Genomic DNA, 57455 nt, shown 5'->3' on the forward strand with positions numbered 1-57455 from the left:
GTGGAAGACGAGCGCCACAGGGAGAAACACCCCCAAACCCACGTTCCCGCAGGTCAAAAGGTTTTTTCAGGGTGGGGCGGGTGGGACTCGAACCCACGGCCGACGGATTATGAGTCCGCTGCTCTAACCGGCTGAGCTACCGCCCCGTTACCGCGTGGCGCGTACAAGTGTGCGCGCCGTCTGCCGCAGCATAGCCGCTCATACGATCTCCTGCCTCGGATGGTCCGGCTCTGCACGACCTTGAGGACTCCAGGCGCGAGCGGACGGTTCCACAGGACAAGAAAAGTCCCTCCGGAGCGGACTCCGGAGGGACTTGTTCACAGCTCTCCCGACTGGACTCGAACCAGTAACCTGCCGGTTAACAGCCGGCTGCTCTGCCAATTGAGCTACAGGAGATCGAGCTCCCCCGACTGGACTCGAACCAGTAACCTGCCGGTTAACAGCCGGCTGCTCTGCCAATTGAGCTACAGGGGATGGACCTCGTTGCTTCGAACGAACCCACCTGGGTACTTGCCAGGCGGCGCGCGCTCGCTGCGACACATACATTAGCGCAAGCAGGGGGGTGCTCCGCCAATCGGTACCCCCCATGGCGATCAACAAGCACCACGACGACCGCACCGACCACGAAGCCTCGCTACGGAAAGGGTGGCCGACCATGCGCTATCGGCTCACATTCATCGCCGGTCTGGCCCTGGGGTACGTGCTGGGCACCAGGGCCGGGCGGGAGCGCTACGAGAAGCTGAAGAAGTCCGCGCGGGAGGTCGCCCAGAACCCCGCCGTGCGCAACACCGCGGAGACGGCGGCCCAGCAGACCCGGGACGTCGCGGGCAAGGCGTTCCACGCGGTGAGCGAGAAGGTCGAGAGCAAGGTTCCGGACTCGGTCGCCGACCGGGTGCGCACCCTGCGCGAGCACCGCGGCTCGCACGAGGACGCGGCGACCGACGACTGGGGCACCAGCAACACCTGACGCCCCCGGACCCCGGTCCCGTACCGGGCGGCACAGAAGTGCTCGGCGGTGCGGCAGAATTTCTGTCATGGGGATAGTCGCCGGGCTGGACAGTTCGCCCGAATCTACGCGCATTGTCGTTTGTGACGCCGACACCGGGGCCGTGCTGCGGCAGGGGTACGCCCCGCACCCGCTGGAGGCGCCGGAGGGCGGCGGGCGGCCGTCCGACGTCGATCCCCAGGCGTGGCTGCTCTCGCTCGGCGAGGCCGCCGGTGGCGGGCTGCTCGAAGGCGTGCAGGCCATCGGGGTCTCCGCGCAGCAGAACACCGTCGTACCGCTGGACGCGCACGGCAACACCGTGCGCCCGGCGATGGTCGGCGGGGACAAGCGGGCGCAGGTCGCCGCCGCGGACCTGGTCGACCGGCTGGGCTCGCGCGAGGCCTGGGCCGAGGCCGTGGGGAGCGTGCCGCAGGCGGCGCTGCCGGTGGCGAAGCTGCGCTGGCTGGCGCGGACCGAGCCGGAGAACGCCCAGCAGGTCGCCGCGCTGATGCAGGCCCACGACTGGCTCGTGTGGCAGCTGCTCGGCCGGCCCGCGCGCCGCACCACCGACCGCGGCGGGGCATCGAGCACCGGCTACTGGTCGGCCGCGAACGCCGCGTGGCGGCCCGATCTCGTAGAGCTGGCGCTCGGGCATCAGGTGGCGCTGCCGGAGGTGATCGGCCCCGGTGAGGCGGCCGGGCGGACTCCGGAGGGGCTTGTCATCTCGGCGGGGACCGGGGAGACGATGGCCGCCGCGTTCGGGCTCGGTGTGCAGTCCGGGGACGCCGTGGTCTCGCTCGGGGCCTCGGGGTCCGTGATGGCCGTGCACCATGAGGCGCTCGTCGACTCCAGTGGCGCCATTACGTCGCTGGCCGACGCGACCGGAATGCATCTGCCCGTCGCGCATACGTTGAACGCCGTACGGGCGCTGCGGGGCACCGCCGAGATGCTGGGGCTCGAAGGTGGCCTGGAGGAGCTGTCCGAGCTGGCCATGAAGTCGACGCCGGGCGCCCACGGACTCGTACTCCTGCCTTATCTGGAGGGCGAGAAGACGCCGAATCTGCCGCACACGGCGGGGACGTTGAGCGGGCTGCGGCGGGAGTCGATGAAGCCGGAGCATCTGGCGCGGGCCGCGTTCGAGGGCATGCTGTGCGGGCTCGCCGACGCCATGGACGTGCTGCGCGGGCGGGGCGTGGAGATCCGGCGGGTGTTCCTGCTGGGTGCCGCGGCGGAGCTGCACGCCGTGCAGAGCGCGGCGCCGATGCTCTTCGGCGCGCAGGTAGTGGTGCCGCAGCCCGCGGACTACGCGGCGATCGGCGCGGCGCGGCAGGCCGCGTGGGCGCTGAGCGGGCAGCTGCCGCAGTGGCAGGGCGCGGCCACCCAGGTCTTCGAGCCGGGGGACGAACTGCCGGTGGGGCAGGCGGTGCGGCAGCAGTACCGGGCCGTGCGGGAGCAGATCCACCCCGGGGCGTTCTCCTGACCAAGCCGGGGCGTTCTCCTGACCAAGGGCGTGCCCCCGGTGACCAACCGCCGCGCGCCGGCGAACCTTTGAGCGCTTTTGGTTAATTCGGTTGAGGTAACGCGGGTGGAGTGTTCGACGATAGGGGTCGATGCGTCGTCGTTTCGGTGACGGCGCGGACGATCCCCCTCCCCGCCACCGCTCCTCCCACAACCGTCGACCACCGAGAGACCGAGCGTGCTCATACGACTTCTGCGGACCCATCTCAGTCCGTACAAGAAACCCATCGGGCTGCTGGTGCTGCTGCAGTTCCTGCAGACCTGCGCCTCGCTGTATCTGCCCACCCTGAACGCCGACATCATTGACAACGGTGTCGTCAACGGCGACACCGGCTACATCCTCGAATACGGCGCCCTCATGCTGGGCGTCACGGTCGCCCAGGTGGTGTGCAACATGGGGGCCGTGTTCTACGGCGCCCGTACCGCCGCCGCCCTCGGGCGCGACGTCCGGGCCGGGATCTTCGACCGGGTGCAGTCCTTCTCGGCGCGCGAGGTCGGCCAGTTCGGGGCGCCCTCGCTGATCACCCGGACCACGAACGACGTGCAGCAGGTCCAGATGCTGGCCCTGATGACGTTCACGCTGATGGTGTCGGCGCCGATCATGTGCGTCGGCGGTGTCGTGATGGCGCTGGGCCTGGACGTGCCGCTGTCGGGCGTGCTCCTCGCCGTGCTGCCCGTGATGGCGATCGTTCTGTCGCTGATCATCCGCAGGATGCGGCCGCTGTTCCGGTCCATGCAGACCAAGCTGGACACCGTGAACCGGGTGCTGCGCGAGCAGATCACCGGCAACCGTGTCATCCGGGCCTTCGTGCGCGACGACTTCGAGAAGGGGCGGTTCGGGGAGGCGAATCGCGATCTGACCGAGACCTCGCTCGCGACCGGCCGGATCATGGCGCTGATGTTCCCGTTCGTGATGACGATCGTGAACGTCGCCTCCATCGCCGTCGTGTGGTTCGGTGCGCATCGCATCGACAGCGGCGGCATGCAGATCGGCGACCTGACCGCGTTCCTCGCGTATCTGATGCAGATCGTGATGAGCGTGATGATGGCCACGTTCATGTTCATGATGGTGCCGCGCGCCGAGGTCTGTGCCGAGCGCATCCAGGAGGTGCTGGGCACCGAGACGAGCGTCGTACCGCCGCCGGAGAAAGCCGCCGTGCGCGAGCTGCGGCGCCACGGGCACCTGGAGATACAGGGCGCCGACTTCGGTTACCCGGGCGCAGAGGAGCCCATCCTGCACGGCGTCGACCTGGTCGCGCTGCCCGGCGAGACCACCGCGATCATCGGCTCCACGGGAAGCGGGAAGTCGACGCTGCTGGGGCTCGTACCGCGGCTTTACGACACCACGGCGGGGACCGTCTACGTAGACGGGGAGGACGTGCGCGGCCTCGACCCGGAGCTGATGGCGAAGACGGTCGGGCTCGTGCCGCAGAAGCCGTATCTGTTCTCCGGGACCGTGGCCAGCAATCTGCGCTACGGGCGTCCGGACGCGACGGACGAAGAGCTGTGGCACGCGCTTGAAGTGGCGCAGGCCAAGGACTTCGTCGGCAGGCTGGAGGGCGGCCTCGAAGCGCCCATCACGCAGGGCGGCACGAACGTCTCCGGCGGCCAGCGTCAGCGCCTCGCCATTGCCAGGACGCTGGTGCAGCGGCCCGAGATCTATCTCTTCGACGACTCGTTCTCCGCGCTCGACTACGCGACGGACGCCGCGCTGCGCCGCGCCCTTGGCGCCGAGACGGCCGAGTCGACCGTGGTGATCGTGGCCCAGCGCGTGGCCACCATCCGGGACGCCGACCGGATCGTCGTGCTCGACGAGGGCCGGGTCGTCGGCACCGGGCGCCACCACGAGCTGATGGCGGACAACGAGACGTACCGGGAGATCGTCCTCTCCCAGCTGACGGAAGCGGAGGCCGCCTGATGAGTGGGCCCATGGGGAGGATGGCCGGGGCCGGTGCGCCCGGCTCGCGGTCGATGGATTTCAAGGCGTCGGGCAAGCGGCTGCTGAAGCGGCTCACCGTGCACCGCGCGGCGGTCGTCGGCGTACTGACCGCGATCGTGGTCGGCGTCGCCCTCTCGGTGGTCGGGCCGAAGATCCTCGGGCGCGCCACCGACCTGCTGTTCGGCGGGGTCATCGGCGGGCGGATGCCGGCCGGGCAGACCAAGGAGCAGGTCATCGAGGGCCTGCGCGCCAAGGGTGACGGCGGGGTGGCCGACATGCTCGGCGGCGTCGACTTCACTCCCGGGCAGGGCGTCGACTTCACCGCGATCGGCGAGGTGCTGCTGCTCGGGCTCGCCGTGTTCGCGTGCGCGGGCCTGGCGATGATGATCGGCACGCGACTCGCCAACCGGGTCATCAACCTGGCCGTGGCGAAGCTCCGCGGCGACCTCCAGGCGAAGCTGTCCCGGCTTCCGCTGTCGTACTACGACAAGCAGAAGCGCGGAGAGGTGCTGAGCCGGGCGACCAACGACATCGACAACCTCGGCCAGACGCTGCAGCAGACGATGGGGCAGATGCTCAACTCGCTGCTCACGATCATCGGCGTACTGGCGATGATGTTCTGGATCTCGTGGCTGCTCGCGCTCGTCGCGCTCGTTACGGTGCCGCTGTCGGTGCTCGTCGCGGCGAAGGTCGGGAAGCGGGCGCAGCCGCAGTTCGTGCAGCAGTGGAAGGCGACCGGCGCGCTGAACGCGCACGTCGAGGAGATGTACACCGGGCACAACCTGGTGAAGGTGTTCGGGCGGCAGAAGGAGTCGGCCGAGCAGTTCGCCGAGCAGAACGAGGAGCTGTACCAGGCCGCGTTCAAGGCGCAGTTCAACAGCGGGATCATGCAGCCGCTGATGTTCTTCATCTCGAATCTGAACTATGTGCTGGTGGCTGTCGTGGGTGGACTGCGGGTGGCGTCCGGGTCGCTTTCGATCGGTGATGTGCAGGCGTTCATTCAGTACTCGCGGCAGTTCTCGATGCCGTTGACGCAGGTCGCGTCGATGGCGAACCTCGTGCAGTCGGGGGTCGCGAGCGCCGAGCGGATCTTTGAGCTGCTGGACGCGGAGGAGCAGTCGGCCGATCCGGTGCCGAGCGAGCGGCCCGATCACCTGCGTGGGCACGTCGAGTTCGAGCACGTCGCCTTCCGTTACGAGAAGGACAAGCCGCTCATCGAGGACCTGTCCCTGACGGCCGACCCTGGTCATACGGTCGCGATCGTCGGGCCGACGGGGGCCGGCAAGACGACTCTCGTCAATCTGCTGCTGCGGTTCTACGAGGTCACGGGTGGGCGCATCACGCTCGACGGCGTCGACATCGCGAAGATGACGCGGGACGAACTCCGTTCCGGGATCGGCATGGTGCTGCAGGACACCTGGCTGTTCGGCGGGACCATCGCGGAGAACATCGCGTACGGGGCGGCGAAGGACGTCACGCGGGAGGAGATCGAGGAGGCGGCGAAGGCCGCGCACGCGGACCGGTTCATACGGACGCTGCCCGATGGGTACGAGACCGTGCTCGATGACGAGGGCACGGGGGTCAGTGCCGGTGAGAAGCAGCTGATCACGATCGCGCGGGCGTTCCTTTCGGATCCGGTGATTCTGGTGCTTGATGAGGCGACCTCGTCCGTCGACACCCGGACTGAGGTGTTGATTCAGAAGGCGATGGCGCGGTTGGCCTCCGGCCGGACCTCGTTCGTGATCGCGCATCGGTTGTCGACGATTCGCGATGCGGACACGATTTTGGTGATGGAGAACGGGGCGATCGTGGAGCAGGGCTCGCACGATGCGCTGGTCGCCTCCGGTGGGGCGTATCAGCGGTTGTACGAGGCGCAGTTCGCGGAGGCGGTCGCCGAGGTGGACTGATTCGTTGCGCCCCGTCGGGGTTGCGGTCGCGGGGCTCTGCCCCGCGCCTCAAGCGCCGGCGGGGCTTGAAATGGGGCGGCTCAGTCCAGGTAGCCGCGGAGCTGGTCCGCGAAGGCGTGGTCGCGGAGTTTGTTGAGGGTTTTGGATTCGATTTGGCGGATGCGTTCGCGGGTGACGCCGAAGATGCGGCCGATCTCCTCCAGGGTGCGGGGGCGTCCGTCGGCGAGGCCGTAGCGGAGTTGGACGACCTTGCGTTCGCGTTCGCCGAGGGTGGAGAGGACCGCCTCCAGGTGTTCGCGCAGGAGGAGGAAGGCCGCGGATTCGACGGGGCTCGTGGCGTCGCCGTCCTCGATGAGGTCGCCGAGTGCCACGTCGTCCTCCTCGCCGACGGGGGCGTGCAGCGAGACCGGTTCCTGGGCGAGGCGGAGGACTTCGCTGACCCGCTCGTGCGGGAGGTCGAGGTGGGCGGCGACCTCTTCGGGGGTGGGTTCGTAGCCGCGTTCTTGCAGCATGCGGCGTTGGACGCGGACGACGCGGTTGATCAACTCGACGACGTGGACCGGGACTCGGATGGTGCGCGCCTGGTCGGCGAGGGCGCGACTCATCGCCTGACGGATCCACCACGTCGCGTACGTCGAGAACTTGTAGCCGCGGGCGTAGTCGAACTTCTCGACCGCGCGGATCAGGCCGAGGTTTCCCTCCTGGACCAGGTCGAGCATGGTCAGGCCGCGGCCCACGTAGCGCTTGGCGACGGAGACGACCAGGCGCAGGTTCGCCTCGATGAGGCGACGCTTGGCCATCCGGCCCATGACCACCAACCGGTCGAGGTCCAGGGCGAGTTGGGAGTCGAGGTCGGGGGCGTGCGTGAGCTTCTCCTCGGCGAAGAGGCCCGCCTCGACGCGCCGCGCGAGCTCCACTTCCTCGGCCGCCGTGAGCAGCGGTATGCGGCCGATCTCGCGCAGGTACTGGCGGAACAGGTCGGAGGACGGGCCGCCGGTCTCGGTACGGGCTCCGCGCACCGGTTCCGGCGGGTCCACGGTCTCCCGGGCGGCGGCCGGTTCCTCCGGCTCGGCCTCGGCCTCGGTCTCCGGATGGTGCGCCACGCGGCTCTGCGGCGGCACGGAGGCCAGTACGTCACCCTGTTGCGCCGCGGCCCCCTCGGGCGCGGCTTCGGGATCGGCGAGGGCCTGCGCTGTGCTGTCGCTCTGGGTGAGGGTCTGGGTCTGCACGGGGGCGACCTCCAAAGTGATCGCATCTGAGGCGTGCGGCAGGGGGGCGGGAACGGCGGCCACGCCGCTGTCCGTCCCGTACGCGATGAGCGGAACCGCGGGGGTGTCGGACCCGTTGTCCGGGTTCCGGCCGCGCTCCGAGGACTCAGGCACCGCAACCCAGTGTGGAGTACGACACAGTGCCGCCACGAGGGGCGTGCGATGACTTTTTGAGTCCGGTGCGTGACCATGCGGTTACCGTGTTGTACGAGTGTCCGGGGCGGGCCGGGTCATTCCGGTCACCCGGCGCACGGTTGCGGGGCTCTGCCCCGGACCCCGCTGCTCAATCGCCGCAGGGGCTCCAAATGCGGCCTACAGCGCGTCCGCGCCGCGTTCGCGCAACGCCTGGCCGTACTGTTGCAGGACCCACAACTCGTTCTGGACCGCCGCCAGTTGGTGCGGGTCGCCGCCCGCGCCGAGGCGGGTGAGCGTGCCCTGGACGTCGCGGATGCGGCGGTCGACCGCGCGCTTGCGGACCGTGACCAGCTGCTCCCCCGCGTACGGTTCGTCGACCGTCTTGCGGCGGATGGCCTCGACGGCCAGCTCCGTCACCATCGCCCGCACCGCGTCGTCCGGCGCCGCCTCGCGCACCGCGATCAGATACTGCTGCGGGTCGTGCACGCCCTGCTCGGCGCCGCCCGCGTCCAGGATGGCCTGGCGCACGGCGGCGTACGGGTCGGCCGTGAACTCGTCGACGCCGTACGCGTCGAAGGCCGGGGACACCAACTGCGGGTACTGCAGGGCGAGTTTGAGCAGTTCGCGTTCGGTCGTGAACACCGGGTTGCGCAGGGTGAGCGCCGGTCCGCCGAAGGGGCGGGCGGGCGCGGCGATCTGGGCGGCGGGGCCGCCGCCCCCGGGCGCCGGTGCGGGCCCCCGGCCACCGCGCTCGCGCGCCCAACGCGCCAGCTGGCCCACCCGCTTGACCACGAACTGCGTGTCGAGGATGCCGAGCATGCCGGCGAGCTGGACGGCGACCTCGTGCTGCGAGGCGCTGTTCTTGATGCGGGCGACGACGGGCGCCGCCTCGTCGAGCGCGGAGGCGCGGCCGGCGGGGGTTTCGAGGTCGTAGCGGCTCACGATCTGGCGGAGCGCGAACTCGAAGAGTGGCGTGCGGGGTTCGACCAGGTCGGCGACCGCGTCGTCGCCCTTGGCGAGGCGCAGGTCGCAGGGGTCCATGTTGTCCGGCGCGATCGCGATGTACGTCTCGGCGGCGAACTTCTGGTCGTCCTCGAAGGCGCGCAGGGCGGCCTTCTGGCCCGCCGCGTCGCCGTCGAAGGTGAAGATCACGCGCGCCGAGCCGTTGTCCATGAGGAGGCGGCGGAGGATCTTGATGTGGTCGTTGCCGAAGGCCGTGCCGCACGTCGCGATGGCGGTCGTGACGCCCGCGAGGTGGCAGGCCATCACGTCCGTGTACCCCTCGACGACGACCGCGCGGGAGGACTTGGCGATGTCCTTCTTGGCGAGGTCGATGCCGTACAGGACCTGCGACTTGCGGTAGATCGGCGTCTCGGGCGTGTTCAGGTACTTCGGCCCGTTGTCGTCCTCGCGCAGGCGGCGCGCGCCGAAGCCGACGACCTCGCCGCCGATGTCCCTGATCGGCCACATCAGGCGGCCGCGGAACCGGTCGATGGGGCCGCGGCGGCCCTCCTGGGCGAGGCCGGAGAGAACCAGTTCCTTGTCGGTGAAGCCCTTGCCGCGCAGGAAGCGCGTGAGGTGGTCCCAGCCCGCCGGGCTGTAGCCGACGCCGAAGTGCTGCGCCGCCGCCTGGTCGAAGCCGCGCTCGGCGAGGAACTTGCGGCCGATCTCGGCCTCGGGTGACTCCAGCTGATCGACGTAGAACTGCGCGGCGACCTTGTGCGCCTCGACCAGGCGGATGCGCTCGCCGCGCTGGTGGCTGGGGTTGTACCCGCCCTCCTCGTAGCGCAGCGTGATGCCGGCCTGACCGGCGAGGCGCTCCACGGCCTCGGAGAAGGAGAGGTGGTCGACCTTCATCACGAACGTGATGGTGTCGCCGCCCTCCTGGCAGCCGAAGCAGTGGAACAGGCCCTTGCTGGGGCTGACCTGGAAGGACGGGGACTTCTCGTCGTGGAAGGGGCAGAGGCCCTTGAGGTTTCCGCCGCCCGCGTTGCGCAGTTGCAGGTACTCGGACACGACGGCGTCGATCGGGACCGCGTCCCGAACCGCCTTCACGTCCTCATCATTGATCCTGCCTGCCACGCGGCAAGTCTACGGGTGGCCACTGACACTTCTGTCACTGCTCCAGAAGATCACCGAGCGGAACCGTGGGGTCCGAGAGCCGCTCGACGCCGGGCTTCACTCCGGTCCTGATCAGGTGCTGGATCTGCTCCGTGACGTCCCACACATTCACGTTCATACCCGCGAGGACCTGCCCGTCCTTCAGCCAGAACGCGATGAACTCGCGCTTGCCCGCGTCCCCGCGCAGCACCACCTGGTCGTACGAGCCCGGGGGCGCCCAGCCCGAGTACTCCAGGCCCAGGTCGTACTGGTCGGAGAAGAAGTACGGGACGCGGTCGTACGAGACGTCCTTGCCGAGGAGGGCGCGGGCGGCGGCCGGGCCGCCGTTCAGCGCGTTCGCCCAGTGCTCCACGCGCAGCTGGTCGTCGAAGAGCGGGTGCTGGACCGCCGCCACGTCGCCCGCCGCGTAGATGTCGGGGTCCGAGGTGCGCAGCGTGCCGTCCACGGCGATGCCGCCGCCGTCCGCCCGGTCGGCCAGGTCGAGGCCCGCGGCCTCGGCGAGGGCGGTGCGCGGGGCGGCGCCGATCGCGGCGAGCACGTCGTGCGCCGGGTGCTCCTCGCCGTCGTCGGTGAGGGCGGCGAGGACCATGCCGTCCTGGCCGGTGATCTCGGTGAGCTTCGCGCCGAAGTGGAAGCGGACGCCGTGGTCGCTGTGCAGGTCGGTGAAGATCTGGCCGACCTCGGGGCCGAGCACGGAGTGCAGCGGGGTGGCCTCGGGCTCGACGACGGTGACCTCGGCGCCGTACTCGCGGGCGGCCGCGGCGACCTCCAGGCCGATCCAGCCGGCGCCCGCGATCACCAGGTGTCCGTTGTCCCGGCCGAGGGAGGCCAGTACGTGCTTGAGGCGCTCGGCGTGCGCGAGGCGGCGCAGGTGGTGGACGCCCGCGAGGTGGGTGCCGGGGATGTCGAGGCGGCGCGGCTCGGCGCCGGTGACCAGCAGCAGCTTGTCGTAGCGGACGACGGTGCCCTCGCCGAGCCGGACCGTCTTCTCCGCGCGGTCGATCGAGGTGACCGTCTGGCCGAGGTGCAGCTCGATGTCGTTGCTCGCGTACCAGGCCGGTTCGTGGACGAAGACGCTGTCGCGCTCCTCCTTGCCCTGGAGGTAGCCCTTCGACAAGGGCGGCCGTTCGTACGGGTGGTCCCGTTCGTCCCCGATGAGGATCACCCGACCGGTGAAGCCCTCCGAGCGAAGTGTCTCGGCGGCCTTGGCTCCGGCGAGCCCTCCCCCGACGATGACGAACGTCTGGTCCGCGTCGACCACTTGATGCCTCCTCATTGCCATGCCGTCATATGCGAGCGTCCCGCACGCAGCGTAATGCGGGAAGGGGGCGTGGCCCGATCAGGGCATCTTTTCGTCACGCCCAGTGGTCGTGCCTCCCTCACCGTGCCTGTCCCCGCCGACGGTAAGTCTCGCGTGAAGTGAACGGGCGGACGCGTCCGTCAGGGAGGCGATCTGGTCGACGATCACCCGTTTCTTCGCGCGGTCGTCCGGCGCGGTGTCGAACAGCGCGCGGAACTGCGGGTCGAGTCCTTCGGGCGCGCGGGCGGTGAGCGCCGCCGCCAACTCGGCGACCACGACCCGCTGATCGGCCCGCAGCCGCTCCTGCTGCGGGCGCTGCATCACGTACCGGTCGGCGACCGCCTTGAGCACCGCGCACTCGTGGCGGGCGGCGCGCGGCACCACCAGCTCCGCGCCGTAGCGTGTCAAACGGCCCGTGCCGTATCTCGCGCGTGTCGCGCCCTCGGCGGCGAGGCAGAAACGGCCGATCAACTGGCTGGTCGCGTCCTTGAGTCCGGCCTGGGCGACGGCCGTGCCGTCGTAGCCGTGCGGCCACCACTCCTGGTCGAGGAGCCGGTCGAGGGCGGCGGCGAGCTCGGCGGGGTCCGTGTCCTCGGGGACGTACCGCCCGATGGCGACGGCGAAGATGTCGGCGCGCTCGGGCTCGGCATGCAGCACGTTCGGATCCAAGTGTCCCGCGTGCAGGCCGTCTTCGAGGTCGTGCACGGAGTACGCCACGTCGTCCGACCAGTCCATGACCTGGGCCTCGAAGCAGGTGCGGCGGCCGGGCGCCGTCTTCCTGATCCAGTCGAAGACCGGCCGGTCGTCCTCGTACACCCCGAACTTCGGGGAGTGCGGGTCGCTGGGGTGCTCGCCCAGGGACCACGGGTACTTCGTCGCGGCGTCCAGCGCGGCCCGCGTCAGATTCAGTCCTACGCTGGTCAGCTCGCCGGAATCCGCGCTGCGGGCGAAGCGCTTGGGCTCGATGCGGGTCAGCAGGCGCAGCGACTGCGCGTTCCCCTCGAAGCCGCCGCAGTCCTCCGACACCTCGTTCAGCGCCTGCTCGCCGTTGTGCCCGAAGGGTGGGTGGCCCAGGTCGTGGGAGAGGCAGGCCGTCTCCACGAGGTCGGGGTCGCAGCCGAGCGTGGCGCCCAACTCCCGCCCCACCTGGGCGCATTCGAGGGAGTGCGTGAGCCGCGTGCGCGGGCTGGCGTCCCAGTGGTGGCTTCTCGTGCCCGGAGTGACGACCTGGGTCTTGCCCGCGAGCCGGCGCAGCGCCGACGAGTGCAGCACCCGCGCCCGGTCGCGCTGGAACGCCGTGCGCCCCGGGCGCTTGTCGGGCTCGGGGGCCCAGCGCTCGACCGCCGCCTCGTCGTACGGACCGTACGTGTCGCTGCCTTCCACCATGTACTGAGAGTAAGCGGGGCCACTGACAATCGGGCGGCGGCAATGCGTCAGGCGGACACCAGATGCGCCGGGACGGCGCGCGGCGCCGTCGTCAGCGCCCGGTCGTAGCGGTGCAGGACGAGGCGGGCCAGGGCCGGGTGGGTGCCGAGGGGGGCCGCCGCGATGCCGGGGGCGGCCGCGGCGCACTCCGTGGCGAAGCGGCCGGGGGCGGTGAAGTAGGAGGCGACGGCGATCCGGTCGCGGCCTCGGGCGGCGAGGCGGCGGGCGGCCGTGGCGACGTCGGGGGTGGCGGCGGAGGCGTAGCCGGGGACGACGGGGACGCCGAGGCGGTGGGCGAGGAGGGCGGCGGTGTGGCGGACGTCGTCGGCCGCGTGCGGGTCGCGGGAGCCCGCGGCGGCGAGGACGACTCCGGCGCGGCGGCGGTCCCTGGCATCGGTGGGGTGGCGGTCCCTGGCATCGGTGGGGTGCTCGGGCCAGCCGGCCTCGATCAGGCGGTCGTGGAGGGCGTCGACGAGGAGGGGGTGCGGGCCGAGGGGGTCGGCGACGCGGGTGAGCAGGTGTGCGGCGGTGTCGGCCGTGGCCGGGATGTCGTGCTTGACGTGGTGGCCGCGGGAGAGGAGCAGCGGGACCAGTACGGCCTGGCCCGGGGGCAGTTCGGCGAGGGTGTCGGTGAGGAGCGGTGCGTTGAGTTCGATGTGGCCGAGGCGGACGGTGAGCGCGGGGCGGTGCTCGCGGATGCGCTCCGCGAGGGCGGTGACCGTGGACAGGGCGTGGGGGTCGCGGCTGCCGTGGGCGACGAGGACGAGGGTGGGGGTGGGCGTCTTACGGGGTGCGGTGCGGCCGCGCAGGGGTGGGACGTGGGTGAGTCTGGTGCCGAGCTGGTTGCTGATCATCGTGAGGAGTCCCGCCGCCGTGCTGTCCGTGTGGTCCGGGTGGGTCGTGCCGTTTTGGTCCGTGGGGCCGTACGACTCGTCCGTCATGGAGGGATCGTGCCGGGTGGGGGTTGCCGGGCTGTTGCGGGGCGGTGACGGGTGGTGTTGCGGGTAGTTCACCGGGTGGGTTGGGGTGCGGTGAGCGTCCTCCCACGTCGCGGGGCGCTGCCCCGGGCCCCGCGCCTCAATCGCCGGCGGGGCTTGGATGTGGTCGTTCGCCGCCGAGGCTGGAAAAGATCGGGGCGCTGCCCCGGACCCCGCTGCTCAATCGCCGCAGAGGCTTGAATGTGGTCATTCGCCGCCGAGGGTTGAATGGAGGCCAGTCACGTCTGCCACGGGGGTCCCAATGCGTCTGACACGGCCGCGTATTCCGCGTACCAGGAAAGGGTGGCGCAGAGCCGTGCAGGGCGTGATGGTGGGGTGTGTCGTTGCGCTGTTGCCGGCGACCTGGTTGTTCGTGTCGACCGGGGATCGGTTGCGGACTGTGGGGGATGTGCCGCGTGCGGATGTGGGTGTGGTGTTCGGGGCCGGGTTGTGGGACGGGGAGCCGTCGCCGTATCTGGCGCACCGGCTGGACGCGGCGGCCGAGTTGTACCGCACCGGGAAGGTGCGGGTTCTGCTCGTGACCGGTGACAACAGTCGTGAGGAGTACGACGAGCCCGACGCCATGCGCGCGTACCTGACCCGCCACGGGGTGCCGTCGCGGGCCGTGGTCAGCGACTACGCGGGGTTCGACACGTGGGACTCCTGCGTACGGGCGAAGAAGATCTTCGGCGTCGACCGGGCCCTCCTGGTCACCCAGGGCTTCCACGCCAGGCGTGCGGTGGCGCTGTGCGAGGCCGCCGGCGTCTCCTCGTACGGGATCGGGGTCGACGAACCACACGACGTGACGTGGTACGCGGGCGGGGCGCGGGAGACGCTGGCGGCGGCGAAGGCGGCGCTCGACGTGGTGGTGCGGCCGGATCCGCACTTCCTGGGGCCGCGGGAGACGGGCGTGCGCGAGGCGTTGGGCCGCTGACCTCACGCCGTCCGCGGCGCGGCGGGGAGGTGCTCGTACCGGGTACGTAACCGGACGCGCGCCGACCGGCAACACACGCGCCGCACCCTCAAGGGCATGCTCAACACCACGGCGACGCCCACCCACTGCCCGTACTGCGCCCTGCAGTGCGGCATGAACGTGACGCCCGGACCATCCGGCGAGGGGCCCTCCGTAGAGGGCCGCACCGAGTTCCCGGTCAATCAGGGCGCCCTGTGCGGCAAGGGGCAGAGCGCCGCCGCCGTGCTCTCCTCCCGGGTGCGCCTGACGGAGCCGCTGGTCCGCAGCCCCGCCACCGGACGGCTGGAGACGGCCACCTGGGAGGAGGCCCTTGACCGGGTCGCGGAGGGTCTGGCACGCGCGCGTGCCGGGCACGGGGCGGACGCGTGCGGGGTGTTCGGCGGCGGGAGCCTGACGAACGAGAAGGCGTACGCGCTGGGCAAGTTCGCGCGCATCGTGCTCGGCACGTCGCAGATCGACTACAACGGGCGTTTTTGTATGTCGTCGGCTGCGGCGGCGGGACAGAAGGCGTTCGGTCTCGACCGGGGGCTGCCGTTTCCGCTGGAGGACATCCCGAAGACCGGGTGTGTCGTTCTCGTCGGTTCGAATCTCGCGGAGACGATGCCGCCCGCGCTGCGCTATCTGTCCGAACTGAAGGCCAATGGCGGCAAGTTGATCGTCATCGATCCGCGCCGCACCCGCACCGCCGAGCAGGCCGACCTGCATCTGGCGCCGCGCCCCGGCACGGATCTCGCCCTCGCGCTCGGCATGCTGCACCTCGTCGTCGCGGAAGGCCGGGTCGACGAGGAGTACGTACGGGAACGTACGCGCGGGTGGGAGGAGGCCCGGTCGGCGGCGATGGCGCACTGGCCGGAGTACGTGGAGCGGGTCACCGGCGTCGCGGTGCCCCAACTGCGCGCGGCCGTCGGCATGTTCACGGACGCCGAGCACGCGATGGTGCTCACGGCGCGCGGCCCCGAGCAGCAGTCCAAGGGCACGGACACGGTCGGCGCGTGGATCAACCTGGCGCTCGCGACGGGCCGGCCGGGCACGCCGCTGTCCGGTTACGGGTGTCTGACCGGTCAGGGCAATGGCCAGGGCGGCCGTGAACACGGCCAGAAGGCCGACCAGTTGCCCGGCTACCGCAAGCTCACGGACCCGGCCGCGCGAGCACACGTGGCGGAGGTGTGGGGGGTCGATCCGGAGGTGCTGCCGGGGCCTGGACGGTCGGCGTACGAGCTCCTCGACGCGCTCGGCTCGGATGTTCGCGCGCTGCTCCTGATGGCGTCGAACCCCGTCGTGTCGGCGCCCCGCGCGGCGCACGTCGAGTCCCGGATCCGCTCGCTGGACTTCCTCGCGGTCGCCGACGTGGTGCTCTCCGAGACCGCCGAACTCGCCGACGTGGTGCTGCCGGTGACGCAGTGGGCCGAGGAGACGGGCACGATGACGAACCTGGAGGGGCGAGTGCTGCTGCGGCGCCGCGCCCTCGCACCCCCTACGGGGGTGCGTACGGACCTGGAAGTGCTCCAGGAGCTGACGGCGCGGCTCGCGCCCGACCTGGAGAAGGGCTTCCCCACGGATGCGCGCGAGGTGTTCGACGAATTGCGGCGGGCGTCGGCCGGCGGCCTCGCGGACTACTCAGGGATCAGCTACGACCGGTTGACCGAGGGCGAGGGCGAGGGGGTCTTCTGGCCGTGCCCGGTCGGGGCCGGGGGGACTCCCCGGCTCTTCCTCGACCGGTTCGCCACGGAGGACGGGCGGGCCCTGTTCGCGCCGGTGTCGCACCGCCCTGCGGCGGAGGAACCGGATGCCGAGTACCCGCTGTATCTGACGACGGGGCGGGTCGTCGCCCAGTACCAGTCGGGGGCCCAGACCCGGCGTGTGGCGGAGCTCAACAAGGCGGCTCCGGAGGCGTTCGTGGAGCTGCATCCCCGGCTGGCCGCCCGGCTGGGGATCGAGCAGGGCGACACGGTGACCGTGACGTCGCGGCGTGGCCGGGCGACGGCTCCCGCGCGCGTGACGGCGGCGATCCGACCGGACACGATCTTCATGCCGTTCCACTGGCCGGGGGCGGGCCGCGCCAACACGCTGACCAATCCGGCGCTCGACCCGACGTCGCGGATGCCGGAGTTCAAGGTGTGCGCGGCGCGGGTGAGCAAATCAAGCCTCTCCGGCGCTTGAGGAGCGGGGTCCGGGGCGGAACCCCGCGACGTCACGCCGTCTCGGCGCGCACCCAATCCAGGTAAGCCGCGCTGCCGCGTACCACCGGCGTCGCGATGATCTCCGGCGTGTCGTAGTCGTGGTGCGCGGTCAGCCACGCCTCCAGGTCCGGGTACCGCGCACTCGTGGTCTTGAACAGCACCTGCCACTCGTCCGCCGTCTCGACCTCGCCCTCCCACCGGTACACCGACGTGACGGGTCCGGAGACCTGCGCGCACGCGGCGACGCGGTCCCGGATCGCGCCGCGGGCGAGGTCGGCCGCCTTGTCGGCGGCGTCGGTCGTGGTGAGGACGGTGAGCACGGTCTCATCCGGTGCCGGGTCCGATGTCAGTTCTCGTTCTGGCTTCTCTGGCTTCTCTGGCTTCTCTGGCTTCTCCACGTACGCCATTGTGACGGCCGGGCGGCCCAGCTCCTTCACAGGTCCGACACCGCCGGACCTCTGGACTCCATTTGTCATGGCCGCCTAAAACTGAATCAGCGTCAGGAGACGTCTCTCGCCCCACCGTCCCCACGGAGCCGCCTGATGAGACCCGCACGGACCGTCACCGCTCTGGTCACCCTCCTCGCCGCCGCGCTCACCCTCGCCCCCACCGCGAGCGCCTCCCCCGCCCCCGCCACGGCCACCTCCGTACGGGACGTCATCACCGACCCCGACGGCACCCGGCACACCCGCTACGACACCACGTACGGTCAACTCCCGGTGCTCGGCGGGGACTTCGTCGTCCACCGGGCCGCCGATGGCACGTACGAGGGCACGGATCGCGCGAGCTCCGCCGACGTCTCCGTACCGACCACCACGCCGCGCCTGTCCGCCCCCAAGGCCGCGGACCTCGCCGCGACGCTGCTGCGCGAGGCCAACCCCGGCACGCTGCTGAGCGGCCTCACGGCCAAGCCCCGCCTCGTCGTGGACGCGCTGCACGGCGCGCCCAAGCTGGCCTGGCGGACCACGGCCACCGCGAAGGACCAGCTCGGCAACCCGACGGCGCGCACGGTCCTCACGGACGCCACGACCGGCGCTCGTATCGACGCGTGGAACACCCTCGAAACGGCGAGTGCGAGTACGTCTACTGCGAGTACGTCGACGGGGGACGGCAAGTCCCTCTACTCCGGCACCGTCCCCCTCACCACCAGCCGCACCTCCTCCGGCGGCCACCAGCTCAGCGACCCCACCCGCGGCAACACCTACACCGGCGACGCCGGCAACAAGACCGACAGCTGCATCCTCGTCCTCTGCCTCGAACGGGCCCCGGCCAAGGTGTACACGGACGCCGACAACCACTGGGGCACCGGCAGGGCGGCCGACCGCTCGACCGCCGCCGTCGACGCCCAGTACGGCACGGACCAGACGTGGGACTACTACAAGGACGTGCACGGCCGGAACGGCATAGCGGACGACGGCAAGGGTTCGTACAACCGCGTCCACTACGGGAAGAAGTACAACAACGCCTTCTGGGACGACAACTGCTTCTGCATGACGTACGGGGACGGCGACGGCAAGACGCTCGGCCCGCTCGTCGCCCTCGACGTCACGGCCCACGAGATGTCCCACGGCGTCACCTCGTCGACCGCGGCCCTCACCTACTCCGGCGAGTCCGGCGGCCTCAACGAGGCGACCTCCGACATCTTCGGCACGCTGGTGGAGTTCCACGCGCGGGGCGCCTCCGACCCCGGCGACTGGCTCATCGGCGAGAAGATCGCCAGGCCCGGCCTGAAACAGAAGGCGCTGCGCTACATGGACAAGCCGAGCCGGGACGGCAAGTCGGCGAACTGCTGGGACCCGAACGTCGGCAGCCTCGACGTGCACTACTCGTCCGGCGTCGCGAACCACTTCGCGTACCTGCTCGCGGAGGGCAGCGGCGCGAAGACCATCGGCGGCGTCCGGCAGGACAGCCCCACGTGCAACGGCTCGCGCCTCACCGGCATCGGCAAGGCCGCGCTCGGCAAGATCTGGTACCGCGCGCTGACCGTCTACATGACGTCGTCGACGGACTACAAGGGCGCGCGCACGGCGACGCTGAAGGCGGCCAAGGACCTGTACGGGGCGGACGGCAAGGAGTACGCGGCGGTGGCGGCGGCCTGGTCGGCGGTGTCGGTGACCTGACCGCTGCCGGGGGTGTTGGCGAACCGACCGCCGCCGGGCGCCGGCCCTGTCACCCGGTCGCACGCCTCCTGGCGCCCTTCGGGTACTTTCCGCCGGACACGCCGGTGACCTGCTGGAACGTACCCGTCGAACCGTCAGGAACGCTGCTGGAACAGGGTCCCTGACGTCACATCAGGAGGCGCACGGCCGCGACTGGCACTTACCTCGTCCTTGCAGGGCGCGCTCGACGCCCGCGAAGGAGCTTGGACGATGCGCATGCGCAAGGGCATGGGTCGGCCGTTGTCGGCGACGGCGTTCACCATCGCGGTCGTCGCGGCCGCACTCGGCGTCGCCGCCGCGCCCGCGAGCGCCGCTCCGGGCGGCCTGGAGGTCTACCCGGCGACGGCCGCTCCGGGCGACCGGGTCACGGTGGACACCACCGCGTGCGGCGGCAGCGGTACGGCGGCGGGCGATGCCAGCGCGGTGGGCGCGGGCACGTTCACGCTGGCGCCGGACACGGGTGGCGCGGCCTCTCCGAACGCCACCGGACGCTTCCGCGTACCGGTGTCCGCGCAGCCGGGAACGTACGAGATCGTCGCGCGGTGCGGGAGCGGTACCGAGGTGACGGGTGACCTCATCGTCGCCCTGACCGGCGCCGGGACCGCCGCGACGCAACTCCCCAAGGGGCATGTGAACACGGGTGTCGGCGGCGCGCTCGACCCCGAGTCCACGCGGACCTCGGCGGGCGTGGGGGCGCTCGCGCTGGCGGCGGCGGGCGGCACGTGGCTGCTGCACCGCAGGGCGCGGGGCGACCGCTTCTGAGCCCTCGTCAGCGACGGACCGACCGCGAGAAGAGACCGCCCCTCCATGCCCAACCGCGTCAACGCCGCCATGGGCGCGGCCACCGCCCTGGCCCTCGCCGCCGGCGCCTGGCTGCTGTTCGGCGGAACCGGCGGCGCCCCGCCGCCGCAGCCGTCCGCCGCGCAGGCCGCCCGCGCGGACACCGATCGCGCCTCCGCCGCCGCGCCCCTGCCCCCGTCCCCGCCGGACCGCGTCCGCATCCCGTCGATCGAGGTCGACGCCCCGCTGATGGGCCTCGCCCTGACCCGCTCCGGCAGCCTCGACGTACCCCCGCCGTCCCGGAAGAATCTCGCGGGCTGGTACGAGGCGGGCACCAAGCCCGGTGAGCGGGGCACGGCGGTGGTCGCGGGCCACGTCGACAACGCGCACGGCCCGTCCGTCTTCTACTCCCTGGGCTCGCTGAAGCGCGGCGCCTCGATCGAGGTCGACCGGCGGGACGGTTCGGTGGCGGAGTTCACGGTGGACGCGGTCGAGGTGTACGACGCGAAGCACTTCCCCGACACGAAGGTGTACGGGGCCGCCCGCCGCCCGGAACTCCGGGTGATCACGTGCGGCGGGCCGTACTCACGCAAGACGGGTTACCAGGGGAACGTGGTGGTGTTCGCGCACCTGACGGGGAGCCGGTGACCTTCACTCGGCGAACAGTTCCCCGGCCGCCCGCGCATGCACGGCGCGCTCGGCCCACACCAACAACTGGTCGCCGTCCGTACACGCCAGAACGCGTTCACGGACGTCGTCGGGCACGGTGAGGCCGCGCCATTCCAGGATCCGCAGGGTCATCGCGGAGCGGATCGCGATCCGGCCTTCTTCGCGGCCCTCTTCGCGACCTTGTTCGCGACCTTGTTCGCGACCTTGTTCGCGACCTTCTTCGCGCAGGGCTTCGGCGACAGGATTCCGGAAGAAGTAGTTCTTCGTTGCCACCAGGTTCCTCCAGATTCCTGTCGCCTACTTGCTTGCCAGCGGGCAGCCCTCAGTCGGCGAACAGTTCGCCGGCCACCTCCACGTGCATGGCCCGTTCGGCCCACGCCGTCAACTGGTCCCTATCCGTGCACGCCAGCACGCGTTCACGGACGTCGTCGGGCACCGCGAGGCCTCGCCATTCCAGAATCCGCAAGGTCATCTCGGCCCGATCCGCGACCCGACCTTCCTCGCGCAAGCCCTCGGCGACAGGATTCCGGAAGAAGTAGTTCTTCGTTGCCATCAGGTTCCTCCAGATGTCTCTCGCCTGTTTGCTTGCCAGACCCGACTCCACGAACTGCGCGAACATCGCCGCGCTGTCGGCGTCGATGGTGTCCAGGGCCCGCGCGAGCATCTCCAGTATGGCAGCGCAGCGCTTGCCCCGGGCGTGGACGATCGCCGAGAAGACGGCGAGCGAAGGGTCCTCCATCGCCTGCTTCTCGTCCGTGATCAACGGGACGTTGTCGGGCCCCAGGACCAACGGTCGCACCACCGCCGTCGGGTACTGGGACAGGCCCAGGCGGATGGGCTGTGCGGCCCAACGCGCTGTCGCACGGCTCTGCGTCAGCACGAACAGCACGGGCTGCAATTGGTACTTCGCGTGCAAGTGGGCCACGTAGTAGGCCCAACTCGCGGGTTTCTTCTCGTCCTTCTTGCCCTGTGCCTCATAGGCGAACAGGAAGTTGCCCTCATCGGTGTCCACCCGCATCAAGGTGTCCACTCTTCGCTCGACCGGGTCGATCTCGGTGAGATCGGTATCGAGCACCGCGATGTCACGCGCTTCCGGGAACGGCACATGAAACAGGCGCTGGAAGTTGCGCACCATCATCGCCGTTTCCTTGCGGAAGAAGTGATGCATGGTTTCGTGCGGTGAGCTGACCATCGGCCCCCCTTTCTGGTTCGGACTCCCAAACGAGCTACGCGGCACCGAGGTCACACCACACGTACTTGCCGCGATCCGCGTCTCCGGTGCCGAGCGGGTACCAGCCCCACCCGTCCGCGCACGCCCGCACCAGCACCAGCCCCCGCCCCTCCTCCGCCGCCCACTCCCCCGCGCCCGGCGGATCGGGTGGCTCCGGGTCCGCGTCCCACGCGCCGATCCGCAACACCCCGCCCGCCCAGCGCAATCGCAGCGCCGCCGGGCCCTTCGTGTGTCGTACGGCGTTGCCGATCAGCTCCGCCGCGAGCAGCTCCGCGGTGTCCACTACGCGGATCAGGCCGTGGATCGTCAGGATCAGTCGCAGCGTGCGGCGGCAGACGGTCACGGCGCGGGGGTCGTTGGGGATGTGCAGGGAGTACTCCCACGGTTCATTTCCGGGCATGCGGCATCAACTCCGTTGCGGTGGGGGTGAGTTGGCGGATGGCGGGCGGTGGCATGCCGCGCCCGCCATGGCAGGGCGGAGCGGTGCGCTTCTGGTACCCCGGGTCGATCCGCAGGGTGTGCGACGCGTCACCGACAGTAAGGCCACAATTTGGGACCGCACAAGTCGGTACCGTAATCTTTCCCTCGAACGTGACGCCGCCACAGCCCAGTTGAGGCCGATGAGGGAGATATGGCACGCAGGAAAGCTCCCACAGCACGCCAGCAGCGCCTGGGTGCCGAGCTGCGGAAACTACGCGAAGCCGCAGGGCTCAAGGGGATCGCGGCGGCCGCACTGCTCGGCACCGACTCGGCCCAGATCAGCCAGATCGAGGCCGGGACCGCGGGCGTGAGCGAGGAGCGCGTACGACGCCTCGCCGCCCACTGCTCTTGCACGGACCAGGACTTGATCGACGCCCTCGCCGAGATGGCTGGCGACCGGACGCGCGGCTGGTGGGAGGAGTATCGCGGATCACTCCCCACGCCGTTCCTCGATCTCGCCGAGATGGAGCATCACGCTTCGTTCCTCCGGGAGGTCCAGTTCCTGTTCATCCCCGGCCCGCTCCAAACGGAGAGCTACGCCCGCGCCGTCTACGGCTTTCGAATTCCTGAACTCCCGCAAGAGGAACTTGAGTTGCGGGTACGTCACCGAATGCGGCGCAAGGTGATCCTCGAAGGCCCGGACCCTATCCAGTACGAGGCGGTAGTACACGAGGCGGCGCTGCGCATCATGGTCAACGACCGCGACGCGGCACGAGCCCAACTCGCCAGCCTCCTGGAACGCTCGGAGGCACGTCACATCAGCGTCCGCGTCATCCCCTTCGCCCTACAGGGGTTCGCGGGCTCCGCGAGCGCCATGACGCACGCGGGTGGTCCACTCCCCAGGCTGGACACCGTCGTGCGCGACGCGCCCCACGGCGCCGCCTTCATCGACTCCGAGGCCCAACTCAGCGCCTTTCGAACGCTCTTCCATAAGGTGGAGGGCATGTCGCTCGACCCGGACCGGTCGCGCGACCTCATCCACAGGATCACGAAAGAGCTGTGAGGCACCCCATGGCCACCCGCGACAACTGGTGGAAGTCGTCCTACTCGGGGCCCGGTGACGGCGACTCCTGCGTAGAGATCGCCGACTGCCACCCCCGCGTAGCGATACGCGACTCCAAGAACCCCGCCCACGGCACCCTGACCTTCCCCACCACCACCTTCGCCACCTTCCTCGATGCCCTCAAGTCCCCCGGGCGCACCGGCCGCTGACTACGCCACCCACTGCTCGTACGCCATCTTCACCACCAGCGCGCACACCACCGTCAGCAGCACCACCCGCACGAACCCCGCGCCCCGCTTGAGCGCGGTGTGGGCGCCCACCATGCCGCCTGCCAGGTTGAACACGGCCATCAGCGCCGCGAGTTGCCAGTAGACCTGGCCCTGCCAGGCGAACATGGCCAACGCCCCCGCGTTCGTGCAGCAGTTGACGATCTTCGCGGTGGCGGAGGCCGTGACCAGGTCGAGGTGGAGGATCGCGGTCAGGGCGAGGACGAGGAAGGTGCCGGTGCCGGGGCCGATGAGGCCGTCGTAGAAGCCGATGCCGAGGCCCGCGAAGCCGATCGCCGACCAGACGCGGCGGGGTGAAGCCGGGACGGCGGACGGTGCGGTGCCGAAGGCGGGGCGGAAGATGACGAAGGCGCCGACCGCGACCAGGACCACCATGACGACCGGTTTGAGGACCTCCGTGCTCATGCCCGTCGCGAGCAGCGCCCCACACGTCGACCCCGCCAGCGCCGCGAGGCCGATACGGGTCGCGAGGCGTACGTCGACCGGCGCCTTGCGGGCGTACGTGACGGCGGCGCCGGTCGTGCCGACGATGGCGACGGCCTTGTTCGTGCCGAGGGCGTGGCCCGCCGCGGCGGAGTTCGGCAGGCCGAGGAGGAGGGCGGGCAGGAGCAGCAGTCCGCCGCCGCCCACCACCGCGTCGACCCAGCCGGCGGCGAGCGCGGCGAGGCAGAGGACGACGACGGTGGTCAGGGATATGTCAGGCATGATCGGGACCTTACGTTCGGTCCCGATCGGGTCCTGGACAATTCCAGGGTTCGGACATTCCCTGGGCTCGGACGGGCCGGGCTACCCCTTCGGGAACGACACCACCACGCGGCGGTTCTTCTTGCGGTCCGCCTCCGTGTCGTTGGGCGCGACCGGGTTCCGCTCGCCGTAACCGCGCACGGTGTACGTGACGCCCGATCCGCCGAGTTCCGCGCGGACCGCTTGGGCGCGCTGCCGGGAGAGCGTCAGGCCGTGGGCGGCGGAGCCCAGGTTGTCGGTGTAGCCGGCGACCGTCACCTTGGTGGCGCCGCGCTCGCCGATCTCGTCGGCGACCTCCGTCAGACGCCGCTTCGCCGCCGCCGACAGCGTCGCGCTGTCCTTGCCGAAGAGCACCTCCGACTGCAGGGCGATGGTGACCGTCTTACGGGAGTCCTCGCGCCGTTCGGAGCCGTCCAGGTCCTCGACGGTGGTGGTGAGGTCGAGAATCTCGGGCGGGGCGAGGGTCGCTCCGGCCGGGAGTTTCAGGCCGGGGGCCTTCGGGTCGATGGTGGCGGCGGACGCGCCACCCGCCGCGGCGCAGGTCAGGGTCAGGGCGGTGGCGGTCGCGGCCGAGAGCAGGGCGGCGGCCCGCGTCGTCGCGCGGTGCGTACGCTTCATGTCCGGCCGCCTCAGCTCTGCGCCGAGGACAGCGCGACGGTGGCGGTGGGCAGCGTCGGGACCTGGAAGTCGACCTTGCCGACGGACTTCGGCGGGGCCGGGAACTGGGCGTAGAACTCGACGGTCGCGCCCTTCTTGATGCCCGTCGGGTACTTGGTGCACAGGCACTTGTGGCTGGTGTCCTTGAGCACCAGGTAGCGCTTCTTGTTCGTCTTGTCGACGAGGGAGGCGCCGGCCATGGACATCCCGTTGGCCTTGCGGAGGTCGAGCTCCATCGGGTTGCCGGTCCACGCGTGGTCGAGGAAGGTGCGGCCCGAGCCGTTCTTCACCTTGCCGCTGACCGTGACGAACCCGGCGTCGTCACGCACCGCCGAGTTCACGACGAGCTTCACGCCGTCGCCCTTGTCGACGGTCGCGAGGACCGTGTCGTCGTCCGCCGCGCTGTCGGCGGCCGCCACCTTGCCGTCGCCGGAGCCCGCTGAGCCCGCCGAGTTCCCGGATTCCGTGGAGCCCTCGGCGTCCTCGCCGGAACCGGAACCGGAGCCGCAGGCCCCCAGGAGCAGCACCAGCGCTCCGGTCGTCACTGCGGCCGCCGTGCGTGCGGCGAGGGGGCGTCTGGCGAACGTACGCAAAATGATCCACTCCTTGTCGTAGGGCCCCTCACTATGCATGCGCCGGGCCCGTCTCCCGGTCACGTTCGGACAACGGTCATGACGAATGCGTGACGAAGCGGGCCTCGACCGACCGCTCCGGAACGCTGTGTTCCGGGCCGCTGTGCTGCGGCACGGAGCGGTCGGGGGCCGGTGGCGCCGCCGGGTCGACGGTCGTCACGAGGCCGGCCGCGACCACGGCGCTGGCCGAGAGGAGCCCGGCGGCGAGTCTGCGGCGGGACTGGACGGTGGGGACGTGAGGGGCGCGGGTGAGTCTGCTGTGGCGGCCCATGGGTGTCGGTCTCCTGGGGTGATGATTGATACGAGGGGGGAAGTTCAGTACGTGAAGGACTCCGCGTAAATGCGGGTGTCCGGGACGCCCGCCCGCACCAGCGCCGCCGTCGCCGCCTCCGTCATCCCGGGCGGGCCGCACAAGTAGACGTCGTGGCCGGTGAGTTCGGGGACGAGGTCGCGCAGCGCCTGTGGGGCGAGGGGGTCGTAGGCCGCGTCGGAGGAGCCGAGGAGGTAGTGCAGGCACGCCCCGCGGGTGGCGGCGATGGACTCCAACTCCTCGCGCAGGACGAGCTGTTCGGCGTCGTGCGCGCGGTAGAGGAGTGTGATGTCGCCCGGTGCGCCGGGAAGTGTCTCGAACAGGGCGCGAAGTGGGGTGATGCCCACTCCCCCGGCCAGCAGCAGCACCTTGCGGCGCGTGCGGCGGTGCGCCGTGAGCGCGCCGAACGGGCCCGTGGCCACCACCCGTACGCCCGGCCGCAGCCTGCGCACCCGGCGCGTGTGGTCGCCGACCGCCTTCACCGTGATGCGCACGTGGTCGCCGTCGACCGGCGCCGACAGGGAGAACGGGAGCGCCGTGTGCCACAGGCGGCGCGACAGGAACCGCCAGCGGAAGAACTGGCCCGGTTCGGCGGGGAGTTGGTGGAGGTCCCGGCCGCGCATCAGGACCGAGACGACCCCCGGGCCCTCCGGCCGCACCTCGACCACGCGCAGCTCGTGCCGCAGCGCCTGCCGCACCGGCACGACCAGCCGGTACCAGACCAGCAGCACGGCGACGCCCGCGTGCAGCAGCGACCACAGGCCGAGCGCGACGGGCTGGGACGCGATGTCGGGGCCGGCGAGCTGGTGCGCGAAGGCCAGCGCGGCGCCGACGTACGTCAGCAGGTGAAGGCCGCGCCACGTGCCGTGGCCGACGCGGCGGCGCACCGCGCGGGCGCTGCTCACGCCGACCGCGGCGAACAAGGCGGTGCCGGCGGTCGCGGCGGCGAGCCCCGGGTAGCCGAGCAGTTCGGCGACCGTGGTGACCAGGTCGGTTCCGGAGTGCGCCGCGTATCCGCACAGGGCGAGCACAACGTGGGCGGCGCAGAGGGTGAGGACGTGGCGGCCGCCGCGCGCGTGGTGGCGGGCGAGCCGGTCGGCGCCGATGCCGTGCTCGACGGCGGGCACCCGGGCCATGAGGAAGAGCATGACCAGCACCCCGTACCCGGCGAGCAGTCCGGTGAGGTGGGCGCCGGTCGTGAACAGCGCGTCGATCCGCGCCGACGGGCGGACCTGCGCCAGCCACAGCGCGGTCACGAGCAGCGCCCCGGCCCTGATCCCGGCCCGCAGCCGGTACGGGGTGAGCCGGGCGGGGGCGGCGGGCCGCACGCGCGGCGCACGGCGGGGGCGCGGCGGGATCCGCGGCGCCCTGCGGGCGGGTTCGGTCTGTCTGCGGTACGCCGACAGGGCGGGGTAGTGGGCGAGTTCTTGGTCGACGGCCTCGATGGTCACGACCGGCACACTAGGGGCAGCGGACCCGCGATTTGGGCTGGTCAGCGCCGTACGGCCGTTCTTTAAGGCGCCCTTGAGGAAGCGCTGAAGACGGGTTAAGCGAGCCACTCAGAGACGCCCTCCGGACACCCTCCCGGGCACGCTCCGGACCCGGCCCGCCGCCCCCGCCCACGCCCGCCCACACCGAACCCTCACAACCGCCCACCGCCCCCGCTGAGCGCAGCGTTCCCCTCAAGAAACGGACGGGACGCCACGCAGAAACACCCGCACCGCACTCTTCGATGCATGACCGCACCGTACGAGCACGACGACACGACAGCCGCCGACCCCGGCCGCGTCGTCGTCATCGGCACCGGCCTCGCCGGCACCCGCCTCGCCCAGCGCCTGGGCGAGCGCGCGACGCTGATCGGCGAGGAGACGCACGCCCCGTACAACCGGGTGCTGCTCGCCGAGGTGCTGGCCGGTACGTACGCGCCCGACGTCATCGAACTGCCCCGCGCCGCCGGGCGGCACCTGCGCACCCGCGCCGTCCGCATCGACCGCGAGCGGCGGCTCGTGCAGTGCGAGAACGGCGACGAGGTCGGCTACGACACCCTCGTCCTCGCCACCGGCTCGAACCCGGTGCTGCCGCCGCTGCGCGGCCTTTTCGCGCCCGGCGCCACCGAACTTCCCGGCGGCGTCCACGCGTTCCGCACGATGGACGACTGCCTCGCCCTGTCCGGCGCGGTCACCGAAGGCACCCGCGCCGTCGTCATCGGCGGCGGCCTCCTCGGCGTCTCCGCCGCCCGCGCGCTCGCCCGGCGCGGCGCCCAGGTCGTCCTCACCCAGCAGTCCGAGCGGCTGATGGAGCGCCAGCTCGACCCGGCCTCCTCCGAACTCGTCCGCCGCCACCTCACCGACCTCGGCGTCGAGATCCACACCGAGTGCCGGGTGCGCGGCGTCGGCGTCGTCGACGGACACGTACGCCGCGTCGAACTGCACGACGGGTACGTGCTCGGCACCGACGTCACCGTGCTCGCCTGCGGCGTCCGGCCGCGCGTCGGGCTCGCGCAGGCCGCCGGGCTCACCGTCCGCAAGGGCGTCGTCGTCGACGACGCGCTGCGCACCGGCGACCCCCGTATCCACGCGATCGGCGACTGCGCGCAGCACGCCGGCACGGTGTACGGCCTCGCGACCCCGGCGCTCGAACAGGCCGACGCGCTCGCCGACGTACTGACCGGGGCCGCGGCCACCGCCGCGTACACCGGCACCCGCACCCTCACCCGGCTCACCCTCCCGCACGAGGCCGGACCGCTGGACCTCGCCGCCTTCGGCGAGACCGAGGCGCTGCCCGGCGACGACGTCGTGCAGCTCGCCGACGCCACCCGCGGCACGTACCGGAAGGTCGTCGTGCGCGGCGACCGTCTTGTCGGCGGGGTGCTTGTCGGCGAGCTGGCCACGGTCGGCGCGCTCGCGCACGCCTGGGAGTCGAACGAATCACTGCCCGCCGACGACGCTGTCGGCGCGCCTCTGCTGCACCTGCTCACCCACGACGGAGGCCTCTGACATGGCGACCGACAACATGGCGACCGACACAGCGACCTTCACCACCGACAAGGCGCTGCCCACCCTCGTACTCGTCGGCCACGGCATGGTCGGGCAGCGCTTCCTGGAGGCCGCCGCCGAGCGCGGGCTCACCGAGACGCACCGCGTGGTCGTCCTGTGCGAGGAGCCGCGCCCCGCCTACGACCGCGTGCACCTCACCTCGTACTTCTCGGGCACCACCCCCGAGGAACTGTCCATGACGGACCCGGAGTTCATCGAGAAGCACGGCATCGAGCTGTACGTCGGTGATCCCGCCGTGGTCGTCGACCGCGAGGCCCGCGTCGTGCACGCCCGCTCGGGCCTGAAGGTGCCGTACGACACGCTTGTCCTCGCCACCGGCTCGTACCCCTTCGTCCCGCCGGTCCCCGGCAAGGACGCCACCGGCTGCTTCGTGTACCGGACCATCGAGGACCTGTACGCGATCGAGGAGTACGCCAAGAACAACGCGACCGTCGGCGCGGTGGTGGGCGGCGGCCTGCTCGGCCTCGAAGCGGCGGGCGCGCTCCAGGGCCTCGGACTCGCCACGCACATCGTCGAGTTCGCGCCCCGCCTGATGCCGGTGCAGGTCGACGACGGCGGCGGCGCGGCCCTCCTGAAGACCATCACGGACATGGGCCTCGACGTGCACACGGGCGTCGGCACCCAGGAGATCGTCGCCGACGAGCCGACCGGCGCCGTACGCGGTATGAAGCTGTCCGACGGTTCCGAACTCGCCACCGACCTCGTCGTCTTCTCCGCCGGTGTCCGCCCCCGCGACCAGCTCGCCCGCGACATGGGCCTCACGGTCGGCGAGCGCGGCGGCATCAGCGTCGACGAGCGGTGCCGCACCAGCGACCCCGACATCTTCGCGATCGGCGAGTGCGCGCTCGCCGCGGACGGCCGGGTGTACGGGCTCGTGGCCCCCGGTTACGAGATGGCGCTCACGGTCGCCGAGACGATGGCCCAGGGCGACGCGTCCTTCACCGGCGCCGACCTCTCCACCAAGCTGAAGCTGCTCGGCGTCGACGTCGCCTCGTTCGGCGACGCGCACGGCGCCACCGACGGCTGCCTCGACGTCGTCTACTCGGACTCGCGCTCGGGCACGTACAAGAAGCTCGTCGTCGGTTCCGAGGGCGAGCTGCTCGGCGGCATCCTCGTCGGCGACGCGGAGGCGTACGGGACGCTGCGCGCGCTCACCGGTTCGGTGCCGCCCGTCGCGCCCGAGTCCCTGGTGCTCCCGGCGGGCGCGGGCGCCCCGGCCCAGCTGGGTCCGGAGGCGCTGCCCGCGGACGCCGTGGTCTGCTCCTGCCACAACGTCACGAAGGGCGAGATCTGCGAGCACACCTCGCTGCCCGAGGTGAAGAAGTGCACCAAGGCCGGTACCGGCTGCGGGAGTTGCGTCAAGCTCATCGGGCAGCTGCTGCCGAAGTCCGGTGACGACGGGCTGTGCGGCTGCTTCAAGCACACCCGCTCGGAGCTGTACGAGATCGTCCGCGTCAAGCGGATCACGACGTATGCCGAACTCCTCGACGGACACGGTCGCGAGGCCGCGCGCGGCGGCGAGGGCTGCGAGATCTGCAAGCCGACCGTCGGCTCGATCATCGCCTCGCTCGCCCCGTCGATCGGCGCCGACGGCTATGTCCTCGACGGCGAGCAGGCCGCCCTCCAGGACACCAACGACCACTTCCTCGCCAACCTCCAGAAGAACGGCTCGTACTCGATCGTGCCGCGCATCCCGGGCGGCGAGATCACCCCGGAGAAGCTGCTCGTGATCGGCGAGGTGGCCCGCGACTACGGCCTCTACACGAAGATCACGGGCGCGCAGCGCATCGACATGTTCGGCGCGCGTGTCGACCAACTGCCCATGATCTGGGCCCGGTTGGTCGACGCCGGCTTCGAGTCCGGGCACGCGTACGGCAAGTCGCTGCGCACCGTGAAGTCGTGCGTCGGGCAGACCTGGTGTCGTTACGGGGTCCAGGACTCGGTGAAGATGGCGATCGACCTGGAGCTGCGCTACCGGGGCCTGCGGGCACCCCACAAGCTGAAGTCGGGGGTCTCCGGGTGCGCCCGCGAGTGCGCGGAGGCCCAGTCGAAGGACTTCGGCGTCATCGCCACGGCCAACGGCTGGAACCTGTACGTGGGTGGCAACGGCGGCATGACCCCGCGCCACGCCGACCTCCTCGCCCAGGACCTGAGCGACGCCGAACTGATCCGGCTCATCGACCGGTTCCTGATGTTCTACATCCGCACCGCCGACCGCCTGGAGCGCACGGCGGCCTGGCTGGAGAGGATCGAGGGCGGGCTCGACCACGTGCGGGACGTCGTCGTGCACGACTCGCTCGGCATCTGCGACGAGTTGGAGGCCCTGATGCGGGCGCACGTCGCGCACTACCGCGACGAGTGGGCCGAGACCATCCACGACCCGGAGCGCCTCGCCCGCTTCGTCTCCTTCGTGAACGCCCCCGACACCCCGGACCCCACGGTCCGCTTCACGCCCGAGCGCGACCAGATCAAGCCCGAGCTGCCGCTGATCCCCCTCACCTCCGTGGAAGGACTCGTTGCCCGATGACCATCGCCCCTGAACTGACGACCACCACACCCATGGTCCGACTCGACGTGGACGGCGCTCCGTTGGCCGTGTGCGAGCCGTCCCGCCTGAAGGCCGGGCGCGGGGTCGCCGTCCTGCTGCCGGACGGCCGCCAGGCCGCCGTCTTCATGGACCGCGCGGGCCGCGTCTTCGCGATCGACAACACCGACCCGTTCACCGGCGCGTCCGTGCTCTCGCGCGGGCTGCTGGGCTCGGCGGAGGGCCGCCCGTTCGTGGCGTCGCCTCTGCTGAAGCAGCGCTTCGACCTGGAGACGGGGCGGTGCCTGGACGACGACGGGGTCAGCGTCCGTACGTACGCGGTGAGTTGACCCTCGCAGCCCCACACCCCCGCAGCCCCACACCCCCGCAGTGACATCACTCACATCGAAATCATCAAAATAGAGAGCAACTATCCGTGTTCGTCCGGATTTCTCCCCCAGTAAGGGCAGAACACCGCTCACACCCGGACACAAAGCCCCGCACGGGCGCCCTCGAATCGCCTTAGTATCTCGGCACCTCAGCGCTTACGCGCGCCTTACTCCGACCCGAACAGAGGGCGTCCCGTGCAGATCCGTCAGATTCTCGCGACAGCCGCCGTCGCCGCCGTGACCGCACCGGTGGCGCTGCTGTCCGTCTCTCCCGCGTACGCCGACACGAAGCCTGCGGCGCAGACGCAGAAGCAGCCCTCCATAGCCGAGCTGCGCAAGGCGTACAAGGCGGCGAAGCAGGCGTACCAGGAGGCGGTGGCCGCCGAGAAGGCGATCGTGAAGGAGATCGACGACTTCAATCAGCCGTCGAACCCGCTCAAGGTCGCCGCCGACGCCGCGAAGACGGCCGCCGTCGAGGCCGCGAAGGCGAAGGACGAGGCCGACAAGGCCGTCGACGCGGCGCAGCAGAAGCTGGCCGACGCCGGTGACGACGAGGCCCTCAAGGAGGCGGCCCAGAAGGAGCTCGACCTCGCCACGGCCACCGCGGCCGAGAAGGCCACGGCCAAGACCGCGGCCGACGCCAAGTACGCGGAGGCCAACGACGCCTTCCACGACGCCAACGTCGCCCTCTTCAAGAAGCTCAACGACGCCCGCAACGCCATCGACGACGCCCGCGCCGCGAAGCAGGCCGCCAAGAAGGCCCTCGACGACGCGCTCGCCGAGCAGGAGGGGTCCGAGGACCCGCAGGACCCGGACTGCCCGGCGGGCTCCGACCTCAAGTCCGCCCTCTCCGGCCTGCCCTCGAAGATCGCCGCCGGTTCCACGGTCGACTTCCGGCTGCGGCTGACCAACACCTCCAAGCGGACCCTCGACGAGGTGTACCCGTTCGTGGCCGTGGGCGCGGTCGACAAGTCCGAGAAGGACCTGAGCGACAAGCTGCACCTCAAGTCCAAGCAGGGCGGCACCTGGAAGTCCGTCGACATGGGTGACTACGCGGGTCGGTTCACGAACGTGAAGGCGGGCGCGCACGTCGACCTGCCGCTGCGCCTGACGATCGACCGCTCGACCCCGGCCGGCTACGGCGCCAGCATCGCCCTGGGCGAGTACTTCAACCAGGACAAGAGCTGCGGCGCGAGCGACTGGGCCGTCTACGAGTTCACGATCAACCCGGTCGGCGCCGGCAACTCCGACACCCCCGCCAAGCCGGGCAACAAGCCCAAGCCCCAGGGCAGCGCCTCCCCCATCGCCAGCTCCGACTCCGGCAGCGGCTCCGGCACCGCGAACGGCTCGCTCGCCTCCACCGGCTCCTCCTCCGCCCTGCCGACCATCGGCCTGGCGGGCGGCGCGGCCGTCGTGCTCGGCGCGGGCGCGGTGTACGTGGTGCGCCGCCGCAAGGCCGCCGCCAACAGCTGACGCGGTCGCCCATGACTGACGGTGGGCCGGCACCCCTGCTGGAGGGGGAGCCGGCCCACCGCCGTCCTTTACGCCACCGTCAGCGGTCGAGCAACTTGTGGTCCACGCCCGTCAGTTGCTCCGACGCCGCCCACAACCGCTCCCCCGCCACGTCGTTGCGCGTCCACGACGCCCGCCACGACCTGACCGGCGCCCCGCGCGTCATCAGCACCCGCGGGCCGTAGAACTCGTCGGCCCGTACGCCGGGGTCCGTGGCCGCGCGCAACGTCGGCAGCGCCCCGCCCTCGGGGGACTGCCCGACGAACCGGTTCCCGACGTCGAAGAACCGCTCCATGCCCTTGCGGCCCTCCATCTGCGCCGCGCGCGACTGCAACTCCGTGGCCGCGTACCCGGGGTGCGCCGCGGCCGCGACGAGGTTCGCGCCCGCCGCCTTCGCCCGCCGCGCCAGCTCGTGCACGAACAGCAGGTTGGCCGTCTTGGACCGCGCGTAGGCCGTCCAACGCCCGTACTTCTTCTCGCTGTTGAGGTCGGCGATGTCGATGTTGGACATGGCGTGCAGGGCGCTGGAGACGGAGACGACGCGGGGCGCGGGCGCCGCGAGCAGGTTCGACAGGAGCAGCCCGGTGAGGGCGAAGTGCCCCAGGTGGTTCACGCCGAACTGCGTCTCGAAGCCGTCGCTGGTGCGCCCGTACGGGAGGGCCATCACGCCCGCGTTGTTGACGAGGAGGTCGAGCGGGCGGTCCTGGCGGGCCTCGGCGAAGGCGCGTACGGAGGCGAGGTCGCCGAGGTCGAGCGGGGCGAACTCGGCGTCCGCGCCGGGTACTTCGGACTTCAGGCGGTCGAGGGCCGCGGTGCCGCGCGACTCGCTGCGGCAGGCCAACACCACGTGAGCGCCCGCACGGGCCAGCTCGCGGGCGGTGACGTAGCCGATGCCGGTGTTGGCTCCGGTGACCACGGCCGTACGGCCCTGCTGGTCGGGGATGTCGGTCGCGCTCCAGCCGCTCATGGATCGGCTTCCCTTCGGTGACGTCGTCTGCGCGGTTACCGCAGGGTACGCCGATCAGCACGAAGGTCCCACGACGTGACGTAGGAAAACGTGACGTACGAAAGTGACGTACGAAAGTGGCGTACGAAAAAGGGCGGCACGTCCCCCGCAGGGTGCCGCCCTTTTCATGGATACCGGGGCCGCCGCGAATCGGTGAGGGTCGGGGACTCGCGGCGGCCCCGGAGTTCGGCTACAGGTCAGCGGTGGTCGCTGCCCTGCGAGGTGCTGGCCGCGCGCCCGGCCTCCAGGCGGGCGACGGGGATGCGGAACGGGGAGCAGGAGACGTAGTCGAGCCCGGCCTCGTGGAAGAAGTGGACCGACTCCGGGTCGCCGCCGTGCTCGCCGCAGACGCCGAGCTTGAGGTCGGGGCGCGTGGCACGGCCCGCCTCGACGGCGGACTTCACGAGGGAGCCGACGCCGTCCTTGTCGATCGTCTCGAACGGCGACACCCCGAAGATGCCCTTCTCCAGGTACGCCGTGAAGAACGAAGCCTCGACGTCATCCCGGCTGAAGCCCCAGACCGTCTGCGTGAGGTCGTTCGTGCCGAAGGAGAAGAACTGGGCGGCCTCGGCGATCTGCCCGGCCGTGAGGGCGGCGCGGGGCAGCTCGATCATGGTGCCGATGGCGAGCTTCAGCTTGACGCCGGTGGTGGCCTCGACCTCCGCGATGACCTGGTCGGCCTCCTCGCGGACGATCTCCAGCTCCTGGACGGTGCCGACGAGCGGGATCATGATCTCGGCGCGCGGGTCGCCCTTGGCGTTCTTCCGCTCGGCGGCGGCCTCGGCGATGGCGCGGACCTGCATGGTGAACAGGCCGGGGATGACCAAGCCGAGGCGGACGCCGCGCAGGCCCAGCATCGGGTTCTGCTCGTGCAGCCGGTGCACGGCCTGGAGGAGGCGCAGGTCGTTCTCGTTGTTGTCCTTGCGGGACTCGGCGAGAGCGACGCGGACCGACAGCTCGGTGATGTCGGGGAGGAACTCGTGCAGCGGCGGGTCGAGCAGCCGCACCGTCACGGGCAGCCCGTCCATCGCCTCGAACAGCTCGACGAAGTCCTGCTTCTGCAGCGGAAGCAGCAGCTTCAGGGACTCCTCGCGCTCGGCGTCGGTGTCCGCGAGGATCAGCTTCTCGACGAGCTCGCGCCGGTCGCCGAGGAACATGTGCTCGGTGCGGCACAGGCCGATGCCCTGCGCCCCGAAGCGGCGGGCGCGCAGCGCGTCCTCGGCGTTGTCGGCGTTGGCGCGTACGCGCAGGCGGCGTACTCGGTCCGCGTAGGCCATGATCCGGTGCACGGCGCCCACGAGTTCGTCGGCGTCGTCGGCCCCGGCGTGCATCCGGCCCTCGAAGTACTCGACGACCGGGGAGGGCACGACGGGCACCTCGCCGAGGTAGACCTTGCCGGTGGAGCCGTCGATGGAGACGGTGTCGCCCTCCTCGACGACGGTCTCGCCGATCGTCATGCGGCGCCGCTTGGTGTCGACCTCCAGCTCCTCGGCGCCGCACACACAGGTCTTGCCCATGCCGCGCGCGACGACGGCGGCGTGCGAGGTCTTGCCGCCGCGCGAGGTCAGGATGCCCTCGCAGGCGATCATGCCGTCGAGGTCGTCGGGGTTGGTCTCGCGGCGGATCAGGATGACCTTCTCGCCGGAGCGCGACCACTTGATGGCGGTGTACGAGTCGAAGACCGCCTTGCCGACCGCCGCGCCCGGAGAGGCGGCGATGCCGCGGCCGAGGAGTTCGACCTTCGCCTCGTCGTCGAAGCGCGGGAACATCAGCTGCGCGAGCTGCGCGCCGCTGACCCGCTGCAGGGCCTCGGCCTCGTCGATAAGACCCTGGTCGACGAGTTGCGTCGCGATACGGAAGGCGGCGCCGGCCGTCCGCTTGCCGACGCGCGTCTGCAGCATCCACAACTGGCCGCGCTCGATGGTGAATTCGATGTCGCAGAGATCCTTGTAGTGGTTCTCAAGGGTCTCCATGATCTGCATGAGCTGGTCGTACGACTTCTTGTCGATCTGCTCCAGCTCGGCGAGCGGCACGGTGTTGCGGATGCCCGCGACGACGTCCTCGCCCTGCGCGTTCTGCAGGTAGTCGCCGTACACGCCCTGGTGACCCGAGGCCGGGTCACGCGTGAACGCGACGCCCGTGCCGGAGTCCGCGCCGAGGTTGCCGAAGACCATCGAGCACACATTTACCGCCGTGCCGAGGTCGCCGGGGATGCGCTCCTGGCGGCGGTACAGCTTGGCGCGGTCGGTGTTCCACGACTCGAAGACGGCCTTTATGGCCAGGTCCATCTGCTCGCGCGGGTCCTGCGGGAAGTCCCGCCCGGCCTCGGTCTTGACGATCTTCTTGAAGCGCGTGACGAGCTTCTTGAGGTCGGCGGCGTCCAGGTCGGTGTCGACCACGACCTTCTTGGCCGCCTTGGCCTTCTCCAGGGCGTCCTCGAAGAGTTCGCCGTCGACGTCCATGACGGTCTTGCCGAACATCTGGATGAGGCGGCGGTACGAGTCCCAGGCGAAGCGGTCGTCGCCTGCCTGCTTGGCGAGGCCCTGCACCGACTTGTCGGAGAGCCCGATGTTGAGGACGGTGTCCATCATGCCGGGCATGGAGAACTTGGCGCCCGAACGGACCGACACCAGAAGGGGGTTGTCGGCCTGGCCGAGCTTCTTCCCCATCTTCTTCTCGAGCGCGTCGAGGTGCGCACTGACCTCGTCACGGAGTGCCACCGGCTCCTCGCCGCTGTCGAGGTAGACCTTGCAGGCCTCGGTGGTGACGGTGAAGCCGGGCGGGACGGGAAGTCCCAGGTTGGTCATCTCGGCGAGGTTGGCACCCTTGCCGCCCAGCAGGTCCTTGAGGTCCTTGTTGCCCTCGGTGAAGTCGTAAACGAACTTCGCTACCTGAGGATCCTTGTTCTCCGACACGTGTCTCGACTCCTCGAGGCTCGGTGGCTGCCCTGACGGCGAGGAACATACCCAGATCCAAGGCCTGTGGGTACGTCCACTCAGCCGTCATACGGGCGTAACCACCCGTCCGCCAGGAGATCGAAAGTGGCGGATGGAGAGCACCCCGCACATCGTTGTCTTTATTACTTGAACGCACTACCCCCGTAGACCTAGGGTTTTGCTCAGATGAGCGGGTCTTGCTCGTTTGTGCGTTCACGCCATAAATGATCGAGCAGTGGCACTCAGTGCCACGACTTGGAGAAGTGTCGGCGCCGATTTTTCGCTCATCTGAGCGCAACCCCGATCAGGGGTGGCGAGAATCACGCCGTTTGAAACGGCCGTCGGACGGTCCGGTTCCAGCATGCGGACGCGTCCCAGGGACGAAACGGGCGCGTCACACGCCGAGCGCCGCGAGCCGCCGCTCGGCCCGCTCGGGCGCGTACAGCTCCTCGACCACCAGCGCTCCCGCTCCGATGAGCGCGGAGCGCTCGCCGAGCCGGGACGTGACCACGTCCAGGTGCGCGGTCGAGCGCGGCAGGGCCCGTTGGTAGAGGAGTTCGCGGACGCCCGTGAGGAAGGCAGTTCCGGACAGATCTCCGGCGATCATGAGGACGCCGGGGTTGAGGAGCGTCACGACGGTGGCCAGTACCTCGCCGACGGCCCGCCCCGCGTCGCGCGCGAGCCGCAGCGCCTCCGGGTGCCCGGCGGCGAGCAGCGCCCGCACGTCGGAGCCGGAGGCCGCGGGGGTGCCCGCTTCGGTGAGCCGGCGCGCCAGGGCCCGGCCGCTGGCGACGGCGGCCAGGCAGCCGTACGAACCGCATCTGCACAGCGCGTCCGCGCCGCCCGGCACCCGTATGTGCCCGATGTCGCCCGCGCCCCCGTCGATGCCCCGGTAGATCGCGCCGTCCACGACGACGCCCGCGCCGATGCCGGTGGAGACCTTGACGAGGGCGAAGGCATGGCAGTCGGGGTGGGCGGCGCGCTGTTCGCCGTACGCCATGAGGTTGGCGTCGTTGTCGACGAGGACCGGCAGGTCGGCGGGGGTGCCCGCGCCCTCGGCCACCGCGCGGGCGAGCCGGCCCACGATGTCGTAGCCGTCCCAGCCGGGCATGATCGGCGGCTGTACGACCCGGCCGGAGGCGAAGTCCACGGGCCCGGGCACCGCGAGGCCGAGTCCGCACACCGCGTCCGGCGTACGCTCCGCCTTCTTCAGCAGGTCCCCGAACCAGGCCCCGAGTCGGGAGAGCACGGCCTCGGGTCCGTCGTCGACGGTGAGGGTGTCCGTGTGCTCGGCGAGTACGTCGCCGCCCAGGGACAGGACGGCGGCGCGGGCGTGCCGGGTGTCGAGGTCGGCGGCGAGCACCACGGCGTGCGCGTCGTCGAACTCCAGGTGGATCGAAGGGCGGCCGCCGAGCCGGGAGTTGACGGGTCCCGCGACGCCTTCGCGCAGCCAGCCGGCCCGGAAGAGCCGGTCGAGGCGCTGGCCGACGGTGGCCCTGGACAGGCCGGTGACTTCCTGGAGTGCGCCCCGCGTGGTCGCCCTGCCGCTCCGCACCATGTGGAGCAACTCCCCGGCGCTCGCCCGGTTCCCCGCCGTGCCCGCAATGCCCGCCATGCCGCGTCAACCCCCTTGCGTTCATCAACTGTGCGTTACATTCTAGGTTTTGCGTGTTAAGTAGACGTAACTCTAGGCTGCATGCCGCGTAACCGGCAGCCCCCGGCAGACAACCCCGGAAGAGAACCGGAAGGGACGTGGGAGAGCCTGTGGAGCACACGACCGAGCGGCAGGGAAGCGCGCTGCGGCCCGCACGGCCCGGCGCCTCCTTATGGGACCGTGCCGCGCGCGTGCTCGACGCGAACTGGACGGGCACCTCGACCGTCCCCTCGCGCACGCTCTACCCCCACCAGTGGTCCTGGGACTCGGCGTTCATCGCGATCGGCCTGCGCCACGTCTCCGCCCTGCGCGCCCAGGTGGAACTGGAGACGCTGCTCGCCGCCCAGTGGGGCGACGGCCGGATCCCGCACATCGTCTTCAACCCCGCCGTCCCGCTCGACGCCTACTTCCCGAGCCCCGACTTCTGGCGCTCCGCCACCGCGGGCCGCGCCGCCGGCGCCCCGGCCGCCGTGCAGACATCGGGCATCGTGCAACCGCCCGTGCACGCGCTGGCCGCCTGGCTGGTGCACCGCGCCGACCCGGAACTCTCCCGCGCCCGCGGCTTCCTCGCGCGCGTCTACCCCGGCCTCGCGTCCTGGCACCGCTACCTCCTGCACCGCCGCGACCACGGCGGCGGGGGCCTGGCCGCCGTGATCCACCCGTGGGAGCAGGGCATGGACAACAGCCCGTGCTGGGACGCCCCGCTCCGCCGGGTGTCCCCCGCCCCCGCCCGGACGTTCCGCCGCGCGGACCTGGAGCACGGGGTGGCACAGGACCGGCCGACGGACCTCGACTACGGGCGGTACGTGCGGCTTGCCGCCGACTACCGGGACGGCCAATACGCGGACGTGGTGGGCGGGTTCGCGGTCGAGGACCCGTCCTTCAACGCGCTGCTCGCCGCCTCCGAGCACGCCCTCGCGCGGATCGCCTGCGAGTTGGGAGCGGTGGGGACGGCGCGGCACGCGCGGGCGGAGCGGCTGACGGCGGCGCTGGTGCGGCGGCTGTGGGATCCGGCGGCGGGAATGTTCTTCTGCCGGGATCTACGCGGCGGGGGTGGAGATCTCGTCGTGGAGTACGGCGTCTCCGGGCTGCTGCCGCTGATCCTGCCGACGCTGCCGCAGGAGGTGACGCGGGCGCTCGTCGCCACCGCGTGCGGACCGCACTTCGGCCTCGGCGACCTGACGCGCCTGGCCCCGAGCTACGACCTCCGGAGCCCGGCCTTCGACCCGCACCGCTACTGGCGCGGGCCCGCCTGGTTCAACACCAACTGGCTGCTGGAACACGGACTCCGGCTGCACGGCGAGCACGCGCGGGCCGCGCGCCTGCGCACCGCCATGCTCGACGTCGCGGGGGCGTCGGACTTCGCCGAGTACGTGAATCCCCGTACGGGGGCGGGCTGCGGCGCCCGCGGCTTCGGCTGGACGGCCGCGCTGACGCTGGATCTGCTATCCGCTGGGTGAGAGGACGGACGTCGTGACGACGGATGGGCAAGGATACGAGCAGGGACGCCAACTCCTGGTCTGCGGAGAGACGTTCGCGGCGACGGACCCGTCCGGCGCGCTCACCGCGGTGCGCGGCGGCTCCTCCCCCGACGGCCTGTTCGTACGGGACGCGCGCCACCTGTGCCGCTGGCAGCTCACGGTCGACGGGGCCGCGCCGGAGGTCCTCGCCCCCATGTCGTACGAGCAGGAGGGCGTGGGCCGCTGCGTGCTCGTGCGGCGCGGCGGACGTCAGGAGCCGTCGCCGTACACGGTGTTCCGTGAACAGGCGGTGGCGGAGGCCTCGTTCGTGGAGCGGCTGCGGGTCGTCTCGAACCGCCCGGCGCCGACGACGGTACGCATCGCGCTCACGGTCGACGCGGACTTCACCGACCAGTTCGAGCTGCGCTCCGACCACCGTACGTACGTCAAGACGGGCGCGGTCCGCACCCGCGAAGTCCTCGACGACGGCGTGGAGTTCACGTACACGCGCGGCGACTGGTGCTCCTCGACGACCGTGACGAGCGAGCCGCCGCCGGACGGGGTCGAGGAGACGGGAACCGGGGCGCGCCGCCTCGTATGGACCCTGGACCTGCCGGGCCAGGGCGGGGCCGAGCTGACGCTGCGGGTGGTGGCGCGACCGTCGGGCACGGAGCCGGTACGAGCCCCGGAGAGCCCTGCCGCGGTGTCGTCCGAACTGGCCGACACCGTAAGGGAGTTCACGGACGGAGTCGAGCTGCCCGCGGGCGCCTGGCCGGAACTCTCGCAGGCCTGCGCGCGCGGGCTCGCGGACCTCGCGGTGCTGCGGGTCGCGGCGGCGGGCCCGGACGGGGAGCGGCACCTGGTACCGGCGGCGGGCGTGCCGTGGTTCCTGACGCTGCTCGGCCGGGACGCGGCACTCACCTCGCTCTTCGCGCTGCCGTACCGCCCCGAACTGGCCGCCGCGACCCTCCCCGTACTGGCCGCGACGCAGGCCACCGAGGCGGTGGAGGGGCCGGTGGCGCAGCCCGGGAAGATCGTGCACGAGGTGCGCCACGGCGAGCTGGCGCACTTCGGCCAGGTCCCCTTCGGCCGCTACTACGGCTCGGTGGACGCGACACCGCTGTTCCTCGTGCTGCTGGGCGCGTACGTGGAGCAGACCGGGGACGCCGGTCCTGCCCGCCGCCTGGAGTCCCACGCGCGGGCGGCGGTCGGCTGGATGCTCGACCACGGCGGGCTCACGTCACGCGGCTACCTCGTCTACCGGGCCGACCGGGGCGGCCTCGCCAACCAGAACTGGAAGGACTCCCCCGGCGCGATCTGCGCGGCCGACGGCGGCCGGGCGACGGGTCCGGTGATGGCGGCCGGGGCGCAGGGCTACGCGTACGACGCGCTGCGCCGCACGGCGACGCTCGCGCGCACGGTCTGGTCCGACGCGGTCTACGCGGACCTGCTGGAACAGGCGGCGTCGGACCTTCGGGACCGTTTCGTACGGGACTTCTGGATGCCGGAGAAGCGCTTCCCGGCGCTGGCGCTCGACGGCGAGGGCAGGCAGCTGGACGCGCTGGCGTCGGACGCGGGCCATCTGCTGTGGTCGGGTCTCCTCGACAAGGAGTACGGGGAGGAGGTCGGCCGCCGTCTCCTGGAACCGGACTTCTTCTCCGGCTGGGGCGTCCGCACGGTGGCCTCCGGCCAGGGCGCCTACCACCCGCTCTCCTACCACCGGGGTTCGGTCTGGCCGCACGACAACGCGCTGATCGCGCTGGGCCTTGCGCGGTACGGGCTGCACGACGAGGCGCGGGTGGTGGCGGGCGGCCTCATCGCCGCGGCGAGCGCGTGCGGGGGCCGTCTCCCGGAGGTGCTGGCGGGGTACGCGCGCTCGACGTACCCGGGGCCGGTGCCGTACCCGTACGCCTGCCAGCGGGAGTCGCGGTCGGCGGCAGCACCGTTGGCGCTGCTGACGGCGGTGGGGGGAGGCTGAGGCCCCGGCCAATCAAGCCCCTGCGGCGATTGAGCGCCGAACAACTCAAGCCCCGGCCAATCAAGCCCCTGCGGCGATTGAGCAGCGGGGTCCGGGGCAGAGCCCCGGGCCGCAACCACGGCGCCGCGCAACAGGCCCCGGTCACCCCCCGGACGTGTCCAGTTCCGCGTCCTCGCTGATACCCGCGCAGTCGTACGGATCCTTGAGCCACCCGTCCGGCAGGACGACCCGGCCATTGCCCGACGTACGGCCACGAGGACCGTCGGCGCCGGTGGGCCACCCCTGATCGAGGTCCAACTCGTCCAGGCCCGAACGGAGTTCCTCCAGCGACGACGTGATCGCCAGCCGCTTGCGCATCTCCGAGCCGACCGCGAACCCCTTCAGGTACCAGGCCACGTGCTTACGGAAGTCGATCACGCCGCGCGACTCGTCGCCGATCCACTCGCCGAGCAGCGTCGCGTGCCGCACCATCGCGTCCGCGACCACCCGCAACGTCGGCCGGGCACGGTCCTCGCGCCCCTCGAACGCCGCCACCAGATCCGCGAACAGCCACGGCCGCCCGAGGCAGCCGCGCCCCACGACGACTCCGTCGACCCCGGTCTCGCGGACCATGCGCAGCGCGTCGTCCGCCGACCAGATGTCGCCGTTGCCGAGCACCGGGATCTCCGGGACGTGCTCCTTCAGGCGCGCGATCGCGTCCCAGTCGGCCGTGCCGCCGTAGTGCTCGGCCGCCGTGCGCCCGTGCAGGGCGATCGCCGTGACGCCCTCCTCGACCGCGATCCGGCCCGCGTCGAGGTACGTGATGTGGTCGTCGTCGATGCCCTTGCGCATCTTCATCGTGACCGGGAGGTCGCCCGCCCCCGACACCGCTTCCTTCAGGATCGCGCGCAGCAGGTTCCGCTTGTACGGGAGCGCCGAGCCGCCGCCCTTGCGGGTCACCTTCGGGACCGGGCAGCCGAAGTTCAGGTCGATGTGGTCGGCGAGGTCCTCCTCCGCGATCATGCGGACGGCCTTGCCGACGGTGGCCGGGTCGACGCCGTACAGCTGGATGGAGCGGGGCTTCTCGGTCTCGTCGAAGTGGATGAGCTGCATCGTCTTCTCGTTGCGCTCGACCAGCGCCCGCGTCGTGATCATCTCGCTCACGAAGAGGCCCTTGCCGCCGGAGAACTCCCGGCACAGCGTGCGGAACGGCGCGTTCGTGATCCCGGCCATGGGGGCGAGGACGACGGGCGGTTGCACGTGGTGGGGGCCGATGGTCAGAGCGGGCATCGCGGGGCTCTCCGAGCGGACGACGGGTGGGGGTCGGCGTCCATTGTCCCTCATGGTCCGGTTGGCCCGGTCGTATGGTCCCGGCCTCCCGCTCCCACGCCTCGGGGCTCTGCCCCGGACCCCGCGCCTCAATCGCCGGCGGGGCTTGATAGGTCCGGCACCCCGCACCGCCACCGCCGGAAGGGCTTGATGTGTCCGGCACCCCACCCTGCCACCGCCGGAAGGGCTTGATGTGTCCGGCACCCCGCACTGCCACCGCCGGAAGGGCTTGATGTGTCCGGCACCCCGCACTGCCACCGCCGGAAGGGCTTGATGTGTCCGGCACCCCACGCTGCCAGCACCCGAAGAACCTGACAGGTCCGGCACCCCGCGCTGCCAGCACCGGAAGGGCTTGATATTCGGCGCCTCGGACGTCGGGCCGGCCCGTTGTGGCCGACGTCTCGCCGCACAGCAGATCCGGCTACCGTCGGACACATGCCCGATGCACGACAAACCCTGACCCACCGCAGGCGCATGCTCGTCCTGGCGATCTGCTGTATGAGCCTGCTGATCGTCAGCCTCGACAACACCGTCCTGAACGTCGCCCTCCCCTCCATGGCGAAGGACTTCGACGCCACGCTCTCGGGCATGCAATGGACGATCGACGCCTACACGCTCGTCCTCGCCGCGCTGCTGATGCTGTCCGGGTCGACGGCCGACCGGATCGGGCGGCGCAAGGTGTTCATGGTGGGGCTGACCGTGTTCACGGTCGCGTCCGTGGCCTGTTCGCTCGCGCCGACGCTGGAGTCGCTCGTCGCGTTCCGGATGTTGCAGGCCGTGGGTGGCTCGATGCTCAATCCGGTCGCGATGTCGATCATCACGAACACGTTCACGGACCCGCGTGAGCGGGCCCGTGCGATCGGTGTGTGGGGCGGGGTGGTGGGCATCTCGATGGCGGCGGGCCCGCTGGTCGGTGGGCTGCTCGTGGACTCGGTCGGCTGGCGGTCGATCTTCTGGATCAATCTGCCGGTCGGCCTCGCGGCCCTGCTCCTCACGCTCCGCTACGTCCCGGAGTCCCGCGCCCCGAAGGCCCGCCGCCCCGACCCGGTCGGCCAGGTCCTGATCATCGCGCTGCTCGGCTCACTCACGTACGCGATCATCGAGGCCCCCGACGCGGGCTGGACCTCGGTCAGGATCCTGGTCTTCGCGGCGGTCGCGGCGGCGGCTCTGATCGGGATTCTGGTCTATGAGCCCAGGCGTGCCGAACCCCTTATCGACCTGCGGTTCTTCCGGTCGGCGCCGTTCAGTGGCGCGACGGTGATCGCGATCTGTGGCTTCGCGGCGCTCGGCGGGTTCCTGTTCCTGTCGACGCTTTATCTGCAGGACGTACGCGGGCTCGACGCGCTGCACGCGGGGCTGTGGATGCTGCCGATGGCGGCGATGACGCTGGTGTGCGCGCCGCTGTCCGGGCGGCTCGTCGGGAGCCGGGGGCCGCGGCTCCCGCTGCTCGTCGCGGGCGTCATGATGACGGCGAGCGGGGTGCTGTTCGCGGCCTTCGACGCGGAGACGTCCAATGGCACGCTCTTCCTCGGCTACGTCCTGTTCGGCATCGGCTTCGGCTTCGTGAATGCGCCGATCACCAACACCGCGGTCTCCGGGATGCCGCGCGCCCAGGCGGGCGTCGCGGCGGCCGTCGCCTCCACGAGCCGGCAGATCGGCCAGACCCTCGGCGTCGCCGTGATCGGCGCGGTGCTCGCGTCGGGCGTGGCCTCGTCCTCGTACGCGACGGCCTTCGTCGGAGCCAGCCGCGCCTGCTGGTGGATCATCGCGGGCTGCGGTCTGGCCGTCCTGCTGCTCGGCGCGCTGACCAGCGGGCGCTGGGCGCGGGAGACGGCGCGGCGGACGGCGGAGCGCCTGGAGGACGCGGAGGACGCCGCGATCACGGAGGCGGCGACCCGGTCGACGTCATGACGACGACGCCCGGTCCTCCGCCAGTTTCTGCAGTTCCTCCAGGCGTGCGCCGGAGACGTCGTCCGCCGGGGTGTACGTGACCAGGCGGGCGCCGCAGGCGCGGCCGAGCCACAGGTCGGTGTGGACGAGGGAGATCTGCCCGACGTGCTCGTTGCGGAAGTGCTTGACCTTGCTGGGCGCCGAGCTCTGCACGTCGTGGCGCTCCCACACCTCGCGGAAGTCGGGCGACTCCTCGGAGAGCCGCTTGAGGATGAGCTTCCAGCCGGGTTCGCCGAGGTGGTCCGCCATGACCGCGCGGAACTTGGCGGCCATCATCGGCAGCACCTCGTCCAGGTAGACGATCGACCGCCGCCACCGTTCGTGCGTGAACGCCAGGATCATCAGGTTGCGGTCCTCGGGCGGGATCTCGTCCAGGTCGCAGAGCAGCCTGCCGTACGTGCGGTTGTACGCGAGGATGTCGGAGCGGCTGTTCTGCACGTAGGCCGGGTACGGCTCCAACTTCCGCAGCATGCCGATGACTTCGGGCGTCAGCGTGGTGCAGACCGCCGCCGGTGTCGGGTCGATGGCGCCCGCGAGGCCGAAGAGGTGGGCCCGCTCGCTCGCGTCGAGGCGCAGCGCCCGGGCCAGCGCGTCGAGCACCTGCGCCGAGACCTGGATGTCGCGGGCCTGCTCCAGCCACGTGTACCAGGTGACGCCGACCGCCGAGAGGTGCGCGATCTCCTCGCGGCGCAGCCCCGGGGTGCGGCGGCGCCTGCCGCGCGGCAGCCCCACCTCCTCGGGCGTGATCCGCTCGCGGCGGCTGCGCAGGAAGCCCGCCAGCTCGTGCCGCCGGACCTCGGCCGATCCGCTGCCCCGCACATCTGGTGCAACCGGTTCGACCGGCGCGACCGGTACGTTCCGTGTCATCGTGGCCATTCCCCCAGGGTGGACCCGGCCGGAGCCTGTTTCCAGGTAGCGCTTCTACCAGGATAAGAACACTCTGGTACCCGTCTGGGGCCCGGACGACGCTCGTTGGCATGACGACCCACATCCAGGCGAGGACCGCGAACACCGGGGAGCGCGACCGTACGCCGCCCGTCCTCGGCGGCCTCGGCCTGCTCACGGTGCTGCTCGGCGCGGCGCTGCCCCTGATCGACTTCTTCATCGTCAACGTCGCCCTGCCCACCATCGGCCGCGATCTGCACGCGAGCGAGCCCGTCCTCGAACTCGTCGTCGCGGGCTACGGCATCACGTACGCCGTCCTGCTCGTCCTCGGCGGCCGGCTCGGCGACCTCCTCGGCCGGCGCCGCCTGTTCCTGATCGGCACGGCGGCCTTCGGCATCACGTCGCTGGCCTGCGGACTCGCCCCGACGGCCTGGGCGCTGGTCGCGGCCCGGATCGCGCAGGGCGCCTCGTGCGCGGCGATGCTGCCGCAGGTCCTCGCCACGATCCAGGCCACGACCACGGGCCCGCACCGGGCGCGCGCCATGAGCAAGTACGGCGCCACGGCCGGGCTTTCGATGGTGGCGGGTCAGGTGCTCGGCGGTGTACTCGTCTCGGCGGACCTGTTCGGCACGGGCTGGCGTTCGGTGTTCCTGGTGAACGTGCCGGTGGTGCTCCTCGCCCTGGTCCTCGCCGTCCGTACGGTTCCCGAGACCCGCTCCGAGCGGCCCGAGCCGGTCGACGTGCCGGGCACGGTGCTGCTCGCGCTTGCCCTGATCGCGCTGCTCGCCCCGCTGACGGAGGGCCGGGCGGCGGGCTGGCCGCTGTGGACGTGGCTGTGCCTGGCGGCGTTCCCGCTCCTCGCGTACCTCTTCTACGCGGTGGAGCGCGCGGCCGACCGCGCGGGCCGCACCCCTCTCGTACCGCCGTCCCTGTTCCAACTGGTGTCGCTGCGGCGCGGGTTGGTGATGGTCGTGCCGTTCTCCACCGGCTTCAGCGGGTTCATGTTCGTCATCGCGGTGGCGCTGCAGCGGGGCGAGGGTCTTGGCGCGACGGAGGCCGGGCTCACGCTCGCGCCGATGGCGGCGGTCTTCTTCGTGACCTCGCTCGCGGGGCCGCGCCTGGTGAGCCGCTGGGGTTCGCGGGTCGTCACGGTGGGCGGCCTGTTGCAGGCGGCCGGGGTGGCGCTGATCGCGTTCGCCGCGTGGCAGGCGTGGCCGGGGCTCGGGATGCTCGAACTGCTGCCGGGCGCGGTGCTCGCCGGAGCGGGCCAGGCGCTCCAACTCCCCATCATCTTCCGGATCATCCTCTCCGAGGTGCCCGCGGCGCGGGCGGGCGTCGGCAGCGGCGTGATGACGACGACGCAGCAGGCCGCGCTCGCCCTGGGCGTGGCCACGCTGGGCTCGCTGTTCCTGTCCGCGGCCCCCGGCATGGGCATGCGCGACGCCCTGGTGACGACGCTGCTCGTGCAGCTCGCGGCGGTGGCGCTGACGGTGCTGCTGAGCCTGCGTCTGCCACGCCGCATCGTGTGACGGGTAACGGGTGACGGATGACAGATATTGAAATCTGTCATCCGTCATGCCATGGTGGAGGGACACCCACCCCCACCCACGCCTCCCGGAGGCCCCCGATGACCCTCCCCACCCGCACCCTCGGCAGCACCGGCCCCCGCACCGCCGCCCTCGGCCTCGGCTGCATGGGCATGTCCGCGCTGTACGGAGAGGCCGACCGGGCCGAGTCCGTCGCCACGGTGCACGCCGCGCTCGACGCCGGGGTCACGCTCCTCGACACCGGCGACTTCTACGCGATGGGCCACAACGAGATGCTGCTCGGCGAGGCCCTGCGCTCGGCCCCCGCCGCAGCCCGGGAGAACGCGCTGGTCAGCGTGAAGTTCGGCGCCCTGCGCGGCCCGGACGGCGCCTGGAACAGCTACGACGCCCGCCCCGAGGCGGTGAAGAACTTCGCCGCGTACTCGCTCCAGCGCCTCGGCGTCGACCACATCGACGTCTACCGGCCCGCCCGCCTCGACCCCGAGGTGCCGATCGAGGAGACGGTCGGCGCCATCGCCGAACTCGTCGAGCAGGGCTACGTACGGCACATCGGGCTCAGCGAAGTGGGCGCGGACACCATCCGCAGGGCCGCCGCCACGGCCCCGATCTCCGACCTCCAGATCGAGTACTCGCTCATCTCGCGCGGCATCGAGGACGCGATCCTGCCGGCCACCCGCGAGCTGGGCATCGGCATCACCGCGTACGGAGTGCTGTCCCGCGGCCTGATCTCCGGCCACTTCACCCGCGACCGGCAGCTCGGCGCGGGCGACTTCCGGGCGTTCAGCCCGCGCTTCCAGGGCGAGAACCTCCGGCACAACCTGGACCTCGTCGACCGGCTCCGCAAGATCGCCGAGCAGAAGGGCGCGAGCGTCGCGCAGATCGCGATCGCGTGGGTGCTCAGCCGGGGCGAGGACATCGTCCCGCTGGTCGGCGCCCGCCGCCGCGACCGCCTGACCGAGGCCCTCGGCGCGCTCGACGTCACGCTCGACGCCGCCGACCTCGCCGCCGTCGAGGAGGCCGTGCCCGCGGACGCCGCGGCCGGCGACCGTTACCCGGCGGCCCAGATGGCACACCTCGACAGCGAGCGCTGATCAGCGGCGGGTAACTTCATAGCCATGGCCCCCGAGACCCTGACCCCCGAGCGCATCCTCGCCGCGACCGAGGACGTGCTGCGCAGGCACGGCCCCGCGAAGGCGACCGTCGTCGACGTGGCGCGCGCGCTCGGGGTCAGCCACGGCTCGGTGTACCGGCACTTCCGTACGAAGGCGGAGCTGCGCGGCGCGGTCACGAAGCGGTGGCTGGACCGGACGACGGGGCGGCTCGCGGAGGTCGTGGCGGGTGACGAGGCGCCGGCCGACAAGCTCCGCCACTGGCTGGCGACCCTCTTCGACGCCAAGCGCCACAAGGCGGGCGACGATCCGGAGCTGTTCGCCACGTACTCCGTCCTCACGGACGAGCAGGGCGGTGTGGTCGACGTCCATATCGCCGAGCTGACGGCCCAGTTGACGTCGATTCTTCAACAGGGCGTGGACGCGGGTGAGTTCGAGGCGGCCGACCTCGGGGTGACCGCGCGGGCGGTGTTCGAGGCGACGGCCCATTTCCATGACCCCGTGCACGCGGCGGAGTGGGTGCGGGACGACGCGCAGGCCGCGTTCGACGCGGTCGTGGGACTGGTCCTGCGCGGACTTCGACGCTAGACGGCGTTGCGGCCTCGGGGCTCCGCCCCGGACCCCGCGCCTCAAACGCCGGCGGGGCTTGAATGTGGCCGCCTCATGCCCCAGCGGCGGGTGACCCCCTCAAGCCCCTGCGGCAATTGAGCAGGCCTTTCCAGCCCCTGCGGCGATTGAGCAGGTCTTTCCAGCCCCTGCGGCGATTGAGCAGCGGGGTCCGGGGCAGAGCCCCGAGGCCGTGCCCCCGTCGCGCCGGGCAGCGAAAGGCCCGGCCCACCACGGGTGAACCGGGCCGAAGCAAACGCTCGGGTCAGCAGCCGACGAGCCGCGACGCCAGGTAGCCCTCGATCTGGTCGAGGGAGACGCGCTCCTGCTTCATGGTGTCGCGCTCGCGCACGGTCACCGCGTTGTCGTCGAGCGTGTCGAAGTCGACCGTGACGCAGAACGGCGTACCGATCTCGTCCTGGCGACGGTAGCGGCGGCCGATGGCGCCCGCGTCGTCGAAGTCGATGTTCCAGTTCTGGCGCAGCGCCTGGGCCAGGCCCTTGGCCTTCGGGGACAGCTCCGGGTTGCGGGACAGCGGGAGGACCGCGACCTTCACCGGGGCGATGCGGTGGTCGAAGCGCATGACCGTGCGCTTCTCCATCTTGCCCTTGGCGTTGGGCGCCTCGTCCTCGACGTACGCGTCCAGCATGAACGCGAGCATCGCGCGGCCGACACCGGCCGCGGGCTCGATGACGTACGGCGTGTAGCGCTCGCCCTTCTCCTGGTCGAAGTAGGAGAGGTCCTGACCGGAGGCCTTGGAGTGCGCGGACAGGTCGTAGTCGGTGCGGTTGGCGACGCCCTCCAGCTCGCCCCACTCGCTGCCGCCGAACTGGAAGCGGTACTCGATGTCAGCGGTGCGCTTCGAGTAGTGGGAGAGCTTCTCCTTCGGGTGCTCGAACCAGCGCATGTTCTCCTCGCGCATGCCGAGGCCCGTGTACCAGTTCCAGCGCTGGTCCATCCAGTACTGCTGCCACTGCTCGTCCTCGCCCGGCTTGACGAAGAACTCCATCTCCATCTGCTCGAACTCGCGGGTGCGGAAGATGAAGTTGCCCGGCGTGATCTCGTTCCGGAAGCTCTTGCCCATCTGCGCGATGCCGAAGGGCGGCTTGCGGCGCGAAGTCGTCTGCACCTGGCTGAAGTTGGTGAAGATGCCCTGCGCGGTCTCGGGGCGCAGGTAGGCGACGGAGCCGCTGTCCTGCGTCGGGCCGAGGTGCGTGGAGAGCAGGCCGGAGAACTGCTTGGGCTCGGTGAACGTGCCCTTGTTTCCGCAGTTCGGGCAGGAGAGGTCGGCGAGGCCGTTCTCCGGGAGGCGGCCCTTCTTCGCCTCGTACGCCTCCTCCAGGTGGTCCGCGCGGAACCGCTTGTGGCAGGAGGTGCACTCGGTGAGCGGGTCGGTGAACGTGGCGACGTGGCCGGAGGCCTGCCAGACCTCGGTCGCCAGGATCACGGACGAGTCGATACCGACGACGTCCTCGCGCGAGGTGACCATGTAGCGCCACCACTGACGCTTGAGGTTCTCCTTCAGCTCGACGCCCAGCGGTCCGTAGTCCCAGGCGGCGCGCTGACCGCCGTAGATCTCGCTGCAGGGGTAGACGAAGCCACGGCGCTTGCTGAGGCTGACGATGGTGTCGATCTTGTCGGCGGCCACGGTGCTCTCTTCATTACGACGACGGTGAGCGCGCTGGATACGCGCTCCGGGAGCGAATGCCTCAGGTTACCGGCGGGGCCACCCCCCGAACCAAATCGGTTCTTGGTGCAGAGCGGGACGAAGGGCTTGTTGACAATCGTTTCCAGTTTTGTTGAAAATGACTGTCATGAACGTACGACGATCCCGCAAGCTCATACCCGTCGCCGCCGTCACCGCCCTCGGTCTCGGCGCCCTCACCGCGTGCGGCAGCTCCGCAGCCGACGACAAGGGGAGTGACGGCAAGCTGAGCGTCGTCGCGTCGTTCTATCCGATGCAGTACCTCGCCGAGGAGATCGGCGGGGACCACGTGGACGTCACGAACCTGACCCAGCCCGGCCAGGAGCCGCACGACCTGGAAGTCAGCGCCAAGCAGCGCGCCCAGCTCGAGGAGTCCGACGTCGCGGTCTACCTGAAGGGCCTGCAGCCCTCGGTCGACGAGGCGATCGGCCAGTCCGGCATCAAGACGAAGATCGACGCCGGCACCCTGACCTCCCTCGAAAAGCACGGCAACGAGGTCGACGGCCACGACCACGAGCACGCCGGCCACACCCACGACGAGGACGCCGCCGACCCGCACATCTGGCTCGACCCGGTGAAGTACGCCGAGGTCGCCGAGGGCGTCGGCAAGGCCCTGGAGAAGGCCGACCCGGACCACGCGGCCGACTACAAGAAGAACACCAAGGCCCTGGTCGGCGAGCTCGACGAGCTGAACACCAAGTACGAGAAGGGCCTCAAGGACGCCACGTCCTCAGGGTCCTCGACCTTCATCACCACGCACGCCGCCTTCGGCTACCTCGCCGAGCGCTACGGCCTCACCGAGGAGGCCATCAACGGCCTCGACCCGGAGAGCGAGCCCAGCGCCGCCCGCGTCAAGGAGCTCCAGAAGACGGCCGAGCACGACGGCGTCTCCACCGTCTTCTACGAGACGCTCGTCAGCGACAAGACCGCCAAGACCCTCGCGGGCGACGCGCACCTCAAGACCGACGTCCTCGACCCGATCGAGGGCATCACGAAGAAGTCCAAGGGCGACGACTACATCGAGGTCATGGAGTCGAACCTGGCGGCGCTGCAGAAGGCGCTGGACGCCAAGTGACCACAGGGGAGCGCGAGATGAGTGAAGGCGAGGGCGAAGGCGAAGCCGTCATATCCCTGCGCAAGGTGACGGCCGAGCTCGGCGGGCGCCCCGTGCTGCGCGGCATCGACCTGACCGTGCACCGCGGCGAGGTCGTCGCCCTGCTCGGCGCGAACGGCTCAGGCAAGTCCACGGCCGTACGCAGCGTCATCGGCCAAGTGCCCGTCACCGGCGGCGAGATCGAGATCTTCGGCACGCCGCGGCGGCGCTTCAAGCACTGGGCGCGCGTCGGCTACGTACCGCAGCGCACGACGGCCGCGGGCGGCGTGCCCGCGACGGTCACCGAGGTCGTCTCCTCCGGGCGCCTCTCGCGCGCCCGGTTCGGCATCCTGCGCAAGGCCGACCGGGACGCGGTCACCCGCGCCCTCGAACTCGTCGGGATGGCGGACCGCGCCAAGGACTCCGTGGACGCCCTCTCCGGCGGCCAGCACCAGCGCGTACTCATCGCGCGCGCCCTGGCCGCCGAACCCGAGCTGCTGATCATGGACGAGCCGATGGCGGGCGTCGACCTGGCCAGCCAGGAGATCCTCGCGGCGACCCTGCGCACGCAGGTCGCGGCCGGCGCATCCGTCCTCCTCGTGCTCCACGAACTCGGCCCGCTGGAGCCGCTGATCGACCGCGCGGTCGTGCTGCGCGACGGCTGCGTGCTGCACGACGGCCCGCCCCCGCAGGCCGTCGGCCTGCACGCGCTGCCCGGCCACGACCACGTACATCCGCACACCGCCGCCCATTCGGAACCCGTACGTACAGGACTGCTGAGCTGACATGGAACTCCTCTCCTACGACTTCATGCAGCGGGCGCTGCTCGCCGCCGTCCTCGTCGGCATCACGGCCCCGGCCGTCGGCATCTACCTCGTGCAGCGCCGCCAGGCCCTGATGGGCGACGGCATCGGGCACGTGGCGATGACGGGTGTCGGCCTCGGCTTTCTGCTGTCGACGTCCCCCGTGTGGATGGCGACGCTCGTGTCCGTACTCGGCGCCGTGGTCATGGAGTTGATCCGCTGGTACGGGAAGACGCGCGGCGACATCGCGCTCGCGATGCTCTTCTACGGAGGCATGGCGGGCGGCGTCATGTTCATCAACCTGGCGCCCGGCGGCTCCAACGCCAACCTCAACTCGTATCTTTTCGGCTCGCTCTCGACCGTCTCCCAGGACGACGTCCTCGCGATCTGTCTGCTCGCGGCGTTCGTGGTGCTGGTGACGGTCGGCCTGCGGCGGCAGCTGTTCGCGGTGAGCCAGGACGAGGAGTTCGCGCGGGTGACGGGGCTGCCGGTGCGGTTCCTGAATCTGTTGATCGCCGTGACGGCGGCGGTCACGGTGACCGTCGCGATGCGGGTCGTCGGGCTGCTGCTCGTGTCCGCGCTCATGGTCGTGCCGGTCGCCGCGGCGCAGCAGTTGACCCGCAGCTTCAAGGCGACGTTCGTGATCGCGGTGGCGCTCGGCGTCGCCGTGACGATCGGCGGCACCGCCACCTCGTACTACCAGGACGTGCCGCCCGGAGCGACGATCGTGCTGCTCACCATCGCCGCGTTCGTCGTCCTCGCGCTGCTCGCGAAGCCGCTGGCCCGGCGCCGGGCGCGCGCGGTGGAGGTGCCGCCGGGGGATCCGGCCGAGTGCCCGATCCCCGAGCAGGCCCCGGCCAAGGTATGACCCGTGCGTACGGCCGCCTGGCACAATGGCGGCCGTACGTACGTGCAGGGACAAGAGGAGGAACCCGTGGCAGCCCCGGTTCGAGGCAGGTCGACCCGCCAGCGCGCGGCCGTGGCGGCGGCGCTCGACGAGGTCGACGAGTTCCGTAGCGCGCAGGACCTGCACGACGTCCTCAAGCACAAGGGGGACTCCGTCGGGCTGACCACGGTGTACCGCACGTTGCAGTCCCTTGCGGACGCGGGCGAGGTCGATGTGCTGCGGACGTCTGACGGCGAGGCGGTGTACCGGCGGTGCTCGACCGGTGAGCATCACCACCACCTGGTGTGTCGGGTGTGCGGCAAGGCGGTTGAGGTCGAGGGGCCGGCCGTGGAGAAGTGGGCGGAGGCGATTGCCTCCGAGCACGGGTATGTGAATGTGGCGCATACGGTTGAGATCTTCGGTACCTGTGCGGAGTGCGCTGCCGCTTAGGTTGCGGGTGGCTGTGTTGCGGGTGGGTGTGTTGCGGGTGCGGGGCTCTGCCCCGGGCCCCGCTCCTCAATCGCCGGAGGGGCTTGAATTGTGCTCACCCGCCGCCGGAGGGGCTTGAATTGTGCTCGCCCGCCGCCGGAGGGGTTGATTGGGTGGGTTGTTCAGGCTCGTAGAGGGTCGCTACCGCGGAGCGGGACGAGAAGCCCAGTTTGGACAGGATGTGTTCTACGTGGGCGTCTGCGGTGCGTTTGGAGATGACTAGGCGTTCGGCGATTTCGCGGTTGGTGAGGCCTTCGGCCACGAGGGCGGCGACTTCGCGTTCGCGGGCTGTGAGGGCTTCCAGGCCGGCCGGGCCGTCCGGGTCCTCGCGTTGTTGGGGGACGGTGACGCCGCGCGGGAGTTCGTCGGTGAGGGCCCAGCGGACGGCGTCCTGGGTGGTCAGGGCCTCGCCCTCGCGGAAGCGGCGCTGGAATTCGTGCTCGCCGAGGGCCCTGCGGGAGGACTCGGCGGCGGCGTCGTGCAGGGTGTCGTAGACCTCCATGGAGAAGCGGGGCGCCGACGCGGCGAGGCGCCACAGGCGGTCCGCGGCGCCGTGCAGCACCGCGACGCGGGAGGCGCCGCCCAGTTCGGCGGCGCGCCAGGCGAGGTTCTCCAGGAAGTGGGCGATGCCCATGGAGTCGCCGAGCGCGGCCTTGACGCGGATGCCCTCGCGGGCGCACTCGGCGCTCGCCACGTGGTCGTCGGCGAACCACAGGCCGATGCTCTTGGTCCACAGCGCCCAGCCGCGCGCCCAGCACTCGTCGGGGGTCGCCGCGTCGCGCTCCAGGGAGCGGTCGCACAGGGCGATGCCGCGCTGCGGGTTCCCGGTGAGGATGTGCGGGGGCGCCGCGACGAACGGGGCCATCAACTGGCCCGGCCGGTCGCCCAGTTCGTCGAAGACGCGCAGCGCCTCATCGAACTCCTCGGTCACGCCGTCCAGTTCGCCAAGGAAATACGTGTTCATGGCGCGGGCCGCGCGCGCCCAGGCCACGCCTCCGCGGTCGCCGAGCGAAGCCGCGACCGTCTCGGCCTCGTCGTACAGGGCGCTGTGGTCGTCGGTGTCGCCCTGGAGGTTCATGTACGTGCCGGTGATCCACAGGGCGCGGACCCGTTCGGTGGTGGCCTTGGGGGCGACGGCGAGGGCGCGGGCCAGCCAGTGGCGTCCCTGGGTCAACAGGCCCGCGCAGTTCCAGTAGCCCCACAGGCGGACGGTGAGGGTGAGCAGTGACTGCTCCTCGCCGGGGGTGGCCGCGGCGAATTCGAGGGCCGCGCGCAGGTTGCCGTGTTCGTCGACGAGGCGGCGCAGCCAGGGGAGTTGGCCGTCGCCCGTCCACTCGTGGTCGTACTCCTCGGCGAGCCGCAGGTAGTAGGCGAGGTGCCGGGCGCGGGCGGCGTGCTCCTCGTCGTCGGCGCCGAGGTGGTCGAGGCCGAACTCGCGGAGGGTGTCGAGCATCCGGTAGCGGGGTTCGGGGTGTTCGTCGTCGGCTTCGACGCGCTGGACGACCGACTTGTCGACGAGCCCGGCCAGGCAGTCGAGGACGTCGTCGGCGGGCAGTTCGGCCTCGTCGGCGCAGACGTCCTCGGCGGCCTCCAGGGTGAAGCCGCCCACGAACACGGAGAGCCGCGCCCACAGCAGCCGCTCCCGTACCGTGCACAGGTCGTGGCTCCAGGCGATGGTGGCGCGCAGCGTCTGGTGGCGCGGCACGCTCACCCGGCGCCCTCCGGTGAGCAGTCGAAGGCGCTGGTCGATGCGGCGCAGCAGCTGGTCGGGGCCGAGGACGCGGAGCCGGGCGACGGCGAGTTCGACGGCGAGCGGGATGCCGTCGAGGCAGCGGCACAGGTCGTGTACGGCGCCCCGGTTGGCGTCGGTGAGGACGAAGCCGGGGGCGGCTGCCGCGGCCCGGTCGACGAACAGCGTGACGGCTTCGCAGGGCCCGCCGCCGTCCGCACCGGCACCGGTACCGGCGTCCGTGCCCGCGTCGGGCACGGGCAGGGGCGGGATCGGCAGCACCTGTTCGCCGGGGATGTCGAGGGGCTGGCGGCTGGTGGCGATGACGCGCAGGGCGGGGGCCGCGTGCAGCAGCGTGTCGGCGAGCGCGGCGCAGGCGTCGATGAGGTGCTCGCAGGTGTCGAGGACGAGCAGGGCGCGGCGCTCGGCGAGGTGTGCGCACAGCGCCTGGAGCGCGTCGGACGCGCCCTGCTCGGAGAGGCCGAGCGCCGCGCACACGGTGTGCGGGAGCAGTTCGGGGGCGCTGAGCCCGGACAGTGGCACGAGGTGCACGCCGCCCGGGTGCTCGGCGGCCTGCTCGCGGGCCGCGCGCACGGCGGTCCGGGTCTTGCCGACGCCGCCGGGCCCGGTCAGTGTGACGAGCCTGACCCGGGTCAACGCCTCGGTGATCAGGCGGAGTTCACGCCCGCGCCCGACGAAGCTGGTGGTCTCTGCGGGGAGTTCGACAGCTACTGCGCGCGCGTCCATGGGCCAACGGTAGGGCGGACGGGGCGCGGCCCGCGGTGGATGACCGCTCCCGCACGGTCCCGTCGCTTTCCGCCCGGTTGACGACCGGACGCTGCCGCACCCCCGGAAAGCCGCTCACCCCGGAAAGCCGCTCAGCCCTCCTCGGTACGCCCCTCCATCGCGAGCAGTTCCTCGTTCGGGATCGCCCCGCCGAAGCGGCGGTCGCGCGAGGCGTACTCCAGGCAGGCCCGCCACAGGTCACGGCGGTCGAAGTCCGGCCACAACACGTCCTGGAAGACCATCTCGGCGTACGCGCTCTGCCACAGCAGGTAGTTGGAGGTGCGCTGCTCGCCGCTGGGGCGCAGGAAGAGGTCCACGTCGGGCATGTCCGCGTAGTACAGGTACTTCGCGAAGGTCTTCTCGT

At 71.2% G+C, this 57455-nt stretch carries 47 protein-coding genes and 3 tRNA genes (1 of these 50 running past the window's edge); 25 read left to right on the forward strand and 25 right to left on the reverse strand.

The genetic code is table 11. From position 1 onward, the window contains the following. Nucleotides 1-72 precede the first annotated feature (72 nt). From RBJ65_RS14685 to RBJ65_RS14695, 3 genes are all read right to left on the reverse strand, one after another. A tRNA-Ile gene (locus RBJ65_RS14685) sits at nucleotides 73-146 on the reverse strand. A 177-nt stretch (nucleotides 147-323) separates the two neighbouring features. After that, a tRNA-Asn gene (locus RBJ65_RS14690) sits at nucleotides 324-396 on the reverse strand. Nucleotides 397-401: 5 nt separating this feature from the next. Then, nucleotides 402-474, reverse strand: a tRNA-Asn gene (locus RBJ65_RS14695). 181 nt (nucleotides 475-655) lie between these two features. On the opposite strand from RBJ65_RS14695, the gene RBJ65_RS14700 reads away from it, so the two are divergent. The 4 genes from RBJ65_RS14700 to RBJ65_RS14715 all read left to right on the forward strand — a co-directional run bounded on the left by RBJ65_RS14700 (nucleotide 656) and on the right by RBJ65_RS14715 (nucleotide 6349). Further along, nucleotides 656-967, forward strand: coding sequence for a YtxH domain-containing protein (locus RBJ65_RS14700; protein WP_306321781.1), 312 nt, complete (start codon nucleotides 656-658; stop codon nucleotides 965-967). A gap of 67 nt (nucleotides 968-1034) precedes the next feature. Then, nucleotides 1035-2465 (forward strand): FGGY-family carbohydrate kinase, encoded by a 1431-nt coding sequence (locus RBJ65_RS14705; protein WP_306321763.1) that lies wholly within the window; start codon nucleotides 1035-1037, stop codon nucleotides 2463-2465. A 216-nt stretch (nucleotides 2466-2681) separates the two neighbouring features. Further along, nucleotides 2682-4421 (forward strand): ABC transporter ATP-binding protein, encoded by a 1740-nt coding sequence (locus RBJ65_RS14710; RefSeq protein WP_306321762.1) that lies wholly within the window; start codon nucleotides 2682-2684, stop codon nucleotides 4419-4421. Continuing rightward, nucleotides 4421-6349 (forward strand): ABC transporter ATP-binding protein, encoded by a 1929-nt coding sequence (locus tag RBJ65_RS14715; protein WP_306321761.1) that lies wholly within the window; start codon nucleotides 4421-4423, stop codon nucleotides 6347-6349. Before RBJ65_RS14710 ends, RBJ65_RS14715 begins: the two co-directional genes overlap by 1 nt. Nucleotides 6350-6429: 80 nt before the next feature. Here RBJ65_RS14715 and RBJ65_RS14720 read toward each other — a convergent pair whose 3' ends face one another. From RBJ65_RS14720 to RBJ65_RS14740, 5 genes are all read right to left on the reverse strand, one after another. After that, on the reverse strand, nucleotides 6430-7731 hold the full coding sequence (locus RBJ65_RS14720) for an RNA polymerase sigma factor (RefSeq protein WP_306321760.1): 1302 nt from the start codon (nucleotides 7729-7731) through the stop codon (nucleotides 6430-6432). Between the two features lie 198 nt (nucleotides 7732-7929). Next, nucleotides 7930-9834 (reverse strand): DNA primase, encoded by a 1905-nt coding sequence (dnaG, locus tag RBJ65_RS14725; RefSeq protein ID WP_306321759.1) that lies wholly within the window; start codon nucleotides 9832-9834, stop codon nucleotides 7930-7932. A 34-nt stretch (nucleotides 9835-9868) separates the two neighbouring features. Further along, complete coding sequence (locus RBJ65_RS14730) at nucleotides 9869-11134, reverse strand: NAD(P)/FAD-dependent oxidoreductase (RefSeq protein WP_306321758.1); 1266 nt, start codon at nucleotides 11132-11134, stop codon at nucleotides 9869-9871. A 78-nt stretch (nucleotides 11135-11212) separates the two neighbouring features. After that, nucleotides 11213-12559, reverse strand: coding sequence for a deoxyguanosinetriphosphate triphosphohydrolase (locus RBJ65_RS14735; RefSeq protein ID WP_306321757.1), 1347 nt, complete (start codon nucleotides 12557-12559; stop codon nucleotides 11213-11215). Between the two features lie 47 nt (nucleotides 12560-12606). Beyond that, nucleotides 12607-13539, reverse strand: a complete 933-nt coding sequence (locus RBJ65_RS14740) for a sirohydrochlorin chelatase (protein ID WP_306321756.1) — start codon at nucleotides 13537-13539, stop codon at nucleotides 12607-12609. Between the two features lie 298 nt (nucleotides 13540-13837). Between RBJ65_RS14740 and RBJ65_RS14745 the strand changes: the two genes are divergently transcribed. Together RBJ65_RS14745 and RBJ65_RS14750 are read left to right on the forward strand one after the other, a co-directional pair. Next, nucleotides 13838-14509, forward strand: coding sequence for a vancomycin high temperature exclusion protein (locus RBJ65_RS14745; RefSeq protein WP_306321755.1), 672 nt, complete (start codon nucleotides 13838-13840; stop codon nucleotides 14507-14509). A 96-nt stretch (nucleotides 14510-14605) separates the two neighbouring features. Continuing rightward, a complete protein-coding gene (locus RBJ65_RS14750) occupies nucleotides 14606-16708 on the forward strand; it encodes a molybdopterin oxidoreductase family protein (protein WP_306321754.1) in 2103 nt (700 codons plus the stop codon). Between the two features lie 31 nt (nucleotides 16709-16739). Here RBJ65_RS14750 and cutA read toward each other — a convergent pair whose 3' ends face one another. Further along, nucleotides 16740-17078 (reverse strand): divalent-cation tolerance protein CutA, encoded by a 339-nt coding sequence (cutA, locus tag RBJ65_RS14755; protein ID WP_372341379.1) that lies wholly within the window; start codon nucleotides 17076-17078, stop codon nucleotides 16740-16742. Nucleotides 17079-17270: 192 nt separating this feature from the next. Between cutA and RBJ65_RS14760 the strand changes: the two genes are divergently transcribed. From RBJ65_RS14760 to RBJ65_RS14770, 3 genes are all read left to right on the forward strand, one after another. Next, nucleotides 17271-18848: a M4 family metallopeptidase gene (locus tag RBJ65_RS14760; RefSeq protein ID WP_306321752.1), complete on the forward strand. Its 1578-nt coding sequence runs from the start codon at nucleotides 17271-17273 to the stop codon at nucleotides 18846-18848. Nucleotides 18849-19103: 255 nt separating this feature from the next. Then, nucleotides 19104-19649 (forward strand): hypothetical protein, encoded by a 546-nt coding sequence (locus RBJ65_RS14765; RefSeq protein WP_306321780.1) that lies wholly within the window; start codon nucleotides 19104-19106, stop codon nucleotides 19647-19649. Nucleotides 19650-19694: 45 nt separating this feature from the next. Beyond that, nucleotides 19695-20315, forward strand: coding sequence for a class F sortase (locus tag RBJ65_RS14770; protein WP_306321751.1), 621 nt, complete (start codon nucleotides 19695-19697; stop codon nucleotides 20313-20315). Between the two features lie 3 nt (nucleotides 20316-20318). Here RBJ65_RS14770 and RBJ65_RS14775 read toward each other — a convergent pair whose 3' ends face one another. The 3 genes from RBJ65_RS14775 to RBJ65_RS14785 are packed head-to-tail and all read right to left on the reverse strand — an operon-like array spanning nucleotide 20319 to nucleotide 21967. Continuing rightward, nucleotides 20319-20609, reverse strand: coding sequence for a hypothetical protein (locus tag RBJ65_RS14775; RefSeq protein ID WP_306321750.1), 291 nt, complete (start codon nucleotides 20607-20609; stop codon nucleotides 20319-20321). A 49-nt stretch (nucleotides 20610-20658) separates the two neighbouring features. Further along, complete coding sequence (locus tag RBJ65_RS14780; protein WP_306321749.1) at nucleotides 20659-21528, reverse strand: hypothetical protein; 870 nt, start codon at nucleotides 21526-21528, stop codon at nucleotides 20659-20661. A gap of 34 nt (nucleotides 21529-21562) precedes the next feature. After that, a complete protein-coding gene (locus RBJ65_RS14785; protein WP_306321748.1) occupies nucleotides 21563-21967 on the reverse strand; it encodes an ATP-binding protein in 405 nt (134 codons plus the stop codon). A 231-nt stretch (nucleotides 21968-22198) separates the two neighbouring features. Between RBJ65_RS14785 and RBJ65_RS14790 the strand changes: the two genes are divergently transcribed. Next, complete coding sequence (locus RBJ65_RS14790) at nucleotides 22199-23050, forward strand: helix-turn-helix transcriptional regulator (RefSeq protein WP_306321747.1); 852 nt, start codon at nucleotides 22199-22201, stop codon at nucleotides 23048-23050. Between the two features lie 8 nt (nucleotides 23051-23058). Beyond that, entirely contained in the window at nucleotides 23059-23259 is a 201-nt protein-coding gene (locus tag RBJ65_RS14795; protein WP_306321746.1) for a DUF397 domain-containing protein, read from the forward strand. On the opposite strand, the gene RBJ65_RS14800 is transcribed toward RBJ65_RS14795, so the two are convergent. The 5 genes from RBJ65_RS14800 to RBJ65_RS14820 form a co-directional block, all read right to left on the reverse strand. Further along, nucleotides 23260-24042: a sulfite exporter TauE/SafE family protein gene (locus RBJ65_RS14800; RefSeq protein WP_306321745.1), complete on the reverse strand. Its 783-nt coding sequence runs from the start codon at nucleotides 24040-24042 to the stop codon at nucleotides 23260-23262. Nucleotides 24043-24123: 81 nt separating this feature from the next. Next, nucleotides 24124-24699, reverse strand: coding sequence for an OmpA family protein (locus RBJ65_RS14805; RefSeq protein WP_306321744.1), 576 nt, complete (start codon nucleotides 24697-24699; stop codon nucleotides 24124-24126). An 11-nt stretch (nucleotides 24700-24710) separates the two neighbouring features. Beyond that, nucleotides 24711-25370 (reverse strand): hypothetical protein, encoded by a 660-nt coding sequence (locus tag RBJ65_RS14810; protein ID WP_306321743.1) that lies wholly within the window; start codon nucleotides 25368-25370, stop codon nucleotides 24711-24713. 37 nt (nucleotides 25371-25407) lie between these two features. Then, nucleotides 25408-25641, reverse strand: coding sequence for a hypothetical protein (locus RBJ65_RS14815; protein WP_306321742.1), 234 nt, complete (start codon nucleotides 25639-25641; stop codon nucleotides 25408-25410). A gap of 44 nt (nucleotides 25642-25685) precedes the next feature. Next, nucleotides 25686-27140, reverse strand: coding sequence for a ferric reductase-like transmembrane domain-containing protein (locus RBJ65_RS14820; RefSeq protein WP_372341378.1), 1455 nt, complete (start codon nucleotides 27138-27140; stop codon nucleotides 25686-25688). A 276-nt stretch (nucleotides 27141-27416) separates the two neighbouring features. On the opposite strand from RBJ65_RS14820, the gene RBJ65_RS14825 reads away from it, so the two are divergent. From RBJ65_RS14825 to RBJ65_RS14840, 4 genes are all read left to right on the forward strand, one after another. Beyond that, nucleotides 27417-28676 (forward strand): NAD(P)/FAD-dependent oxidoreductase, encoded by a 1260-nt coding sequence (locus tag RBJ65_RS14825; RefSeq protein WP_306321740.1) that lies wholly within the window; start codon nucleotides 27417-27419, stop codon nucleotides 28674-28676. Between the two features lies 1 nt (nucleotide 28677). Continuing rightward, nucleotides 28678-31263, forward strand: coding sequence for a nitrite reductase large subunit NirB (nirB, locus tag RBJ65_RS14830; protein ID WP_306321739.1), 2586 nt, complete (start codon nucleotides 28678-28680; stop codon nucleotides 31261-31263). Continuing rightward, nucleotides 31260-31610: a nitrite reductase small subunit NirD gene (gene nirD, locus RBJ65_RS14835; protein ID WP_306321738.1), complete on the forward strand. Its 351-nt coding sequence runs from the start codon at nucleotides 31260-31262 to the stop codon at nucleotides 31608-31610. Before nirB ends, nirD begins: the two co-directional genes overlap by 4 nt. Before the next feature lie 234 nt (nucleotides 31611-31844). Further along, a complete protein-coding gene (locus RBJ65_RS14840; protein ID WP_306321737.1) occupies nucleotides 31845-33122 on the forward strand; it encodes an LPXTG cell wall anchor domain-containing protein in 1278 nt (425 codons plus the stop codon). A 79-nt stretch (nucleotides 33123-33201) separates the two neighbouring features. Here the strand turns inward: RBJ65_RS14840 and RBJ65_RS14845 are convergent, their stop codons facing one another. From RBJ65_RS14845 to RBJ65_RS14855, 3 genes are all read right to left on the reverse strand, one after another. After that, nucleotides 33202-34128: an oxidoreductase gene (locus RBJ65_RS14845; RefSeq protein WP_306321736.1), complete on the reverse strand. Its 927-nt coding sequence runs from the start codon at nucleotides 34126-34128 to the stop codon at nucleotides 33202-33204. Nucleotides 34129-34364: 236 nt separating this feature from the next. Then, a complete protein-coding gene (ppdK, locus tag RBJ65_RS14850) occupies nucleotides 34365-37082 on the reverse strand; it encodes a pyruvate, phosphate dikinase (protein WP_306321735.1) in 2718 nt (905 codons plus the stop codon). 415 nt (nucleotides 37083-37497) lie between these two features. Next, nucleotides 37498-38718: an ROK family protein gene (locus tag RBJ65_RS14855; RefSeq protein WP_306321734.1), complete on the reverse strand. Its 1221-nt coding sequence runs from the start codon at nucleotides 38716-38718 to the stop codon at nucleotides 37498-37500. A gap of 149 nt (nucleotides 38719-38867) precedes the next feature. On the opposite strand from RBJ65_RS14855, the gene RBJ65_RS14860 reads away from it, so the two are divergent. Continuing rightward, complete coding sequence (locus RBJ65_RS14860) at nucleotides 38868-40217, forward strand: hypothetical protein (RefSeq protein WP_372341377.1); 1350 nt, start codon at nucleotides 38868-38870, stop codon at nucleotides 40215-40217. Nucleotides 40218-40230: 13 nt separating this feature from the next. Continuing rightward, the gene (locus RBJ65_RS14865; RefSeq protein WP_306321733.1) at nucleotides 40231-42195 is read left to right on the forward strand and encodes a glycogen debranching N-terminal domain-containing protein; all 1965 of its coding nucleotides are present in this window, start codon (nucleotides 40231-40233) and stop codon (nucleotides 42193-42195) included. 141 nt (nucleotides 42196-42336) lie between these two features. Here the strand turns inward: RBJ65_RS14865 and dusB are convergent, their stop codons facing one another. Continuing rightward, complete coding sequence (gene dusB, locus RBJ65_RS14870) at nucleotides 42337-43464, reverse strand: tRNA dihydrouridine synthase DusB (RefSeq protein ID WP_306321732.1); 1128 nt, start codon at nucleotides 43462-43464, stop codon at nucleotides 42337-42339. A gap of 474 nt (nucleotides 43465-43938) precedes the next feature. On the opposite strand from dusB, the gene RBJ65_RS14875 reads away from it, so the two are divergent. Then, nucleotides 43939-45414, forward strand: a complete 1476-nt coding sequence (locus RBJ65_RS14875) for an MFS transporter (RefSeq protein ID WP_306321731.1) — start codon at nucleotides 43939-43941, stop codon at nucleotides 45412-45414. Here the strand turns inward: RBJ65_RS14875 and RBJ65_RS14880 are convergent. Beyond that, complete coding sequence (locus RBJ65_RS14880; protein WP_372341376.1) at nucleotides 45409-46329, reverse strand: helix-turn-helix transcriptional regulator; 921 nt, start codon at nucleotides 46327-46329, stop codon at nucleotides 45409-45411. The genes RBJ65_RS14875 and RBJ65_RS14880 overlap by 6 nt on opposite strands. Nucleotides 46330-46430: 101 nt before the next feature. Here RBJ65_RS14880 and RBJ65_RS14885 point away from each other — a divergent pair, with 101 nt between their 5' ends. From RBJ65_RS14885 to RBJ65_RS14895, 3 genes are all read left to right on the forward strand, one after another. Beyond that, nucleotides 46431-47867, forward strand: coding sequence for an MFS transporter (locus tag RBJ65_RS14885; protein ID WP_306321730.1), 1437 nt, complete (start codon nucleotides 46431-46433; stop codon nucleotides 47865-47867). 98 nt (nucleotides 47868-47965) lie between these two features. Further along, nucleotides 47966-48976: an aldo/keto reductase gene (locus tag RBJ65_RS14890; RefSeq protein WP_306321729.1), complete on the forward strand. Its 1011-nt coding sequence runs from the start codon at nucleotides 47966-47968 to the stop codon at nucleotides 48974-48976. A 24-nt stretch (nucleotides 48977-49000) separates the two neighbouring features. Beyond that, entirely contained in the window at nucleotides 49001-49582 is a 582-nt protein-coding gene (locus RBJ65_RS14895; protein WP_306321728.1) for a TetR family transcriptional regulator, read from the forward strand. Between the two features lie 283 nt (nucleotides 49583-49865). Here RBJ65_RS14895 and RBJ65_RS14900 read toward each other — a convergent pair whose 3' ends face one another. Further along, on the reverse strand, nucleotides 49866-51248 hold the full coding sequence (locus tag RBJ65_RS14900) for a glycine--tRNA ligase (protein WP_306321727.1): 1383 nt from the start codon (nucleotides 51246-51248) through the stop codon (nucleotides 49866-49868). A 166-nt stretch (nucleotides 51249-51414) separates the two neighbouring features. Between RBJ65_RS14900 and RBJ65_RS14905 the strand changes: the two genes are divergently transcribed. The 4 genes from RBJ65_RS14905 (at nucleotide 51415) to RBJ65_RS14920 (ending at nucleotide 54537) form a co-directional block, all read left to right on the forward strand. Then, complete coding sequence (locus RBJ65_RS14905) at nucleotides 51415-52380, forward strand: metal ABC transporter substrate-binding protein (protein WP_306321726.1); 966 nt, start codon at nucleotides 51415-51417, stop codon at nucleotides 52378-52380. A gap of 17 nt (nucleotides 52381-52397) precedes the next feature. Further along, a complete protein-coding gene (locus tag RBJ65_RS14910; RefSeq protein ID WP_306321725.1) occupies nucleotides 52398-53183 on the forward strand; it encodes a metal ABC transporter ATP-binding protein in 786 nt (261 codons plus the stop codon). A 1-nt stretch (nucleotide 53184) separates the two neighbouring features. Continuing rightward, complete coding sequence (locus RBJ65_RS14915; RefSeq protein WP_306321724.1) at nucleotides 53185-54069, forward strand: metal ABC transporter permease; 885 nt, start codon at nucleotides 53185-53187, stop codon at nucleotides 54067-54069. 66 nt (nucleotides 54070-54135) lie between these two features. Beyond that, nucleotides 54136-54537 carry a Fur family transcriptional regulator gene (locus RBJ65_RS14920; RefSeq protein WP_306321723.1) on the forward strand — a complete coding sequence of 134 codons (402 nt, stop codon included), beginning with the start codon at nucleotides 54136-54138 and terminating at the stop codon, nucleotides 54535-54537. 94 nt (nucleotides 54538-54631) lie between these two features. Here the strand turns inward: RBJ65_RS14920 and RBJ65_RS14925 are convergent, their stop codons facing one another. Continuing rightward, entirely contained in the window at nucleotides 54632-57052 is a 2421-nt protein-coding gene (locus tag RBJ65_RS14925) for a LuxR C-terminal-related transcriptional regulator (protein WP_306321722.1), read from the reverse strand. 131 nt (nucleotides 57053-57183) lie between these two features. After that, nucleotides 57184-57455: the final stretch of an isoprenyl transferase gene (locus tag RBJ65_RS14930; RefSeq protein WP_306321721.1), read on the reverse strand. The gene runs 568 nt beyond the window's last position; only the last 272 of its 840 coding nucleotides appear in the window; its start codon lies beyond the right edge, outside the window; the stop codon is at nucleotides 57184-57186.

The sequence above is a fragment of the Streptomyces sp. KL109B genome (genome assembly GCF_030766935.1).
In the GTDB taxonomy this organism is placed as follows: domain Bacteria; phylum Actinomycetota; class Actinomycetes; order Streptomycetales; family Streptomycetaceae; genus Streptomyces.

Excerpts from the sequence above, each read along its gene's own strand:
- RBJ65_RS14700 (WP_306321781.1), top strand. The coding sequence starts at position 656 with ATGCGCTATCGGCTCACATTCATCGCCGGTCTGGCCCTGGGGTACGTG.
- RBJ65_RS14705 (WP_306321763.1), top strand. The coding sequence starts at position 1,035 with ATGGGGATAGTCGCCGGGCTGGACAGTTCGCCCGAATCTACGCGCATT.
- RBJ65_RS14715 (WP_306321761.1), top strand. The coding sequence starts at position 4,421 with ATGAGTGGGCCCATGGGGAGGATGGCCGGGGCCGGTGCGCCCGGCTCG.
- RBJ65_RS14735 (WP_306321757.1), bottom strand. The coding sequence starts at position 12,559 with ATGGTGGAAGGCAGCGACACGTACGGTCCGTACGACGAGGCGGCGGTC.
- RBJ65_RS14740 (WP_306321756.1), bottom strand. The coding sequence starts at position 13,539 with ATGACGGACGAGTCGTACGGCCCCACGGACCAAAACGGCACGACCCAC.
- RBJ65_RS14745 (WP_306321755.1), top strand. The coding sequence starts at position 13,838 with ATGCGTCTGACACGGCCGCGTATTCCGCGTACCAGGAAAGGGTGGCGC.
- RBJ65_RS14750 (WP_306321754.1), top strand. The coding sequence starts at position 14,606 with ATGCTCAACACCACGGCGACGCCCACCCACTGCCCGTACTGCGCCCTG.
- RBJ65_RS14760 (WP_306321752.1), top strand. The coding sequence starts at position 17,271 with ATGAGACCCGCACGGACCGTCACCGCTCTGGTCACCCTCCTCGCCGCC.
- RBJ65_RS14765 (WP_306321780.1), top strand. The coding sequence starts at position 19,104 with ATGCGCAAGGGCATGGGTCGGCCGTTGTCGGCGACGGCGTTCACCATC.
- RBJ65_RS14770 (WP_306321751.1), top strand. The coding sequence starts at position 19,695 with ATGCCCAACCGCGTCAACGCCGCCATGGGCGCGGCCACCGCCCTGGCC.
- RBJ65_RS14780 (WP_306321749.1), bottom strand. The coding sequence starts at position 21,528 with ATGGTCAGCTCACCGCACGAAACCATGCATCACTTCTTCCGCAAGGAA.
- RBJ65_RS14785 (WP_306321748.1), bottom strand. The coding sequence starts at position 21,967 with ATGCCCGGAAATGAACCGTGGGAGTACTCCCTGCACATCCCCAACGAC.
- RBJ65_RS14790 (WP_306321747.1), top strand. The coding sequence starts at position 22,199 with ATGGCACGCAGGAAAGCTCCCACAGCACGCCAGCAGCGCCTGGGTGCC.
- RBJ65_RS14795 (WP_306321746.1), top strand. The coding sequence starts at position 23,059 with ATGGCCACCCGCGACAACTGGTGGAAGTCGTCCTACTCGGGGCCCGGT.
- RBJ65_RS14800 (WP_306321745.1), bottom strand. The coding sequence starts at position 24,042 with ATGCCTGACATATCCCTGACCACCGTCGTCGTCCTCTGCCTCGCCGCG.
- RBJ65_RS14805 (WP_306321744.1), bottom strand. The coding sequence starts at position 24,699 with ATGAAGCGTACGCACCGCGCGACGACGCGGGCCGCCGCCCTGCTCTCG.
- RBJ65_RS14810 (WP_306321743.1), bottom strand. The coding sequence starts at position 25,370 with ATGCATAGTGAGGGGCCCTACGACAAGGAGTGGATCATTTTGCGTACG.
- RBJ65_RS14815 (WP_306321742.1), bottom strand. The coding sequence starts at position 25,641 with ATGGGCCGCCACAGCAGACTCACCCGCGCCCCTCACGTCCCCACCGTC.
- RBJ65_RS14825 (WP_306321740.1), top strand. The coding sequence starts at position 27,417 with ATGACCGCACCGTACGAGCACGACGACACGACAGCCGCCGACCCCGGC.
- nirB (WP_306321739.1), top strand. The coding sequence starts at position 28,678 with ATGGCGACCGACAACATGGCGACCGACACAGCGACCTTCACCACCGAC.
- nirD (WP_306321738.1), top strand. The coding sequence starts at position 31,260 with ATGACCATCGCCCCTGAACTGACGACCACCACACCCATGGTCCGACTC.
- RBJ65_RS14845 (WP_306321736.1), bottom strand. The coding sequence starts at position 34,128 with ATGAGCGGCTGGAGCGCGACCGACATCCCCGACCAGCAGGGCCGTACG.
- RBJ65_RS14855 (WP_306321734.1), bottom strand. The coding sequence starts at position 38,718 with ATGGCGGGCATTGCGGGCACGGCGGGGAACCGGGCGAGCGCCGGGGAG.
- dusB (WP_306321732.1), bottom strand. The coding sequence starts at position 43,464 with ATGCCCGCTCTGACCATCGGCCCCCACCACGTGCAACCGCCCGTCGTC.
- RBJ65_RS14875 (WP_306321731.1), top strand. The coding sequence starts at position 43,939 with ATGCCCGATGCACGACAAACCCTGACCCACCGCAGGCGCATGCTCGTC.
- RBJ65_RS14880 (WP_372341376.1), bottom strand. The coding sequence starts at position 46,329 with ATGGCCACGATGACACGGAACGTACCGGTCGCGCCGGTCGAACCGGTT.
- RBJ65_RS14885 (WP_306321730.1), top strand. The coding sequence starts at position 46,431 with ATGACGACCCACATCCAGGCGAGGACCGCGAACACCGGGGAGCGCGAC.
- RBJ65_RS14890 (WP_306321729.1), top strand. The coding sequence starts at position 47,966 with ATGACCCTCCCCACCCGCACCCTCGGCAGCACCGGCCCCCGCACCGCC.
- RBJ65_RS14895 (WP_306321728.1), top strand. The coding sequence starts at position 49,001 with ATGGCCCCCGAGACCCTGACCCCCGAGCGCATCCTCGCCGCGACCGAG.
- RBJ65_RS14905 (WP_306321726.1), top strand. The coding sequence starts at position 51,415 with ATGAACGTACGACGATCCCGCAAGCTCATACCCGTCGCCGCCGTCACC.
- RBJ65_RS14910 (WP_306321725.1), top strand. The coding sequence starts at position 52,398 with ATGAGTGAAGGCGAGGGCGAAGGCGAAGCCGTCATATCCCTGCGCAAG.
- RBJ65_RS14915 (WP_306321724.1), top strand. The coding sequence starts at position 53,185 with ATGGAACTCCTCTCCTACGACTTCATGCAGCGGGCGCTGCTCGCCGCC.
- RBJ65_RS14925 (WP_306321722.1), bottom strand. The coding sequence starts at position 57,052 with ATGGACGCGCGCGCAGTAGCTGTCGAACTCCCCGCAGAGACCACCAGC.